The sequence below is a fragment of the Brevibacillus porteri genome (assembly GCF_003013475.1).
Taxonomy (GTDB): Bacteria; Bacillota; Bacilli; order Brevibacillales; family Brevibacillaceae; genus Brevibacillus; species Brevibacillus porteri.
In genome coordinates this window covers 1-57,334 of record NZ_PXZO01000031.1, presented here as the reverse complement: position 1 = coordinate 57,334, position 57,334 = coordinate 1, and the positions used below count along the sequence as shown (strand labels likewise).

Annotated in this window: 63 protein-coding genes and 1 riboswitch; of the genes, 11 read left to right on the top strand and 52 right to left on the bottom strand. The window is 47.6% G+C overall.

What is annotated here, in order from left to right:
* Positions 1–111: 111 nt before the first annotated feature.
* The 3 genes from C7R92_RS16775 (at position 112) to C7R92_RS16765 (ending at position 2,914) form a co-directional block, all read left to right on the top strand.
* Positions 112–1,215, top strand: coding sequence for a glycosyltransferase (locus C7R92_RS16775; protein ID WP_106835046.1), 1,104 nt, complete (start codon positions 112–114; stop codon positions 1,213–1,215).
* Positions 1,212–2,096: a hypothetical protein gene (locus C7R92_RS16770; protein ID WP_106835045.1), complete on the top strand. Its 885-nt coding sequence runs from the start codon at positions 1,212–1,214 to the stop codon at positions 2,094–2,096. The genes C7R92_RS16775 and C7R92_RS16770 overlap by 4 nt, the downstream gene beginning before the upstream one ends.
* 314 nt (positions 2,097–2,410) lie before the next feature.
* On the top strand, positions 2,411–2,914 hold the full coding sequence (locus C7R92_RS16765; protein ID WP_069851878.1) for a S4 domain-containing protein: 504 nt from the start codon (positions 2,411–2,413) through the stop codon (positions 2,912–2,914).
* Positions 2,915–2,959: 45 nt separating this feature from the next.
* Here C7R92_RS16765 and C7R92_RS16760 read toward each other — a convergent pair whose 3' ends face one another.
* From C7R92_RS16760 to C7R92_RS16575, 38 genes are all read right to left on the bottom strand, one after another.
* Entirely contained in the window at positions 2,960–3,796 is an 837-nt protein-coding gene (locus C7R92_RS16760; protein ID WP_106835044.1) for an N-acetylmuramoyl-L-alanine amidase, read from the bottom strand.
* A 6-nt stretch (positions 3,797–3,802) separates the two neighbouring features.
* The gene (locus C7R92_RS16755) at positions 3,803–4,258 is read right to left on the bottom strand and encodes a phage holin family protein (RefSeq protein ID WP_106835043.1); all 456 of its coding nucleotides are present in this window, start codon (positions 4,256–4,258) and stop codon (positions 3,803–3,805) included.
* A 95-nt stretch (positions 4,259–4,353) separates the two neighbouring features.
* Complete coding sequence (locus tag C7R92_RS16750; protein ID WP_106835042.1) at positions 4,354–4,500, bottom strand: XkdX family protein; 147 nt, start codon at positions 4,498–4,500, stop codon at positions 4,354–4,356.
* Positions 4,501–4,530: 30 nt separating this feature from the next.
* Positions 4,531–4,824 carry a hypothetical protein gene (locus C7R92_RS16745; RefSeq protein WP_106835041.1) on the bottom strand — a complete coding sequence of 98 codons (294 nt, stop codon included), beginning with the start codon at positions 4,822–4,824 and terminating at the stop codon, positions 4,531–4,533.
* A 14-nt stretch (positions 4,825–4,838) separates the two neighbouring features.
* Positions 4,839–5,900, bottom strand: coding sequence for an NHL repeat-containing protein (locus C7R92_RS16740; protein ID WP_106835040.1), 1,062 nt, complete (start codon positions 5,898–5,900; stop codon positions 4,839–4,841).
* A gap of 17 nt (positions 5,901–5,917) precedes the next feature.
* Positions 5,918–7,165, bottom strand: a complete 1,248-nt coding sequence (locus tag C7R92_RS16735) for a hypothetical protein (protein ID WP_106835039.1) — start codon at positions 7,163–7,165, stop codon at positions 5,918–5,920.
* Complete coding sequence (locus C7R92_RS16730; protein WP_106835038.1) at positions 7,166–7,471, bottom strand: hypothetical protein; 306 nt, start codon at positions 7,469–7,471, stop codon at positions 7,166–7,168.
* Positions 7,472–7,474: 3 nt separating this feature from the next.
* Complete coding sequence (locus C7R92_RS16725; RefSeq protein WP_106835037.1) at positions 7,475–8,119, bottom strand: putative phage tail protein; 645 nt, start codon at positions 8,117–8,119, stop codon at positions 7,475–7,477.
* A complete protein-coding gene (locus tag C7R92_RS16720) occupies positions 8,116–8,931 on the bottom strand; it encodes a baseplate J/gp47 family protein (protein WP_106835036.1) in 816 nt (271 codons plus the stop codon). The genes C7R92_RS16725 and C7R92_RS16720 overlap by 4 nt, the downstream gene beginning before the upstream one ends.
* On the bottom strand, positions 8,919–9,353 hold the full coding sequence (locus C7R92_RS16715; protein ID WP_106835035.1) for a DUF2634 domain-containing protein: 435 nt from the start codon (positions 9,351–9,353) through the stop codon (positions 8,919–8,921). Before C7R92_RS16715 ends, C7R92_RS16720 begins: the two co-directional genes overlap by 13 nt.
* Positions 9,353–9,601 carry a hypothetical protein gene (locus tag C7R92_RS16710; protein WP_106835034.1) on the bottom strand — a complete coding sequence of 83 codons (249 nt, stop codon included), beginning with the start codon at positions 9,599–9,601 and terminating at the stop codon, positions 9,353–9,355. Before C7R92_RS16710 ends, C7R92_RS16715 begins: the two co-directional genes overlap by 1 nt.
* Positions 9,602–9,604: 3 nt before the next feature.
* Positions 9,605–10,558, bottom strand: coding sequence for an XkdQ/YqbQ family protein (locus C7R92_RS16705; protein WP_106835033.1), 954 nt, complete (start codon positions 10,556–10,558; stop codon positions 9,605–9,607).
* Between the two features lie 15 nt (positions 10,559–10,573).
* Positions 10,574–11,164, bottom strand: a complete 591-nt coding sequence (locus tag C7R92_RS16700; RefSeq protein ID WP_106835032.1) for a hypothetical protein — start codon at positions 11,162–11,164, stop codon at positions 10,574–10,576.
* The gene (locus tag C7R92_RS16695; RefSeq protein ID WP_106835031.1) at positions 11,161–13,302 is read right to left on the bottom strand and encodes a hypothetical protein; all 2,142 of its coding nucleotides are present in this window, start codon (positions 13,300–13,302) and stop codon (positions 11,161–11,163) included. The genes C7R92_RS16700 and C7R92_RS16695 overlap by 4 nt, the downstream gene beginning before the upstream one ends.
* A gap of 227 nt (positions 13,303–13,529) precedes the next feature.
* Positions 13,530–13,916, bottom strand: a complete 387-nt coding sequence (locus C7R92_RS16690) for a phage tail assembly chaperone (protein WP_106835030.1) — start codon at positions 13,914–13,916, stop codon at positions 13,530–13,532.
* Between the two features lie 14 nt (positions 13,917–13,930).
* Entirely contained in the window at positions 13,931–14,383 is a 453-nt protein-coding gene (locus C7R92_RS16685; protein WP_007723453.1) for a hypothetical protein, read from the bottom strand.
* The gene (locus C7R92_RS16680) at positions 14,384–15,721 is read right to left on the bottom strand and encodes a phage tail sheath subtilisin-like domain-containing protein (protein WP_106835029.1); all 1,338 of its coding nucleotides are present in this window, start codon (positions 15,719–15,721) and stop codon (positions 14,384–14,386) included.
* A 2-nt stretch (positions 15,722–15,723) separates the two neighbouring features.
* Positions 15,724–15,915 carry a hypothetical protein gene (locus C7R92_RS16675; RefSeq protein ID WP_016741308.1) on the bottom strand — a complete coding sequence of 64 codons (192 nt, stop codon included), beginning with the start codon at positions 15,913–15,915 and terminating at the stop codon, positions 15,724–15,726.
* Positions 15,915–16,364, bottom strand: a complete 450-nt coding sequence (locus tag C7R92_RS16670) for a hypothetical protein (protein ID WP_106835028.1) — start codon at positions 16,362–16,364, stop codon at positions 15,915–15,917. Before C7R92_RS16670 ends, C7R92_RS16675 begins: the two co-directional genes overlap by 1 nt.
* 63 nt (positions 16,365–16,427) lie before the next feature.
* Entirely contained in the window at positions 16,428–16,592 is a 165-nt protein-coding gene (locus tag C7R92_RS32055) for a hypothetical protein (RefSeq protein WP_020477556.1), read from the bottom strand.
* 188 nt (positions 16,593–16,780) lie between these two features.
* Entirely contained in the window at positions 16,781–17,434 is a 654-nt protein-coding gene (locus tag C7R92_RS16665) for a hypothetical protein (protein ID WP_106835027.1), read from the bottom strand.
* 250 nt (positions 17,435–17,684) lie between these two features.
* Positions 17,685–17,882, bottom strand: coding sequence for a hypothetical protein (locus C7R92_RS16660; protein WP_017251814.1), 198 nt, complete (start codon positions 17,880–17,882; stop codon positions 17,685–17,687).
* Positions 17,879–18,106: a hypothetical protein gene (locus tag C7R92_RS16655; RefSeq protein WP_017251813.1), complete on the bottom strand. Its 228-nt coding sequence runs from the start codon at positions 18,104–18,106 to the stop codon at positions 17,879–17,881. The genes C7R92_RS16660 and C7R92_RS16655 overlap by 4 nt, the downstream gene beginning before the upstream one ends.
* Positions 18,052–18,390 carry a sigma factor-like helix-turn-helix DNA-binding protein gene (locus C7R92_RS16650; protein WP_017251812.1) on the bottom strand — a complete coding sequence of 113 codons (339 nt, stop codon included), beginning with the start codon at positions 18,388–18,390 and terminating at the stop codon, positions 18,052–18,054. Before C7R92_RS16650 ends, C7R92_RS16655 begins: the two co-directional genes overlap by 55 nt.
* Before the next feature lie 393 nt (positions 18,391–18,783).
* Positions 18,784–19,260, bottom strand: coding sequence for a DinB family protein (locus C7R92_RS16645; protein WP_106835026.1), 477 nt, complete (start codon positions 19,258–19,260; stop codon positions 18,784–18,786).
* A 28-nt stretch (positions 19,261–19,288) separates the two neighbouring features.
* Positions 19,289–19,846, bottom strand: a complete 558-nt coding sequence (locus C7R92_RS16640) for a DNA-3-methyladenine glycosylase I (protein WP_106835025.1) — start codon at positions 19,844–19,846, stop codon at positions 19,289–19,291.
* 123 nt (positions 19,847–19,969) lie between these two features.
* Complete coding sequence (gene map, locus C7R92_RS16635; RefSeq protein ID WP_069851830.1) at positions 19,970–20,713, bottom strand: type I methionyl aminopeptidase; 744 nt, start codon at positions 20,711–20,713, stop codon at positions 19,970–19,972.
* A gap of 135 nt (positions 20,714–20,848) precedes the next feature.
* On the bottom strand, positions 20,849–21,664 hold the full coding sequence (locus C7R92_RS16630; protein ID WP_106835024.1) for an alpha/beta fold hydrolase: 816 nt from the start codon (positions 21,662–21,664) through the stop codon (positions 20,849–20,851).
* Positions 21,665–21,736: 72 nt separating this feature from the next.
* Entirely contained in the window at positions 21,737–22,066 is a 330-nt protein-coding gene (locus tag C7R92_RS16625) for a DUF2085 domain-containing protein (RefSeq protein ID WP_069851824.1), read from the bottom strand.
* Positions 22,067–22,382: 316 nt separating this feature from the next.
* Entirely contained in the window at positions 22,383–23,921 is a 1,539-nt protein-coding gene (locus C7R92_RS16615) for a YcdB/YcdC domain-containing protein (RefSeq protein WP_106835022.1), read from the bottom strand.
* Between the two features lie 70 nt (positions 23,922–23,991).
* On the bottom strand, positions 23,992–24,852 hold the full coding sequence (locus C7R92_RS16610) for a PepSY domain-containing protein (RefSeq protein ID WP_106835021.1): 861 nt from the start codon (positions 24,850–24,852) through the stop codon (positions 23,992–23,994).
* Between the two features lie 12 nt (positions 24,853–24,864).
* Complete coding sequence (locus C7R92_RS16605) at positions 24,865–26,229, bottom strand: HAMP domain-containing sensor histidine kinase (protein ID WP_069851816.1); 1,365 nt, start codon at positions 26,227–26,229, stop codon at positions 24,865–24,867.
* Between the two features lie 3 nt (positions 26,230–26,232).
* A complete protein-coding gene (locus tag C7R92_RS16600) occupies positions 26,233–26,919 on the bottom strand; it encodes a response regulator transcription factor (RefSeq protein ID WP_069851814.1) in 687 nt (228 codons plus the stop codon).
* Positions 26,920–27,016: 97 nt separating this feature from the next.
* Positions 27,017–28,357, bottom strand: a complete 1,341-nt coding sequence (locus C7R92_RS16595) for an SLC13 family permease (protein ID WP_318533235.1) — start codon at positions 28,355–28,357, stop codon at positions 27,017–27,019.
* Between the two features lie 56 nt (positions 28,358–28,413).
* Positions 28,414–29,598: a glycerate kinase family protein gene (locus tag C7R92_RS16590; protein WP_106835020.1), complete on the bottom strand. Its 1,185-nt coding sequence runs from the start codon at positions 29,596–29,598 to the stop codon at positions 28,414–28,416.
* Positions 29,599–29,742: 144 nt separating this feature from the next.
* On the bottom strand, positions 29,743–30,741 hold the full coding sequence (locus C7R92_RS16585; protein WP_106835019.1) for an ABC transporter permease: 999 nt from the start codon (positions 30,739–30,741) through the stop codon (positions 29,743–29,745).
* 1 nt (position 30,742) lies between these two features.
* Positions 30,743–32,233 (bottom strand): sugar ABC transporter ATP-binding protein, encoded by a 1,491-nt coding sequence (locus C7R92_RS16580; protein WP_106835018.1) that lies wholly within the window; start codon positions 32,231–32,233, stop codon positions 30,743–30,745.
* A gap of 93 nt (positions 32,234–32,326) precedes the next feature.
* Positions 32,327–33,349: a sugar ABC transporter substrate-binding protein gene (locus C7R92_RS16575; RefSeq protein ID WP_106835017.1), complete on the bottom strand. Its 1,023-nt coding sequence runs from the start codon at positions 33,347–33,349 to the stop codon at positions 32,327–32,329.
* A gap of 321 nt (positions 33,350–33,670) precedes the next feature.
* A riboswitch (SAM riboswitch) is annotated at positions 33,671–33,790 on the bottom strand.
* A gap of 202 nt (positions 33,791–33,992) precedes the next feature.
* Here C7R92_RS16575 and C7R92_RS16570 point away from each other — a divergent pair.
* Positions 33,993–35,246, top strand: coding sequence for an ATP-binding protein (locus C7R92_RS16570; RefSeq protein WP_208636214.1), 1,254 nt, complete (start codon positions 33,993–33,995; stop codon positions 35,244–35,246).
* A gap of 46 nt (positions 35,247–35,292) precedes the next feature.
* On the opposite strand, the gene C7R92_RS16565 is transcribed toward C7R92_RS16570, so the two are convergent.
* From C7R92_RS16565 to C7R92_RS16525, 8 genes are all read right to left on the bottom strand, one after another.
* Positions 35,293–36,012 (bottom strand): DUF421 domain-containing protein, encoded by a 720-nt coding sequence (locus C7R92_RS16565; RefSeq protein ID WP_106835015.1) that lies wholly within the window; start codon positions 36,010–36,012, stop codon positions 35,293–35,295.
* A 90-nt stretch (positions 36,013–36,102) separates the two neighbouring features.
* Positions 36,103–37,818, bottom strand: a complete 1,716-nt coding sequence (locus C7R92_RS16560; RefSeq protein ID WP_106835014.1) for a hypothetical protein — start codon at positions 37,816–37,818, stop codon at positions 36,103–36,105.
* Positions 37,802–38,347, bottom strand: coding sequence for an RNA polymerase sigma factor (locus C7R92_RS16555; protein ID WP_106835013.1), 546 nt, complete (start codon positions 38,345–38,347; stop codon positions 37,802–37,804). The genes C7R92_RS16560 and C7R92_RS16555 overlap by 17 nt, the downstream gene beginning before the upstream one ends.
* Before the next feature lie 21 nt (positions 38,348–38,368).
* Positions 38,369–39,898, bottom strand: coding sequence for a hypothetical protein (locus C7R92_RS16550; protein WP_106835012.1), 1,530 nt, complete (start codon positions 39,896–39,898; stop codon positions 38,369–38,371).
* 580 nt (positions 39,899–40,478) lie between these two features.
* A complete protein-coding gene (locus C7R92_RS16540) occupies positions 40,479–40,670 on the bottom strand; it encodes a hypothetical protein (RefSeq protein WP_106835011.1) in 192 nt (63 codons plus the stop codon).
* A 4-nt stretch (positions 40,671–40,674) separates the two neighbouring features.
* Positions 40,675–41,112 carry a hypothetical protein gene (locus tag C7R92_RS16535; RefSeq protein ID WP_106835010.1) on the bottom strand — a complete coding sequence of 146 codons (438 nt, stop codon included), beginning with the start codon at positions 41,110–41,112 and terminating at the stop codon, positions 40,675–40,677.
* Positions 41,113–41,144: 32 nt separating this feature from the next.
* Positions 41,145–41,501, bottom strand: a complete 357-nt coding sequence (locus C7R92_RS16530) for a hypothetical protein (RefSeq protein WP_106835009.1) — start codon at positions 41,499–41,501, stop codon at positions 41,145–41,147.
* 155 nt (positions 41,502–41,656) lie between these two features.
* A complete protein-coding gene (locus C7R92_RS16525; protein WP_106835008.1) occupies positions 41,657–42,400 on the bottom strand; it encodes an IclR family transcriptional regulator in 744 nt (247 codons plus the stop codon).
* A 189-nt stretch (positions 42,401–42,589) separates the two neighbouring features.
* Here C7R92_RS16525 and C7R92_RS16520 point away from each other — a divergent pair, with 189 nt between their 5' ends.
* The 4 genes from C7R92_RS16520 to C7R92_RS16505 all read left to right on the top strand — a co-directional run bounded on the left by C7R92_RS16520 (position 42,590) and on the right by C7R92_RS16505 (position 46,075).
* Positions 42,590–43,465, top strand: coding sequence for a dimethylarginine dimethylaminohydrolase family protein (locus tag C7R92_RS16520; RefSeq protein ID WP_106835007.1), 876 nt, complete (start codon positions 42,590–42,592; stop codon positions 43,463–43,465).
* A 243-nt stretch (positions 43,466–43,708) separates the two neighbouring features.
* Positions 43,709–43,963, top strand: a complete 255-nt coding sequence (locus tag C7R92_RS16515; protein ID WP_017251790.1) for a FeoA family protein — start codon at positions 43,709–43,711, stop codon at positions 43,961–43,963.
* Positions 43,960–44,691: a FeoB small GTPase domain-containing protein gene (locus C7R92_RS16510; RefSeq protein ID WP_106835006.1), complete on the top strand. Its 732-nt coding sequence runs from the start codon at positions 43,960–43,962 to the stop codon at positions 44,689–44,691. The genes C7R92_RS16515 and C7R92_RS16510 overlap by 4 nt, the downstream gene beginning before the upstream one ends.
* Entirely contained in the window at positions 44,669–46,075 is a 1,407-nt protein-coding gene (locus C7R92_RS16505; protein ID WP_106835005.1) for a nucleoside recognition domain-containing protein, read from the top strand. The genes C7R92_RS16510 and C7R92_RS16505 overlap by 23 nt, the downstream gene beginning before the upstream one ends.
* Positions 46,076–46,132: 57 nt before the next feature.
* Here C7R92_RS16505 and C7R92_RS16500 read toward each other — a convergent pair whose 3' ends face one another.
* The 3 genes from C7R92_RS16500 to C7R92_RS16490 form a co-directional block, all read right to left on the bottom strand.
* Complete coding sequence (locus tag C7R92_RS16500; protein ID WP_106835004.1) at positions 46,133–47,536, bottom strand: hypothetical protein; 1,404 nt, start codon at positions 47,534–47,536, stop codon at positions 46,133–46,135.
* On the bottom strand, positions 47,533–48,099 hold the full coding sequence (locus tag C7R92_RS16495) for a sigma-70 family RNA polymerase sigma factor (protein WP_244195762.1): 567 nt from the start codon (positions 48,097–48,099) through the stop codon (positions 47,533–47,535). The genes C7R92_RS16500 and C7R92_RS16495 overlap by 4 nt, the downstream gene beginning before the upstream one ends.
* Positions 48,100–48,244: 145 nt before the next feature.
* Entirely contained in the window at positions 48,245–48,985 is a 741-nt protein-coding gene (locus C7R92_RS16490; protein WP_106835002.1) for a GNAT family N-acetyltransferase, read from the bottom strand.
* 143 nt (positions 48,986–49,128) lie between these two features.
* Here C7R92_RS16490 and C7R92_RS16485 point away from each other — a divergent pair, with 143 nt between their 5' ends.
* Together C7R92_RS16485 and C7R92_RS16480 are read left to right on the top strand one after the other, a co-directional pair.
* On the top strand, positions 49,129–50,301 hold the full coding sequence (locus C7R92_RS16485; protein WP_106835001.1) for an NAD(P)/FAD-dependent oxidoreductase: 1,173 nt from the start codon (positions 49,129–49,131) through the stop codon (positions 50,299–50,301).
* 45 nt (positions 50,302–50,346) lie between these two features.
* Entirely contained in the window at positions 50,347–51,213 is an 867-nt protein-coding gene (locus C7R92_RS16480) for an RNA polymerase sigma-70 factor (protein ID WP_069851763.1), read from the top strand.
* Positions 51,214–51,273: 60 nt separating this feature from the next.
* On the opposite strand, the gene C7R92_RS16475 is transcribed toward C7R92_RS16480, so the two are convergent.
* The 3 genes from C7R92_RS16475 to C7R92_RS16465 all read right to left on the bottom strand — a co-directional run bounded on the left by C7R92_RS16475 (position 51,274) and on the right by C7R92_RS16465 (position 56,478).
* The gene (locus tag C7R92_RS16475; RefSeq protein ID WP_158265759.1) at positions 51,274–53,610 is read right to left on the bottom strand and encodes an Ig-like domain-containing protein; all 2,337 of its coding nucleotides are present in this window, start codon (positions 53,608–53,610) and stop codon (positions 51,274–51,276) included.
* A gap of 119 nt (positions 53,611–53,729) precedes the next feature.
* The gene (locus tag C7R92_RS16470; protein WP_106834999.1) at positions 53,730–54,302 is read right to left on the bottom strand and encodes a histidine phosphatase family protein; all 573 of its coding nucleotides are present in this window, start codon (positions 54,300–54,302) and stop codon (positions 53,730–53,732) included.
* A 109-nt stretch (positions 54,303–54,411) separates the two neighbouring features.
* Positions 54,412–56,478, bottom strand: a complete 2,067-nt coding sequence (locus C7R92_RS16465) for a methyl-accepting chemotaxis protein (RefSeq protein WP_106834998.1) — start codon at positions 56,476–56,478, stop codon at positions 54,412–54,414.
* A gap of 248 nt (positions 56,479–56,726) precedes the next feature.
* On the opposite strand from C7R92_RS16465, the gene C7R92_RS16460 reads away from it, so the two are divergent.
* A complete protein-coding gene (locus tag C7R92_RS16460) occupies positions 56,727–57,296 on the top strand; it encodes a DoxX family protein (protein ID WP_017251778.1) in 570 nt (189 codons plus the stop codon).
* Positions 57,297–57,334: the final 38 nt, after the last annotated feature.

Sequence of the window (57,334 nt, the reverse complement as noted above, 5' to 3'; positions counted from 1 at the left end):
TCCTATTTCCTTCCTTCCCCCTTTATGTATCCGTACTTTCATAACCATCACCTCGCACGAATATGGTGTACCAATATGTTCTACAACACCGAAAAGAAGGTGATCATCCGAATGAGCCCGCCTCTCCTTTCCCTATGCATGATCGTCAAAGACGAAGCAGACCAGATCGAAGCTTGTCTGTCCAGCGTGCATATGGTGGTAGACGAGATCATTGTTGTCGATACAGGATCAACCGATGGTACACAGGATATTTGTCGGAAATACGGAGCGAAAGTTCTGGAGATTCCTTGGGAAAACAGCTTTGCGAAAGCGAGAAACGCCGGATTGCAGGTTGCCAAGGGAGAGTGGATTTTATGGCTGGATGCGGATGAAATCGTACAGGAAGAAAAAACGGGGGTGCTTCGTCAGGCTGTGAGTGCGAGCAAAGGCGACGCCTTTTTTATGAAAATGATCCATTACACTGGATCGCAAAAGGTGCAAGCTTCGTACCACTCCGCCTTCCGATCCGGGCAAATCCGCTTATTTCGTAACAAAAAAGGGTTCCGATTTGTGCGAGACATTCACGAAGTGCTTCAATGGCCGACCACCGTTTCTAGGGATCTCGCCGTCCCTTTGCTACCTGTACATATCCACCATCTCGGATATATGGAAGATGCCGTTCAACGAAAACAAAAAGCTTTGCGCAACTTGAGGCTCTTACGTCACGAAAGAAAGCAATCCAAACAAGACCCGTGGTGCGATTACCATCTCGCAAACGAATTTTTTCGCGCTAAACAATTGGAGCATGCATTTACACTAGTGAATCAAGCAATGAAAGGCTTTTTGACCACTAAACAACCTCCCCCGTCTATTTGCTACAAGCTGAAATTCGATATTCTTTTCCAGCATGGCAGTATGCGCGGAGCATGGCCGGGGATTGCACGAGCTATTCAAATCTACCCCAATTACGTAGACCTTCATTTTTACAAAGGCGTTTTCCTGTTGGAGCATGGTCTGTATGCCGAGGCGATAAAGGCTTTCGAGTATTGCTTAGAGATCGGGGACAATCAGTGGGAGCATTTTAGTGAGCAAGGAATGGGGAGCTTTTACGCTTTTCACTTTTTGGGACGATGCATGGAGCGCATGGGCAAGGCACATGAATCCCTTGTCTACGATTACACAGCAAGCTCCCTCCATGCTTCGCACTTCGCACAAAAGCGAGAGGTGGTGCTATGAGCGTGAAAACAAGTGTGCTAATCGGAAGTCCAGTTTGTCAGAAACCAGATGTTCTCCGGATGTTTTTGTTTTCGTTAGAAAGGCTATCGACCTCAAACTTGACGTTGCACTATTTGTTCGTAGATGACAATATCGATCCACTTTCGAGCAAAATTCTTCAAAACTTTGCAGAAAAACACACGCAACAGGTCGACATTATCCCCGCTGCTGGCAGCCTGCATCCTTACACATGCGATGAGACGACCCACTACTGGAGCGACGCACTCGTCTGGAAGGTCGGTGGATTCAAGGACGAAATGATCGCCCGCGCCAAACACCATGATTACGACGCCCTCTTCCTCATTGATTCGGATTTGCTTCTCCAGCCAACTACTTTGGAAGTTTTGCTCGCTTCTGACAAACAGATCATATCTGAAATCTTCTGGACGAGCTGGACACCAGATACTGTCCCCGTCCCACAGGTGTGGCTCAAAGACGAATACACCCAATTCGAATGCGCACGCCATGAACAAATTTCCTTAGAAGAACAATACTTACGGAAGTACGCTTTCTACGGACAACTCCGTGTCCCCGGCGTATATGAGGTAGGTGGTTTAGGGGCTTGCACCCTCATCCGCAGAAAAGCGCTGCAGGCTGGCGTCAGCTTTAAGCAAATTCCAAATCTGAGCTTCTGGGGCGAGGACCGTCATTTCTGCATCCGGGCTCAGGCTTTGGGTTTGTCCCTTTTTGTGGATACACACCATCCCGCTTTTCATCTCTATCGGGAGAGTGACTTTGCGGAAGCGCGAACCTGGATGAAGCAAATCTACGGCTCCGCTCCTTTACGCGTCAAAACCACTCGCTCTCCTGTCGTCAACAATACAATCCCCCTTGGAAACTAAACCATTATATGGTATATTCATTCCACGTCTATTTGGATGGAAAGGTACGGTAACTACGTATGCCAACAACTACTTTGTAATGGCCTAAAAAACTGGATAGCTGGCCCTTCGGAAAACAAACTGTTTTTCGCACAGGTGCAGTCTGCCCTTTTTTCCCATTACAAAGGAACGTAACGAAATCTGTAGGTGTTTATCCTGACGGAGGTTCGCTATGGGGAATCTCCGTTTTTTTGTGTCCCAAAAAAACAGGCCTGCCTACAGGACATCCAAATAGCAGGTGCGTTCCTTTCACTTTTTACACGAGGTGAAGGACCATGCATATCATCGAGCATACGTGGGTTTTACGTGAAATTCATGAAAATCAGCCAGTGCGGCGACATTGCAGCAATTGCGGGCGAATCGTTCTCTTTTTCGATACCAACATCCGCCGCCACAACGCTAACGGCAAAAACATCTATCGCTTCGCTATCTATAAATGCGAAAAAAATCATACGTGGAACGAAAAGCTAGCCATCTACAAAGCCTTTACGGATCATCGGGAGGTGCCAGATACGGAGTTTAGTGAAGAAATCGCGCCGCTGCCTACTCTCCCCTTGCATGAATACCAGGAAAAGGGCGTTCAGGAAGTGACGATTCGCATTGAGCGCGCAGAAGCTCGGTTCAGACTCGACAAGCTGCTGTCTGAACAGATAGAAGGCTGGAGCCGCAGCGAGATTGTCCGCAAGATCAAGGACGGGCATATTCGTCTGAATGAGCAGGAGACGAAGCCAAGCGCTGTATTGAGTGCAGCAGATATCATTCAGATTTTGATTGAGTAAAAGTATGTATAGAAAAGTCGCAGACGGGATCTGCGGCTTTTTCTTTTATTTCTTTAATACGACCATTTTTCTCGGCTCGTCCCACTCCACTTGCAATCCAAGTAAGGCGGCAAGCTCTCTTGTTTTCGCAAAAGTAGTTCCCTGGTCGTTTACATAGGGGACTTCCTGTCCGTTCACGGTCACTTTTTGCGTGGAAGGCTCCCATTCCACTGCTCCACCCACTGCCTCCGCAATCATTCGGATGGGTACATAGGATACATCATCGATTAATTTTCCAGTGGAAGTAAGTGTCAGCTCAACTGCGCACTTATCCACAACAGGCTGTGGTTTTTGTGGATAAGCTGTGAGAAACCTGTGGACATCCTGTTGAAACTTTGCCCATGCGTCCTTCGCTGACATGCCCGTATATGTTTGAGCGGTCGTATTGACGACAAAAAAGGCCGGACAGTTTTTGCCCGTAATGTCGTAATGACGCCACAGGTGCTCGACTCCCCAGCCATGTCGTTTCAAGATATCCGCAGTCAGTGCCACTGTTTGCTCGTACATTTTCTCATAGCTTCCATCTGCATTGACGCACATTTCAATCCCAATCGTGCAGTTGTTCGGGTAGTTGCTCAATTTGCTCAAGGCGGCCTGTGAATAAGTTTTCGCCCCGACGTGGTAGCCCATCTCGTCCTCGGGCAGACAGCGAATGATTTGTTTGTCGTCTACGATGTAGTGTGCGCTCGCGACTGTCGTTGGTCTGTTGAAGTAGTTCCGGTTGGCGGCGGCATTTGCACCGCTGCGCTCATTGGCCGTCCAGTGGATGACGACTCCTTTTGGGACGATCTTCTTTTTGGGGCGGGAATTTACGTTGGTCAGAAGCATCTCGGTGATTTTCATTGTTTACTAGGACTCCTTTCGTTTGGCTCGCTCAGCCTTTGCCTTGATTTCGGCACTGACTAATTTCTCGACGGATTTGGGCATCGGCCAGCCTGCGCGGTGGGCATTGGCGGTTAGGCTTGTCCAGGTGTGGTAGATGAGGCCGAAGGTGACACCGTAGAATAAGAAGCCTGGTGTGCCCATGACGCGGTCTAGGAGATTGGCTACGGCTGGTAGGGCCATGAGGAATAGAGTGCGTGGGATTCGGGACAGGCCGTAGTCGGATGAGTAGGATTGGTCTTTTTTGGCGGCGGAGATGCCTGTGATCCAGTCGAGGGCGATTAGGAAGAAGAGGACGATTAGGATGTCTTGGCGGTTGGTGCCGTATAGATAGTGAAAGGCGGGCGACACGATTGCACCTGCTGTTGTCGCCCAGGCGTTTGCTGGGGTTGTTATGTTTTCCAAGCTTTGAATAAACTTCATCTGGTCATCCTCCTCACCCCCTGGGGGCAAAAGTAAAAGGAGCCACATTAGTAGCTCCCCATGAAAAACGCCCTCTCCATTTTGGAAAAGGCGCTCTATGCGCTTTGCTGTGGTTGTGCCATGATCTCTGTTTTTTCTGGTTCGGTGATATAGTTTTTGGAAACTGCTGTAGTCAATTCCGTTTCTGTCCATGCCCCACTTTCCCAACGCATTACGCAATATGGATACAATTTGCTTTGCATGATAAATCCCTCCGTTTTCGTTGCTTGTTTTTATCCCAATAAGAGTGCATCTAGTGCATCCTGTGTTATTTTTAGCTGCGCTTCCATTTTTTCCATCTTTTCTTCTGCCGTCAATGGCCTATCCGTATACTCATACCACAATTCTTTGGTTTTTGGATTGACGTATAGGTTGTGCAGTTTTCCCTGTTGCGCTTCCGGCTCTGGAATCTCCCCAACCTCTAAACATTCCGCTAAATCCTGTGGATCAAATCCAGTTGTGTTATATAGTATCGATGCAACAAATGCCTTTGTTTCGCTTTCTTTCTTGTAAAAAATAATTGCCATCTTGTTTGCCCCCTTTATTTGATGGTATATGATTGTTCCCACCATGACATCAATCTGTTTCCGGCGAAAACAAAATCCTCGTTCTCTTTAAGGAACTTACCAAATCGTGAATTAGAGCCGCCGGAAATCGGTGATGCGTTATTGATAACCGACACATAGCCGTTTGCTGGTGAGTTCAGTACCATAGCGTTGTTCAACCCAAAGATGTACAAGGTTGTTTTATCTTTGTTCCATGTGAGGTATGAAGCGACTTCACCTTGTGGCAAGATATAAGCCACTCCGTTAGCTCCCAATCTTGTGCATTTGTAAAGATACGAATGAGACGAAAAACCACAAAAGACATAGTTTGCGTCTATTTGGATTCCCCATACCGGCGCATTGTACCCCGTGTTTATATTTGTCAATTGTGAGCCTGTGAAGGAATGCACGTAAATGAAACCATTGGCGCTACCTATGAAAATCTGCTGTGCGGATTCATCGACAACAAAAGAATATACCTCCCTCGAAGCGCCAGTGTTGATTGATCTAATTTTATTCCCTGCCTTGTCGAATACATCAAAGGTCACAGAGTCGGCATCGTAAGCAACCCACAAATAACCTGTAGATGGATCACGCCACAAAGAGACTCGTGTATTGTTCATTGACCTTGTAGAAGCTAAATCCCAAACAACCCCTCCACTCGGATTCATCTTGCGAAGAATAGCCAAGTATGGAGAGGAGGACGTGGCAACTAAAACGAAATAAATGTTGCCGTCCTCGTCGATTTCTAAATTGCGGCCGAATCTGGCGGTATCGAAATTGTACGGACTCCTTTCTGTGCCCGGTGCTTTCGTCCACTCAAACGACCTTGTTGCATCGTCGATTTTTTTAAGGCCGATCACGGTAGGTTCGTAAATATACGTCTTTTTGTTCTTTTGATCGGAAACCAACCAACAATCTCCACTATTCGTGGTGTCCGTTTGCATTTCCGGTGATTTTACCATTTGGAAAGTCACTTCTGATCTCTTTAACTTTGTGCCTTTCCTGTACTTACCGACTCCAACGCCATGAGCCGCTAGTAAGTTAGCTATATTCATTGTTTAATCCTCCTTCCTTATCCGAATGATGTGTAGTCCCCGTCACCGTCATAAGCAATTGGGTGGTTGCCAGAGTACGCCTCCGTTACCCCGTCATCCTTGTATCGCTTGATCGTCATTGACGGGTAGTTTCCGTTTGCGTCAGGCGTTCCGTTCAGTATGGTTCGCATAAAAAGAGTCGTTCCGTCAGTTCTGTAGTAATCAACTTGTCGGAACCTGCCGTTTGCGTCCTTTAAACTGCGGATGGTCTTGTTCAATCCGAGCATATCAAACCGCATAAAGCGAGCACTTGCCGAATTTTCGTCAAAATTTGCTAAGAATCTAAGTCCGTCCTCACTAACCAAATCGAATCGATTCCCGTTTGAAAGAAGCAATGTTCTTACGTCGGTTTGTTCGCGAAGTTTCGTTCCGTTTGTCAATGATATCTCTCCGACAGCATCGATTGTTCTCCCGGCGATGTGCAGAGCTGTTTCGGTAAACGTAAAGCTTTTCGTCCAGTCCCAATCTTCTCCATCAACTGTACCAGACGGAGCGATAACGAAATCATTACTGTTTTCTGTTTTGTGTATCACCCAACTCTTTCGTCCTGCTGCCTTGACGATGAACGGAAGAAAGCTAGTGCTTTTGATCGACCCTGTGAAATTCGCTCCACTTTCTAGCGCATATTGCGTGTGCGGGTCGGCAGCTGCAGTATGAGCATCCAATTTCGCTTGAGTACCTGTAGCCTCACCAGTAACGCTGAAAGCTCCTTTCCCTTGAACATCCAACCGAGGAATCTTATTTGCCCCATTCGCAGCAACTTCCGTTTGCTTAACAAACATATCCTTCGACACGATGTTTCTACTATCAACCGAAGTAATGATAGAATTCGCATCGGTGGCAAAGTACCACAGTTTGCATTTAGCATCGGCGATTGCCTGAGAAGGAGTGTTTTTCAAAACCCCATCTGAATCCAAGTAAATATACTGACCTTGCGTGGCACTTAACTGAATACTCCCTGCATTTACTTCAAAACGCACACCATTTACATAAGCCACCCCTTCTGTCCATTGAGCTGTTAATCCACTTGCTGAAAACTCCAATCCTGAAATCACCGGACTACCAATTACTGTCTGCGCCAAGGCCTCAGTAAGTACTTGCGCGTCAGCAATCCCTTGCTCCATTTTATTCATCCGTGTCGCCGTTACCTTTGTTCCCTGCTGTACTACATCCCCCGTTACGGGGTCAACAATATGGTCAACCCAGCTCGTCTTTTGATAAGTCACTTATACCACCTTCACTTCCAGAGAAAATTCAAAAGCAACCAACAGCCCGCTGTCACCCTTTACCACCTGCATGTTTTTAATGGCTAGAGCGTTGCCCTCACTATCCACTAATACCACGGACTGAATGCGCCCTTGTGCCTGTACATCGTCTAAGTAAATATATTTGGTTACTTTGAAGCCATTTTTTATTGTTTTGTAGATCGGATAGGATCGTAGCGTACCGTCTACGTTAATCAATGCCCCGTTAATCTGATTACTTAAATCATCTCGCAACAATTCTAGTAACCGATTTTGAATGATAGCCAAGCCTTACACCTCCCCTTCTGGATACATCATGTTTGTTAGCGGATAGTTCACCGCATGAAAACGGGTAGCCTCAGCAACCTGCACCGTTTCTCGGAAAATGCGTCCTTCCATGTCGTCTTCAGGGTAGACCATTCCACAGATTGGATATTCAACCTCAATAAACCGAGTTGGAGCCGAAATAAGGATATCTTCACCTCTGCTGTTAACTGCCACCCTGCTACTATTGACATGCAAAGGCCGTATCCACTCAAAATCCTTGGACAATCCAACAGCATTAATTGGTTGTTCCGCTGAGAATTCGAAAACAATCTCCTTATTCGGGAAATCCTCTGTTACTTTCTCTAGCTCTCCAGCAGCTTGCCCCATTGCTTCTAGTACAGGTAAAGTAAATGGCGACCTAGCCCAATGCTTTCTTTGAATGTTTTTACGTCGCTCTTCAATGGTCTGCAATTGCTTACTGCCAAAGTAGATCCAATCCCAAACATCCAGTCCCCAGGTTGCTGACCATGGGCTAAACTGTTGCAGGAGGTCCTCGCGCTGAGAATGGAAAGCATCTACCGCTGTACCCGCACCTTCCAAGTGGTATTCCGCCACTTCATTCTCATACCATTGCGGCGGCAGCATCCGCCGATAGCGCTCTGGAATCATGTCGTCACCACCACGGTTAACGTCGCCACAGAATCAGCAGGTACCGTCAAGTTCACTTCCCCGTCATTTAAGGTGTAACCTGTAAAATCCGTCACGCCATCCACGAAAAAGAGCGCACCGATCTGCTGGTATACGATCTGCGAACGCCCTTTTAAATAGGTTTGGATTTGCTTGATGATCTGTTCTTGAATCTTTGCCAAATCTGCATCTGGACGCGTAATCACTTTGACATTAACAGCTACCGGAAACACTTTTGCAGGATGGATTTGGAGATCGTGCAGCGCACGTCGCTTGTCTTCCAGCTTCGTCCGTACTTGTTGTGCCAGCGCAGGTGTAGCTGACTGACCAGCCAAGTCCGTAATGTACACATCAATAGACAAATCGTGTCGTGCTTTCTCGACGGCGACTGCTCCCCCTACGCCCTCAACATTTCGGGTCCACCGTTCATAGTCTTGCCTGCGTCCGTCCCCTTCTTCTGTTCGAGCCCTGTCGATCAGCCTTTGTCTGTAGACATCGTCCTCTTCTGCCACATTCCTTTGCAGTCCAAAGAATACGCCGATTGCATCCAAAAACTCTCCGTCCGCCCAAGGAAGGAATCTCTGTAGAAATCCATATTCCAAAAGCTGCTGCTGATCGCTGATTTCCTCCGCAATCGGGTAGCCCAGATCATAGTAAATTTCCCCTTCCTCCGTAGCAGGCGGCGTATCTCCGCGCTGCTCAGCCAATTTTGCCATCCGGTTCGCCATCCGTTGATAAATCTGGTCAGCCGTCTCCCGAAGTATCGGCATCTCCGGCTTCTCTAACGTTGCCATGCATCCACCTCCATTCTCGTCGAACCACGCGTCCCAGCAATCTCCACATGCAAAATAACCCGATTTCCCTCAAAGCGGATATCGAGCACCTCCGCGCGTTCAATCTCACTGTGCGCTTCCAGCGCTTCTTGCACCTGTGCCTTAATCACAGACAAGGACAGCGCAGACCTCATCCTCCCTTTGTCGGACAAAAAATCCACGCCATACCGCTCCGAGTAGATCGCATAACGGAACCGCCTCGTATGGAGGATCTTTTTCACCGTCTCCTCCAAGTACTCTACGTAAGTCGTAGTGCGCAAATATCTGCCATCTGGTCCCTGCCTCAGCTGCTTCGTTTCCCAATCGAACCGGTATGTCCACGGAATGGGCAGCTCGGTTCCTTGCGCTAATATCTCTTCAGTCCCTAGCAATTGTGGAAACATCATTCCACCACCCCAAGCAGGAGGTATTGTTCGTTGTTGCATCGAAACAGAGCTACTTTTTTGCCCACATCTTCTTGCATCAATCGGGCAGAACGCAGTACAGACAGCTCATACGGCTCCAAGGGTGTCGGGTCCTCATCCAACTTTACAGACAAGGGCGAGAGCGACAAAAGCTTGCCGAATTCCCCCTGTGTGTTCTCGATGCCGTCCTGTGCGTGCCCTCTCAGTTTTGCAATGACGGAATGCATCCCTTACGTCCTCCTTTCCAATTGGAGATCCATCGTGTATTGACCGCCCTGCCAACGCGCTTGGCAGTTGGTGACGATCCAATCTGTGATGGTTTTATTGTCCTTTTCCATAATCTTGATGAGCCAGCCCGCGCGAAGTCTCGCAGCATTTTCATCCTCGTGCTTGACCGAAATGGACCTTGTCTTGGGGATTTTGGACAACTCCGCAAGCTGCTTGGCTGCCAATCCAGCCACGCTTTTGTCCTCTCCTGCATCGATGACTTTTTGCATGCGTCCTATTTGTTTGACCAGGCTATCATTTGATTTCGTTGCACTGCTCACCACTCGATCATCCCGGTAACGCTCTGCTGTCACAACGGTGTAAACCTCCTCGATGCTCTCACCCGTCGAACTGCTTGAGAGCAAGCTCGCCTTGAACATCGGAATGATGCTGTTTTTCCCCTCGGGGAGTACCGTCAGCTTGTCTCGCTGGTATTGCACAAAATAGCGGATGCCTGTCTTTTCATACGCTTGCTCGGTTAGCGATGTAAAGAGTGATGTATACGATTGAGCCGGTATTCTTTCCTTGATCGTAAAACCGAACGCCGGGCAGCTAAAATGGATACCTGCCGACTTGATGATTCGTGCAAGCTCTGTCCCTGCATCTCCATCCAGCTTGAGTCTGGAGATTTCGTTTTTTTGCAAATACCAGCCAAGTTCGTATGCTATTGCGGATAAATCTCCTGTCCGATCATCCCGGTCAAAACGAACGAGCGGGCCATGAAAAAGCTGCTGGGATTCTTTTAACTCTGCACCTGCAAAGAGCATCAAAAAACCCGCCGATTGCAGCGGCGGGCCTTCTTTGATTCTCACATCACAGTTTTGAGCAATTTGTCCCCTGGCCGAGGACCAGGAAAGCTCGGTAACGGCTGGGGTCAGGTCATAGCGGGTCTGTTCTTTTCCGTAAATGACTTTCATTTCGTCTGCCCTCCGTTACATTCTATTTTCTCTTTCTAGCTTTTCGTGAATCTCTCTTTTCCTGTCTTCCAACCTTTTACTGTCTATCCGTGGGGCCGCTTGCTGCTTCTGCGTCTTCTTTGCTACCTTCCCGCTCGTATTCGGACGAGCTGGCTGCTGTCGCGTGATGACCGCCCCCGGGGATAGAAGCTGCGTCTGATTGCTCCACGTAATGAATTCATCTTTGACAAACAGCGGCAGCTCAATCGAGCCGTGAAAATCGACGTTTTTCCCATGAAATTTGCCGTCACATGGCCCGATGAGCACATTCCAAGCCAGATCAAGCTCGTCAATAGTCAAAAGTGCTTCTGAACCCGTTAAGCGATCCAATCCAGCAAGCCACTGTCTGGGCCCTTGATAACCCTGTACCTCGACATAGGGAGCCGTTCTGTCTCCGGGTAAGATGAAGTCAAAGGAGATAGACTTTGGGCGTCTGGAAGAGATGCGATTACCGGACAATAACGTAATCGATGTCGAGCTTTCGATGTCGTTGCCATAGCCGCGAAACTGGATTTCCGCAGGAGTTACCGGAAACGTCAGCCTGTATTTGCCTTGTAGACGGATCATGTCGTTACCCCTCCCCTCGTCTCTATTGCATCCAGCAGGGAGCGCTCGATGATGTCCTTGATTCTCTGCGCGACAGATGGATCACTGAGCATTTTTAACATGGTTGGGATATCTTGCAATACACCTTGTACGTGCAGTGGAATCGATACTTGCGGAATAGCAATGGAGACAGGCTGCGGATTTCCGGTTGAGTTGCTGATAGGTGAGTGATTCGGAACAGGAGGACCTGCTTGAATTGGTGGTTGCATAGTTGCAGACTGCGCAGGAGTCTTGTCCTGCCACCATGACTTGATCCCATCGTATAGGGCTCCACCCGCCATTGATCCACCCATGCCACCAATAAGTCCACCAACTATCCCCCCGATTGCTGTACCAATCCCAGGTAACACCGAACCAATAACTGCTCCAGTAGCCGCTCCCGCTGCTGCCCCTCCCCAGCCACCAAGTGCTTCTGCCCCTACTTGTGCTGCAGTATCCAGCTTGTTCGCTGAGCCTGCAATAGCTGTGACGCCTAATAAAGTTCCCAGAAGAGGAACCCTTCTGAGTCCTCCTTTCAGCAATTGTTTCCAGCCACCTTTGCTGGCAGCTTTACCAGCCTCAGCATGATTGCCGCCACTATCTGGTCCGGGCTGATTTCCTGCAGAAGAGGTAGTTGGCGCACTGTTTTGGTTTTGGTTTTGGTTTTTGTTTTTGCCGTCAATTTTCCCCGCTTGTCCTTGAGGACCGTCACTATTCGAAGCAGATTTTTCTCCTGTTGGAGGGCGGTGATCCGGAGAACTTTTTTTCTTTGATTTCTTTTTAGAAGAAGGGCTTTGTGTGCCATCGCAACAACAGCAGCAGTCTTTTCCACCAGTCGCTTCTTGAGGAAACTTTTCTTTGGTTGTCCGAAGATCTTTGATTTTTCTCAGTTGAGATATTATATGGTACAGAGCACTGCCAAGGATTAGTAATCCTCCGGTAAAAATCGCAGTACTTTTTATCGACTCGTCCAAAGAGTTAAACGAGCCCATTACTCCTTCAGCTGCTTTCGAAATCCCTGTATTTATCCCAGACATTTGTTCTGCGTACTGAGTCGCGATCTCGATGGCCTCGTTTCTCGCCATCGCTTGTGCCTGCCCAGGTTTAAAATAAACATCATTCTGTGCGGACAGTTGATGCGCATTCACCGCTTCATTCCCGACTTTATATGGGCTCTCTTTCCCCATTTCCGGCACAAAAGCCCCTGTAGTTATATCTTTTACTTCTCGCAGACCCTTCGCCACGTCAACTCCGGCATCGCCTGTCAAAGTATCGAATGCACTTTGTTGTAACGTCTTATCCTGGATGCTAGAAAAAGTCATCAGGAGTTTTCCAAGGGCGATATTTATTGTTTCTTTCTCCCCCGTTGCGAGACTTCGATTCAGCGTTGCTATATCTTGGGCAGCCTTGGCCTTTGCATCCTTCTTATTTTGAGCCTTGTAATGCTTCTCAAGGATTGCGGCGAGATCACCATTATCCGACATCTTCATCGCATTCTCATACAACGCACCATACGTTTTAAAATCATTCAAAAGGTTCCCGATTGAGACAAAGGTAGCGGACATTTTTTCAGGCGTATTCAGCAAATTGCCATTCTGAAGGTTGAAGTGAGCCATAGACTCCACAAATTTTCCAGTCGCGGCTCCCCCTCCCTTGTTGCTTAAATACTGAACGGCATTTGACTGCCTAACGGTACTTTCATCACCAGTAGAAATCTCAATGGAGCTCATCATTTTCATGATTTCATCTTCCGTAAACCTCGTCGTATTTTTCAGCATGCCTGCTTTTTCTGCGTACTTTAAACCATTGGATGCATGCACAAGTTCGGCTTTGGCGATGAGACTGTATGCTTGATCTTTCTTTATATCAGGGTTGAGCTCACGTATGGTTATGGAAGTCTCTTCTATCTTCAGGAGTTGCTCCTTACCTTTGCCACCAGCTTCAAAAAGTGTCTTTTCTCTTTCTGTCGCCTGAGCTTCTTGGGCAACCGAACTCAGCGTTGTTCCAACAGCCTTTTCGATCATGGGAGTTAGTGAGCCCAGGAGTCCTTTTGCGAAATCGTCATATTTACCTACTACTCCACTATAAGCATCAAACGTTTCCATCATTGTTCCTGCCATTGTTTCACCTCCTTGTCCTCCCAGATGTCTACACTCAGCAAAACCCGAAAAAAGCCGGGAGACCTACCCCCCAGCTCTTTCCTCGTCCTCCGCCTCAATCATCTGACAAGCAAAAATAAACAGCTTCTGCTTGTACAAATCGACTTCGTACTCGAGTAGATCCGACGGGCGGCCTCTGCCTTTTAAAAAGGCGCGGCAAATATGCCAGGCCTCGCCGTCAGATCGGATTAGTTTTTTGCTTCTTCAATAGCTTCTTCTTCCGTCTGGGTTGCATTGACTTCACGGACCGCATTGAGCAGCTTGGTGTATCCCTCTGGATTGTCGCGGAAAACTTTCTCGACGAGCTCGTACTTGGTGCCGACCTTGTACGCTTTCTTCAGCTCTTCCTGATTCCAAGGAAAATCGTGCTCGGTGGCTTTCACCAGACGTGCATCGTTGTACAGGAACCAATCCGTTTTCTCGCCTTTGTCAGCCATGCGTTCGCAATCGCGCAGCTCGGACAAATTCAGTTGGCGAACCTTCCATTCGTCACCGTCGATGGTTACGGTGATTTCTTTTCGCGATGCTTGTTCATTGGCTTTGGCCAAAAATTTCTCGAGTTTGTTTTTGTTCATATGCAAGCACTCTCCTATTCCGTGTAGGTTGGCAATTCATCCAGGTAGTCCGGCTTTTCGATGGACATCCCTTTCAGGTCGTAGGTCGCGTGATCGTTGCCGTCTGCTTTGGCTTCCCACAGCGTAATTTCGTCTGGGTTCAGCACGATATTGGAAATGCGGACGCGTTCGGAGTTGCCCGCTTCCTTGTCCAGTGTCTCGCCGATCAGGAATGGGAGGACTGGGGTCTTGCCTTGCGTCAATTGATCGACGCAGTAGTATTTCAACGCAGCGTTGGTTGCGGTAATTTTCAACGTCACTTCTACATGCCAGTCGTTGACGGTCTGGATTTTTCCTTTTTGCAGACGGTTCGTGTCACCGTACTCTACCTTGAGGACCATTTTGCCTTCCAGGGTACCGAAGATCGGGTCTCCGTTTTCATCGTAAATTTGGCAGTTCTTCAGTTTAATATCGCGTGCAATAGCCAATTACAGCACCTCCCAGTCAATGTCAAAGTATTCGATGGCATCAAGCGGCTTCGCAGACAAGAGGAAACCACGGCGATCCCCGATGCCGTTCTTTTGATCCGTAAATGTCCAGCCTGTATCAATCGCGCCCTGCTGCTCGCGGACGGTCAGGTACGCGTTGACAGCAGAAACAAACACCGCGCCGCCCAAATCGTTGTTGCCGAGCTTGCCTTTGTATTTCTTGCCGACTTGGCTGATGTCGTTGACGATCTGATCCAACGTCATGCTGACACGGATTTTTCCATAGTCCTCGCGCTCATGCGTGCCTAGCACCGCCAGCGTATTCACGGCGCTCTCGATGATGTACACATCTCCGTCGCGAGTTGCGATCAGCGTACCAGAGCCGAGTGCGCTCAAAATATCAGTGTGCCCCCAATCCTTGAGCGCTTTTTTCAATGGAACGACGACGGCCGTCAGCGATTCATGCGCAGGTGTCGCGGCAATCATACCCGCTACCCATGCGGCCCACACCAGGCTGCCGTATACTTTTCCGTTGTTGTGTTGACCAGCAATGGCACTATTCACGACAAAACGGGCATTTTGCGCCACAGAACGCTCGATGTGCTTCGCCATGTTCTCGTCATCCGCCACCTTGCCGCCGATCACCAGCGTGCTGAGCTTCTTATTTTGTGTGCGACGATCGCTCATGAATTGTTTCGCTGCCGCTTGTACAGCCGCATCATCAAAAGGTAGATACATCGTGTCAAAATCAGCACCGGAAACCGCCATGAACAGCTTAGTCGAGTCAGCTGGTGTCAGCGCTACTGTGCCACTTTTCGCTCCTGTCAGCGCTGTTTCTGGCACGATTGTAACGGCAGTCTCGCCCAGCTTTTTCACACGCACGTAGTTGGATTGGCTTGTTTTCGCTACCAGCTCATTCGCATCCGCAAACGAAAACTTCTCGGTTTGCAGAGGGCCTGTTACTTGGAGTTCTTTTTTGCCTGGCTCGGACGTTGAGGAAGTGATGGCAACCTTCAGCTCGTTACCCACCAAGCCTGGATACAGAGCCTCGACTCTGATCGCATCGGCTTGCTCATACGCTGCTTTTGTGGCTGTGCCATTCGTCATGCGGTATGCGAGAATCGTCGCGCCGCCTTCTGCTGCCAGCTCCACGGTATCGACCTTGCCAAATGTCTGAGCAAGTCGCTCCTCAAAGCTACCCAGCTTCACCAGCTCATCTGGCGCACCCCACTCTGCTTGATACGGCACCAGTACGACTCCGCTCTTCGGTACTACACGTTCTTTTGCTTTTGCGATCAATTCGACCGTTACACCCGGACGTTCACGTTGAATGGTCATGCTTACACCCCGCCTTTGTATTTGGTCAGTCGGCTCTTCACTTGTCCTTCTGCCAGTAGTTGATCATCTGCTTCAGAAAAAAGAGCACCTGCTACCTCGAACCGTTCGGCTCCAAGGTAAGCGGCGCTCTTGATCCACTCTTGTTTGGTTTGCACAAGCTCTGGGGCCTGTGCTTGTTGTTCTTTTCGTGCCACTATGATCGGACCCCCTCTACATCAAATTCGTTGATTTTGTCTGTGACTGCTCTCTGCACCGCCACGTTGTAGGTGAACTGAAACGCGATTTCCGTCCGGTCCTTTTTATCCCGCCAAATACGCAAGGTGGAGCTGTCGATCTCGATGGACAATCCAGACGTCTTGCCTTGATAGCTAAATTGATTTTGGCGAAGGAGCTCACGCAGCGGTTCTGCTGAAAGCGGCTGGTAGGCACCTTCTACCTTTGGATAGTGGAGGACAATGGCTGCTTCTGAGACCACCTGATAGGAAGTGAGGCTTCTTCCTTCTTCACGGACCCCTTGCGTCAACAGAAACGCGATTGGCGGTTGGAATCTCTGCGCCATCCAATCGTCCACGTTTACAACTGTAGCGAGCTTTGGATACGCTTCATTCACCAGTTCAATGAGAACGGCTAGCTCACGATCCATCCAGCTTCACCTCCCATACTTGCGGTATTCTCTTCTGTCTTCGTCACATGACTCTTCCCCCCACTATTTCACTTCATTTGGCAAGGCATTCACGGCAAATGCCCGCCGAGCAGGGAGCGAGTAGCCTATAGCTTTGAACTCGCCATCGTGTGGCGCCAATCGCCGTTTTCCCCGCTCGCCGAACATTTGAGTCGTCGGCGTACATAAAAAGCCACCCGACAGCTTCATCGGATGGCTCGTATCTCTCTTACTTGTTTCGCTTGACTCAAGTATAACCGAACTGGAGGAAAAACTGGGAAAATGACCCGATGTGTCAGGAAGTGTCAACCTTTGTCAGATTCAACATGCTTGTGAAAATGAAAAGAAGCTGTCTTTATCAGACAGCTTCTCGTTTAGTAAGCCGGGTTGTGTTTTCATTATCCAGTCTGCAGAGCCTGATCGCCATACATCGCCCATGCCATCTTCATCACGGCACTGCGCTTGATTTCATAATACCGCTGTCGGGACACGCCGATTTCTTTAGCAATCAGATTGTTCTTATCGCCATCCAGCAAAGCTTCGACTATCAAGCGTTCCTGCTCCCCCGGAATCGTCTCGACCGCTTGGTTGATCCGCTCGATTTTATCCTGCAGATTTTGCAGCCTCTTCCATTTCCGCTCCCGGCGTGCAACCTCTGCGTGCGTCTTATCTCCATTGCTGCCTTTTCCTTTCGGCATCCCTGCATCCAGTCCGTACTGTGCGACCATTCCTTCCCCTGCTTCACGCAAAAACCGCTGGATGCGCACGATCTCGATCTGCATATAATTGTAGTCGCGAATTTCTTCTTCGGCCTTTTGTAGAAAATCTACGATGGGTGCTTGCTCACTCAGCCGGACGAAGCCTTCTTTTCTAGCGAATGCTGTCTTTTTCTGCCCCTTTGCCTCTTGATCCCGCATGTACTTGTCCCACTCCGGGCAAGAATCGATTTTTCCTACGTGCTTATCATGAACCTGGCAATGTGATTTCTTTCCCCAGCACGTCGCCGGACACACCTCGCATACTGCTTCCATGAAAACATCTTTGCTGATCAAGGCACTATTCCCCCTCGGTCATATATATGAAGTCCAAATGATTGCTTAACGGTTTTCGTTGACTCTTGCGCCTTTTCTTAATCTTTGAGACAAACCGATCTGTCCGATAATGACTCCGATCAATAAAACAGCTGCTCCGATTAATGCTGCTTCTATCATTTCGTACGTATCTCCTTTGCATAGACATTTTCTTGTATAATGAAAGAGGGCAAAGAGGATACTCACCAGTTGTATTCTTTGCCCCAAGCCTTTAATGGGGATTCCGATCGTCAGTCGGAGTCTCCTTTTTTTGTTCCAGTTGCTCTTTCTTTTTCTCTTTGTTTGCCTTTAATTGCAGGTTGAACAGATTATTAATCCGAATCTGCAAATCTACCTGCTTAAACGTGACGATTAAAGCAAGGAAGCACACGACAACCGCGAGAACCTGAACGTAATCAATCGTCATCATAGCATCACTTCTCCACTGCGGATCGCTTCGAGCATCGCGGTTTTCATTTCTTGCATGCTCTCTTCGCGAGGTAGTTTGATAAAGGAAGCAAGGTACTCCATGTCGGGAAGCAGAAAGTCGAGGATCGTCAGTACAGCCCGATTATCCCCTGACTGTGCTTTTTGGAGGGTCAGGCTGAACGAGTCAGCTTCTCGGCCAATTGGCGCAAATATTTGTTTTTGCATTTACTCACTCCTTGTCTGGTCATATTCAGTTTTTTGGCTACCTGTTCTTCTGTCATTCCTTGAAGGACGACATGCTTGATAATGATTCGGGCTTTTTCTGGGAGTTGCATCAACACCTCCTGAACATACAGGTGCGACAGGTTGTCCTCGATCGCTTCCGTTCCCCGCATCCCCTCTTTGATCACCGTCTCCCTGTACAAACGCTTCTTGGCAGCGTACTGCAATCGCCAAGCAATCCTCTTGAGCACTTTTCTGCAATGCTCTTTCAACTGCTCATCTGTCACATGCTTCACCTTCTGTCTTTTTCATCCGGAAATAGGAACGTTCGTTCTCTTTGTAGTACAAGTATCTCATACTATGGTAATAAGTTCAAGTTCTTTCCACCAGATTTTTGGAGATAATTTTTTGGTCGATTCTCTGCATAAATTTCAAAGAAGGCATCAAAAAACACGATCTCAAGTGGAGATCGTGCCTGTGTAGAAGTATGAAATTATCCTTACACAACTGATGTCCCTACTCTTTAAAAGTACATAATCCTCATACTTTTTGAGTTTTATCTGCCCATCACGCAAGAAACATCTTAAATGAAGAAGGACCTTTTTTTATAAATAAAAAAGCAAGCCCCTCTCGCATTCACAACAGAAGAGCTTGCCTGCTTTTCTATCTTTCGCACTCATTTAATCCCATATATTCGGACGTTCAACACCCATCGTTCGCATATAATCTAACAGTTGACCGGTATGTACAGACTCATGATAGGCGATTCGCAGAAGCATGTCTCCAAGCGTGCGGACATAGCCTACATCGGATCGATCGATGCGGACACTCTCCAGATCGCTCTTGGACAACCCTCTGACGAAGCGGAGAAATTCTTCTCGATACGGCTTCGCAAAGGCCAAATCTTCTTCTACGGTCGAAAACTCTTTGGTTTCATACGGATTGGGGATAGTAGACAAAGCGGCGCTTCCCCGTTGGATCAAAATCTGGTGATACAAAAACTCACCCTCGATGACATGGCGAATCATTTCCCCGCACGTGAACGCTTTATCGTCAGGCTTCCAGTTCAGCATTTCTTTAGGAATTGCCTTCCAAACTTTGATGCTTCTACGTCTTACTTCCTCAAAGTTTAAGAGTAAGAGATCATTTTCGTTCATGCCATTCTCCCCTCTCCATAAGCTCGTCCTAGTTTTTTGGATAGAGATCACATGTCGCTACGTGATCATTGACCATGCCGACTGCTTGCATAAAGGCGTAGCAAATGGTTGAACCGACAAACGTAAAACCCCGCTTCTTCAAGTCCTTGCTCATCTTGTCGCTGATTTCGGTAGAAGCAGGCACATCCTTCATTTCCTGAAAATGATTATGAATCGGCTTCCCGCCTACAAACGACCAAATATAGCTGCTAAAGGACCCAAACTCCTCCACAACCCGCAAATACGCGTGGGCGTTCTTCACGACGCCGCGAATCTTCAGCCTGTTTCGAACGATGCCTTCATCTGTCAGCAATTGCTCGATCTTGGCTTCATCGTATTGAACGATTTTCTCCGCTTCAAAATTATCAAACGCTCTTCGATAATTTTCCCGCTTCTTCAAGATCGTGTACCAGCTCAGTCCGGCTTGAGCGCCTTCCAAATTCAAATATTCAAAGAGCAAACGATCTTCATAGACAGGAACTCCCCACTCGTGATCGTGATAATCCATATAGATAGGGTCTTGATTCACCCAGCCGCACCGATTCATGGAAAGAAACCTCCTTCATATAATACGAACATATATTCCTATATAAAGAATATACAATCATTGGCTATTCTGCAAGTTTTTCTTCACAAAAAAAGACCTCATCAATCTGAGGTCTCCCTGCAATCAAGCTGTTAAAATAATTGGCTTCCCCTTCGTTATAACGATGGTGTGCTCGTATTGAGCTACATAACTCTTATCAGGCGTAATGATCGCCCAACCGTCCCTGCCATCCTCCACATATTCCGTCCCCGTTGAAATAAATGTTTCAACCGCCAACACGAGACCTTCTGTGAGCAAGCGTCTATCCTTTTTGTCATAGTAATTCAAAATGTAAGCAGGCTCTTCATGCAAGCTTTTGCCGATGCCATGACCCGTAAGGTTTTTGACGACTGTAAAGCCTTTTTTCCTGGCCTCCTGGTGAACAACGCGACCAATCTGGCTTAGCTTCGATCCCGCCTTTACCGCATCCAATGCCTTATACAACGACTCCTCGGCGCATTGGCATAAGGATTGCTTTTCAGGCTCGCCTTCTCCTACCACGATAGAAGCACCTGTATCGGCAAAGTATCCATCCAGCTCTGCCGAGACATCAATATTGATGATATCGCCATTTTGCAGGACGGTATCATCAGGGATGCCATGCGCAACAATGTGATTGACGCTGATGCATGTATGCCCTGGAAAATCATAGGTGATATTCGGTGCAGACCGTGCTCCGTACTTTGCCAAGATCTCTCCGCCAATCTGGTCGAGTTCTTTTGTAGTCACACCTGCTCGCACGGCCCTAATCATCGTCTCTCTTGCCTCTGCCACAATATTACCGATCCGTTTCAAGCACAGCAAATCATGTTCATTTTGAATCGACATGTGTCTCCCTCCTGTCTACAAATATAATTATTTCCCATATTCATACTCACATTGGAACATTTTTCTTCGCCAATCGCAACCGAAGAAAAAACAAAGAACCCCAGAAGCATCCTCTGCGGCTCTTATCTTACGAAGCTATGCTGGATTCCATACATACATTCCTTGCGCTATTGTCGACTGCTTTTGAATAAACCCGATGGAGATTCGGTTAAATTCTTCCGGCTGATCGACATTGACGACATGACCGCAGTCAGCGACTAGACTCAACTGTGCAAATTGTCTTTTTTTCACACGCATCTGGACGAACGGCAAAAACATATGGTCTTCGTCACCCATAATGAACAAGGTAGGGATGGGAGGCTCTTTATCAAAGAGGGTTCCTAGGAATCGATTAATGCCTTTTGTCAGCTTGAACCATCTCTTGAATTCTTTTTGACAAAGCTTTTTGGCTTCGCGGATAAACAACGAGCGCGATTCTTTATGACGCTTGCTCGGCATAATCACCCATGCAAACAGTCGATACAGCCACATGTACGGGATGAAATGTTTGACCATATTCCCCAGTGTGATTAGCACCCGCGACCGCACGTTCATGTGCGTCACAGCTCCTGCCAAAACCATCGAGCGCATTCTCTCTGGGGCCTGCTCCGAAATAATCTGCACAATGATCGTCCCCAAGGAAATCCCCACAAAATGGGTGGAAGTGATTTTTACATGATCCAAAACCTCAATGATATCTCTGCTGACATCATCAAAGGTGTATGTTTTGAACAGCTTGCCTGAGATGTTTTTAGATTTTCCGTGACCACGCATATCTACTAGAAGAACATTGAAATTCTCTTTGTATGCCTTCAGTTGTTTATACCAAATCGATGAGCTGCCCCCTGCCCCATGGACAAAAGTCACCCATTCGCAATCTTCACCACGTATGTATGTCTTATAATGGATCACTAATATCCCCCCACCAGTATTATATAGGAGGGATGTCCCAGGTGAAAGGATTACCATAATATTGAAATTCAATCACCTGAGTCTCTCAACCAAAAACCAAACGAGATTGGAAATGAGTAACGACTGTCCGACACCAAAACTAAACCCTGTTAAAAATCGGAGCTTGTTATTGCTTGTCCGCCACTTCCATTGTTGGGTAAAGCCGTCAATGAGCATTGGCAGTAAAAGCAATCCAATCAAATAGTAAGAGGTCACGAGATGCATCCCTGCAAAAACTGGCGCGATCAAGTATCCAGCCAATGTCGAAACACATCTGGCACATAGCGGCATTTTTTTACCCGCTATATAGAAGGATCGATCTGCGCGCCGATGACATGGAATCCACTGCGTATTGATCTTCATTAGCCACCTCAATGTGAGCAATCTGGCTTGCAATCACAATCAGGTATACCGCAATCTGGAACAGGACAATCAGCTGGAATATAGTTGCAATCTAACGAACAACTCTTACGTTTCTTACGATAGAAGATGATCATGCAAATAAAAAGAAGAAGACCGATTCCGATCAAGACTACGCCCATTACATAATCACCTTGGTATAGAAATACGCCTCCCGCTATCCATGCGATCATGCAAACCGTTAATCCAAGAAAAAACAGATACATCCTCTCCCTTCTTTTCTTTCTACGTGAAAGAGTATCAGCCGTTTCACTTTGCATTACGTCCGAGTCCGGGGCTTAAATTGATTGGTTACGGCATCCAAATATTGATATCGCTCTGTGCGTGCGTATTTGAGCTGATAGACCGGGAACGGAACAGGAGACTTTTCCCTTCTACTTGTATTTCTGTCCTCCACTTGCACATATTCCAGCTCCACGTCATACAAGCTCATGAAGCTCTCCGCAGCTTCCCTAAGAGACACACACGAGCCCGGATCGGGAATTATTTTATTTTTACGTACATCATGCTTGTAAAAACCCGTTACTTGGCCCGTCCAAGGATTAACTTTCACGGAGTACATCCGATTTGTTAAAACGATACCATTTCGTCGCTCATAGAAGTAATACGTATTTCCCGTGCCACGTAAATAACATAATTCATAATAGTGCAACTCGGTAATTCCCTGCTCGATGTATGTTTCCAAATAGCGCGTGGCTATTCGCAGAGCATCGCGGTCCGACATCCGTGGCGTTATATACTCCATTTTTTGATTAAACGTAAAGGCAAGTAGCTCGTTGGTCTGGCGATTGAGAGTCACACATACAAAATCAGGATCGTAGACGGTTTCCGCGTCTTCTGCTTCTGGCAGCGACCAGAAGTAATGGATCGTAGAAGGCCAGTCCGGCTTTTTCGCAGCATCAATATGTTTGAAATAACCGCTCCTAGGATTATAAGTGACCCCATCCTCGTTCGGTGTCACAAGCGTTTCTCTTTTGATATCCGCTTCGATTACATCAATTTGAAAAGATTCCTTCACCCACAACTCAATCTCTTGCACGTTTGAAAAAATTAGAGATTTTCCTTGGGTTACTACTGGAATGACCTCTGAGTGTTTTTCATTAGGGTGTCTACCTCCTATCACGGTCTTGGTGATTTGCCCTGTCTCGGCATGAACAACCGCATAGGCCATCGGTGGCTCATCAGGGAGATACTGGAGTATCCCTTCTTCCTGTTCGTCGCAGGCGAGCATCAAATTTTCCTGATAGAGAGCAAAATATACTTGTTTCGCCTCCTCTTTCGTTATTACTTCTGGCTTGGAGGGCTTGTTTTTCGGATCAAAATCATGAAATCCTCGGTAGTAGATGTCAGTCAAGTTCCCCCACTCGTCTAACGTAATAAACAGATACACGCTGGCAAGCCGATTGTCGTGAAAACAATAACGATAAGAAAGTTTCCAATTCTTTTCCTCACGATACTCCGACAAGCTCGCCATACCATCTCTCACCATCCCACTCAGATGGTCGCCATACAGTGCTTCTGCAACTTCTATGATACGCTGCGTTGCTGTCTCGGCATCGATTGGCACTCCAGAAGCAACCGAATCTTGATGAATTTCATCCTCCAAACGAAACTCCGTTATATAACCCGTTTTTTTGTCGATTTCCAGCTTTGTACGCTCATGACCTAATTTTATCTCCCAAGTTCTCCAGTTATCGCACGTTTTGATTCGCTGCTGAGACAATTCACGCATACCGGGAAACATAGCAAACCATTTCTCCATCGTCAGGCGAACCGCTTCTGTCGGATATGTCACCATCTCTTTTCCTCCCGAACGAAAAAACCGTCAATGCAGACACTGACGACTTTCTCTGTTTGAATGCTATATCTTAATCATCATCACCATCATCCAGTTCATCGTCGTCGGTATCGATGGTGCTCGTGTCATCACTTGAAGAGGTATCCGCCGGAGCACTACCATTTTTATCGGCTGGTGTCGGATCATCATCGGTAGAGCTATTATCAATGGTGGTCGTCGAAAGCACTTTTCCGGTAATGGCATGTATCCGTACATCTACCGTTTTGGAGTCTTTTTTCGTGATTACCCGATAGACTGCTCCACTCTTTGTCTCGATTAGATCAACATCATCGATCTTGCCGCCACTTGTTCTTTCCGTCGCAATCTGTTTCGCTTGCTGTTCGGTAATTTTGGTCTGTGGCTGCGCTGGTGGGTTCGCGCTTTGATTCGGTTTCGGCTGCTGTTTTTGGGTTTGGGTTGTAGCTGGCTGTTGTTTAGCTGACGCAACAGTCCCTACCGTCCCCGTCCCTGCTGGCTTGGTCGCGCTGCCTGAAGCATCCTTCCCGCCGTTATTCGGTTGCGGCGCTGTGCTAGCTGTCGGATTTGAACCCGGCTGCGTTGGTTTCGTCGCCGTTTCGTTTGCCTTCGGCTGCGCAGTGGCTGCGACCAAGGAGAGCTCCTTCAAATCAATAATTTCGCCCGTATATGCATTTACCATCACACTATATGTTCCGCGCTCATTAAGGAGTTGGAGATTGTAAATACTGTTTTCCCCTACATCCGTCATGGAGATCGATTCAATCTTTCCCGGGTAGCGGGTCGTCACGATCTGTTTGACTTCCTCCTCTGACAAGGACTGCAAATCCATACTCGCGAAGATCCGTTGCATGCCAAATGCCGTAGTGACCAACAGAAAACTCGCCAGCAGCCCTATTTTCCATTTTTTATTCATACGTACCTCCTGCTATTTCTTAGCCTGCCCCGGCAGAAAAACGGTCACGAGCGTCCATTTCCCTTCTTCACTATCGAGTGCAATATCGCCTTGATGGGCATCGACGATCTGTTTGGCAATGGAAAGACCGAGTCCTACGCCCCCTGTTTCGCGGCTGCGGGCTTTGTCTACACGGAAGAAACGATCAAAAACGTGCTGCAAATCTTCCTCGGGAATCCCCATTCCGTAATCCTTCACTGAGAAAAATGGACGATCTCCTTGAATCCCTACATCCACTTCCATTTCATTCGAGCTGTATTTCATCGCATTGTCGAGTAAAACGACGAGCACTTGTTTTAGTTTTTGTTCATCGGCCATTACAGGAACCGATTCATGGTTTGCGCTCAGTTGAAAGGACCTGCCATACGCATTGGTCAATTGTGCAATGGTCGTTTGGCACATTGGGATCAAGTCGATTTCTTTGACATCCAGATTCCATTCGGCGCTATTGTTGGCGAGAAGAAGCATTTGATTGGTCATATCCTTCATGCGCACGGCTTCCGAATAGATCGCTTCCACCGACTCTGCCAGAACCTCCGGCTTTTTCGTTCCCCAACGCTTCAATAGCTTCGCATAGCTTTCTACTACAGTCAGCGGCGTTTTCAATTCATGGGAAGCATCTGAGACGAACTGCTGCTGCTTCTCGAAGTTTTGCTGTAATAAATCCATCATCTTGTTAAAGGTACTTCCTAACGCGTGCAATTCATCTTTGGATGTGTGCTCAAGCGGTATTTTCTTAAAAATACTGCGCGCTTGAATGTCTTCCATCGTTTGAATCATCGAGTTGACTGGTCGCAAAATCAGATTGCTCAGCATGCGTCCGGCAAAAAAAGCAGGAATCAGCACGAACAACGAAGCAAATAGCAGAACGTTTTGCAGCAGGCTCAAATTTTCTTGCAAACCCGCAATACTTTCAATGACTTCTAACGTGACAATTTTTCCATTCGTCCAAATGATCGGGACCTTGACGTACGCGTATTTCGCTCCGTTGACATCGAAGACACCGTCACTCGCTTTTCTATCAAAGATGGGCTGCGGTGCCGGGATTGGCTGCGTGCTGTCTACTTCCTGCGTGACGATGGCCCGCGATTGCTGGTCGATAATCCGGATCATCCCGTTCGACGGCAAATACGGCTGCAGCAGCGTGGCAGGGTCGAAACTTTCTACACCGATCTGATTGAGTCCACTCTGGATATGCAGAACTTCTCGCTGCAAACGGTCCAGCTCTCCGTCTGTTGTCACTTTATAGAACATGAAGTAAATGAAGCTGTTGACCATGAGCAACAGGAGCAAGAGTGCGACCGTGGAGAACAAATGAATTTTATTTTTGATTTTCATCATCTACCCCTTCAGCATATAACCAACGCCTCGTACTGTATGCAAAAGCGGGGTTTCATACCCTTGGTCCACCTTTTTACGCAAGTAGCGGATATACACGTCAACGACATTTGTGTCTCCGAAATAATCAAATCCCCATACGTGTGTTAGAATCTGTTCACGATTCAGAACTTGGTTTTTATTCTGCATCAGATAAAGCAACAAATCGAATTCACGCGGCGTCAGCTCGATCTGACTGGAACCTCTCGTCACTTCCCGGGATTTTTCATCCAGGCTTAAATCCGCTACTTCTACTTTGGAGCTGGCTTCTACTTTCCTCGTCATTTGGGACAAGCGGAGGCAGGAACGGATGCGAGCCAGCAGCTCTTCGATTTCAAAAGGTTTCGTGATGTAGTCGTTCGCGCCTTGATCGAGTCCATTTACTTTGTCCACGACAGCATTTCGGGCCGTCAACAAAATGACTGGCGTCGCGGAGTCCTTTACCCGAATCCGACGAAGCACTTCTATACCTGACAAACCTGGCAGCAGTACATCGAGCAAAATCAAGTTCCATTCGCCTTGATTGTATTGTTCCAGCGCCTCGAGCCCTGTTTTGGCGATCTCGCTTTCATATCCTTCGTATTCCAGCTCTAATTGAATCACACGAGCAATTTTCTCTTCATCTTCCACAATTAATATTCGCTCCGACATGTAATCCTCCTAAGCCTTGCATCCATTATCCAATTGAGTTTAGCAAATATTGGCTGTGGATCAAAGAGCAATCCGTACGAAAGATATAATTTTTTACTTATATCGATAACCCCACCCACTGCCAGTACGCGTAATAAAAGACGACCATCAGGATCGCGTGGGCCGCACCTGCGTACAAGCTCAATCGCAGCAAATCCTTAGGCAAAAAGGTCTCCTTGCCGCTTTCCTGGAACATGAGCAATGCTTTGGAGCTTACAGGGAAGGTCAGGCAGTAGTTCATGCCGACGATTCCTACGAACAACACGGTCACTTCATTTAAATCGAGGCTACTCGCAAAGTAGAGAAGCGGCGGAACAAGAATGACGGCTCTCGTTGTATGCGATGTAATGTACAGATGGGAGGTCAGTGTCAGCAAAGTAATGACCACAATGATCAACAGCGACGATTCCCCTTCCAGCTGCTCGGTAATCGTGAACAGCTTCTTCATGATCCACTCTGCCGCGCCGCTCTCCAATAACGACTTTCCGAGTGCAATGGCTGCCCCTACAAACAGAATCAGGTTCCATGAGACAGACTGAACGCCATCCTTCCACTTCATGACGCCCACATTGGGGAGTGTCAATAGAAAGGCGCCGACGACTGTCGTGGTAGCAATCTCTATTCCATGAAAACGCTCTGTCAGCCAGAAAATGACCATCGCCCCAATCACAGCAACCGTATATTTTTCATTGCGGGACAAGGTGAGGGAAAGCTTTTTGCTCGCGAGTGGGCGCTGCATCTCTTCTTTGGTGAGAAATAGAGCCAGAACAATCCGGCAAGTAACGATGCTGGCCACTACCCCGAACGGCAGTCCCCACAGCAGCCACTCCGCGAAGCTAATCCCTTCCCCATTGAACTCCTTCAGCATATCGAGTGCGATAAAATGGGAGCCCGCTCCGATCATAGTGGAGCTCGTCGATACTAAAATAATCGTCGGAATCAGGATCGCCATGGCTTTCGTGATTTGCTTGTTCCCGATTTCTGAGGTCAGCGAGTGGAAAACAGGCAGTAGCACCGCTGCGCGTCCAGAAGTAGATGGGATAAAGAAAGCGAGAAATTGAACGACGATCGTCAAGAGCCAAAACAAGCTTTTGACGTTCTTTGCCTTGCTCACGACGAGATCTGTGAGTTTGCCTGCCAAGCCTGTCACTTGAAGAGCACCGCCGAGAATGAACGAGCCAATCATTAACCAAATGACATCGGAGGCGAGCGAGTCGAACAAGATTTCCTGGTCAGCCGTTCCTGTCACGACGAGGAGTAATACGGAGCCTATCGCTACATAGGCAGAGTTCAGCGAGGTTGTCGTCCACAGGATCACAGCGACACAGAAACAGAACAAGCTCCATTTGGCTTCAAATGTCAGGGAAGACGGCAGCATAAGCAGTAATTCAACAAACATAATTAGGACAATTGGAAGGACCCAGGCAGGTCTTTCCTTTGCAACAGTCTGTGCAATCACGATACTTGCTCCTTCGCCATTAAACGATTTGCGAGCTGCAGGCCCACCATGATGGTTCTCATGGAGCTTTCCGAGCAATCAGTCAGCCATTTCTGCGCATGCATGAACGCTTCCTCCAGCGTAGACGGCATCGGCAAAATACTCGTGTACGCATCAATTCCGTGCTCATAATTGAGTCGGGCACCTTTGCCAACAGTCCCAACTAAAGCCACTACCGGCAGGGCATGCTTTTTCGCTCGCTTTGCCACTTCCACGGGAATTTTTCCTCGCGGTGTTTGAAAATCAATGCTGCCTTCCGCCGTAAATACAAGGTCTGTCTCTTGAAGCATCCGATCCAAATCAATGTACTTCATGATGATATCGTAGCGTGGATACAGATTCGCACCCGTCAGCGCATGCAGTCCGGCACCCAAGCCACCCGATGCACCACTGCCCGGCATCTCTCTGACGTCGATACCGAAGTCTCGCTCGATGATAGCCGCGAATTGTTCAAGTGCTTCTTCCAGCTCAACCACTTGCTCCGGTGTTGCTCCCTTTTGCGGGCCAAACACGCGAGCGACTCCGTTTTCCCCACACAGCTTGTTAAACCAATTGCAAGCCACATCGATTTGCACCTGCTTGAGTCTTTTGTCCATGCCGGAAACATCGATTTTCGTTACTTTTGCCAGCGAGATTCCGCCTTCAATACGGATTTCTTGACCACTTGCATCCAAAAATTTCGCGCCAAGTGCTTGCGCCATGCCTGCCCCGCCATCGGAAGTACCAGAATCGCCGCAGCCTAGCAAAATACGATCTGCCCCCATGTCCAGCGCCGCTTTGATCAATTCACCGACGCCATGTGTCGTCGTTTTGCGCGGATCACGCAAGCTTCTTGGAACCAGTCGCAGTCCCGCTGCTGCCGCCATCTCAATCACAGCCGTTTGACCTGTCGTCTTTGATCCGAATATCCCGAAATGGGAAGAAACCTTTTCTCCTACGGGGCCAGTTACTTCCTTATCGATAATCGAGCCATTCGAAATTTTCACAATCGCTTTTGTAAAGCCTTCTCCTCCGTCCACCATCGGCAGTGTCTGTACTTGGGAGAGCGGGAGTACGCGCAGAATTCCTTCTTTCATGCACTCCGCTGCTTGCTCGGCATCTAAACTTTCCTTAAAGCCCGAAGGCACAACGAGTATACGCATAAAAACAACATCCCTTCTCTTTATTTGAATTTGCTTTCGCATTGGTCTCACTTAAGTAAGACCAATACTAAGCTTCAAAAAAGAGAAGGGAATAATAGGAAGATGTGAAAATGATGAGAGAAAAGCAAGAAGAACGTTACGATTCTAAGCGTTTCGTTTTCTGCGCAGTTGATAATAGGTCACAGCCAGGGCAAGCGCCAAAACCGTCCCCTTAATAATATCGTAAGCGTAATACGGCAGATTGAGCATCGTCATGCCGTTGAGCAGCACCCCGATCAGGATGGCTCCCACAAATGTACCGAATACGTTTGGCTTTCCTGCACCGAATACGGAGAATCCTACGAAAGCAGCCGCTACTGCATCCATCAGCATAGAGCCGCCACTACTCACCTGCCCGGTACCGATCCGCGCTGCCAAGAGCATCCCACCCAAGCCTGCAAAAAGAGCGGAGAGCACATAAGCCAAGGTACGATAGCGATTCACAGGAATCCCCGACAGACGAGCTGCTTCCAAATTGCCGCCTGTCATGTACAGCATCCGGCCCTGTCTCGTATAGGTCAAGTACACATGCGTAATCGCGACAAGTAAAAAGGTCAGGATAACGGGAATCGGTACGGAGAGAATTTCTCCTTGGCCCAGCCAGAGGAACCATTCCTGGAATTTTCCCGGAGCCTGTGAGCCGTCCTGCATCGGCATGTTTGCGTAGATCGAGTAGCCTTGGGAATACGTCATATGAATACCGTTGACGATGTAGAGCATCGCCAGCGTAGCCAGCAAATCAGGAATGCGGATTTTCACGACCAGGAAGGCGTTGACCAGCCCGACGAGCAAGCTGAGTACAATCGGAACCACCAGTGTCGTAAAGACTCCTTGTTCGTACCAAACCATCATCGAAGCAGAAACGACTGTGGTCAATGAAACCGTCGATCCTACAGACAAGTCAAAGCCTCCGACAATCAGCGAGAACGTAACGCCAATCGCGACAAATGTCACAATCGAGATGGAGCGAAGAATGTCCGTCAAGTTGTCGTACGTGAAGAAATACGGGTTGGTCAAACTGAATAACAACATGACAATGACAATGACGGCAACCGTTCCGTATTTATAAACAAAATCAAAAAAGCTAAACTTTTTATCTGCCACGTTATTCACCTCCGCTTGCGTAGTACATAATCAGCTCTTGTGTTGCTTCCTCGCGACTCAATTCCTTCACAATTTTGCCCTCGAACATGACGAGAATCCGGTCTGCGATCCCGATGACTTCTTGAAACTCACAGGAGAAATACAGGACGCCCTTTTTCTGCTCAGCGAGATTTCCGATCAGACGGTAAATATCGCTTTTCGCGCCGATATCCACCCCTTTTGTCGGCTCGTCAAACATAAAGAGGTGAGCGTTTGTATCCAGCCATTTGCCGATAGCGACTTTTTGCTGGTTTCCGCCGCTGAGAAAACCGACCAGCTGCTTGATATCGGCTGTTTTTACACCAAGGCGCTGCACCAGCTCTCTTGCGTTAGCCGCTTCCGTCCCTCTTTTGATAAAACCGAGCCAGGACTTCTTTTTCAACGAGGCGACAGACAGGTTGTTCTGTACCGACTCCTCTACGAAAATTCCTTCTTTGCGCCTTTCCTCCGGGACGAGTACGATCCCTGCATCGACTGCATCTTTTGGCGAGCGCAGTTGGATACGTGTTCCATGCAATCGAATGGCACCGGCCTTTGCCCCATCCGCACCGAAGAGCAATCGGGCGAGCTCAGTCTTCCCTGCCCCAACCAGACCGACGACACCCACGATCTCTCCCTCGTGAACTTGCAGGTCGACTCCGCGTACTTTGCCACCAGCCACACCTGCCGCCTCAAAAATCGTTTCGCCAATCGGCACTTCCATCTTCGGGAACTCCTCGTCAAAGCTTTTGCCCAGCATGTTCGCGATCACTTCGTCCATATTGGTCTTTGCCGTGTCTGTGGTCACGACATGCTGTCCATCGCGCATGATGGTGATCCGATCACAGATTTCAAAGATTTCTGGCAACCTGTGGGAGATATAAATGATCCCGACTCCAGCCTTTTTCAACTGCGCAATGATTTGAAACAACCGTTCGCTCTCCTTCGTGCTCAACGGCGCTGTCGGTTCATCGAAAATGACGTACTTCGCCTTTTGAACGGTAGCCCGTGCAATCAAAATCAATTGCTTTTCCGACAGCGTACATTCTTCGACGAGCATCCTCACCGGAATAGAGAAGCCGAAGTTTTTTAAAATCTGCTCCGATTCGTTGTACAAGCTCTGCCAGTTGATTAGTCCCTTGGTTTTCGCCTGGACGAGCTGGCCCGCCAATATGTTTTCGGCAACGCTCAAATACGGGATCAAGGCGGTGTCCACTTCCTGATATACACATTGAATGCCCTGTGCTTTGGCGTCCTGCGGAGATTGAATCGACACGGCCTGTCCATCGATGGTGATCGTACCTCCATCTGCCTGATACGCTCCCGTGAGAATTTTCATCAGGGTACTCTTTCCCGCACCATTAGCACCGAGAAGTGCATGAACCTCTCCAGCGCGCACCTCAAAATCGACGGATCGCAAGGCAGGAACCCCAGAAAACTGCTTCGCCATCCCTTTCATCTGCAATGTGGACATTTTTCACACCTCCTGTTTACCTGCGTGTTCCAACCTCTATAAGGAAAAATCCCGTTGACGGATACAGATCAACGGGAAAAGCCAATTTGGTTCTTACTTGCCCCACTCTTGTACGTATTGGGACAGGTCGCCCATCGTTACTTTCTTATCCTTCGGCAGGTCTTCCTGTTTCACCAGCACTGGATTCAGCTTCACGTTGTCTGGCACTTGCTCGCCTTTGATTTTTTGGAACACGGTTTGGGCATGGATGCGCCCGATATTGGATGGGTCTACCGCTGCCGTCGCTGTCCACGGAGAGTTTTCCGCCTGGATCATTTGCAGATCCTCATCGCTCAAATCGATGGAGTATACTTTGATTTCCGTACGGCCTGCTTGCTGGATGGCACGTGTCGCCCCTTTGGCAAATTCATCCCATGCCGCCCATACTGCTGTGATGTCGCCTTTGTTGGGATACTTTTTCAAGATCGCTTCCATCTGCGTTTGTGTATCGAGTGCCGTATTATTGGTAGCAGAACCGAATGCAGCAATCTCTTTGATGTCCGGGTATTTCTTCTGGAAAGCTTCATACGTCACTTGGCGTTTTTCCATAGGCGCAAAGCCAGCTACCCAAATTTTTACGATGCTGCCTTTGCCATTTGTATCTGCAGCCAGCTTCTCCAGGCTCAGCTCTGCCAACTTGTTGTCATCCTGCGCCACAACTGGCACACCCGGAATGTTGATGTCTGTATCAAACAGGACAACCGGGATTTTTTTATCCACGGCCTTTTGCGTACCCTGCTGCAACGCTTCTGCCGTACCATGGTCGATCAGAATGCCATCAAACTTTTGGTTCACAGCCGCATCGAGGTTGGACGCCATTTTTGCCAGATCGGTATCTGCGTTGAATACGGTCAACTCACCGCCGTTTTTCTCCACCTCTGTCTTCACGCCATTGATGTATTGTGCGGAGAATGTCCCTACGTTTTGACGCATGATCAATGCGATTCTCTTTGCCTTCTCTCCCGAAGCACCGCCGCTTGTGCTGCCGGTTCCCGTTGTTGCCCCGCTGCCGCATGCCGTCACAAGAACAGATGCTGCCAAAACAAGTGATGTGATCAGACCGAGTTTCTTTTTCATTGAGATGCTCCCCCTTTTTCTTTTTAAAACAGATAACAAGATTAAAAATTTTGTTTCCCCTCAATCGGTTGGGGTAGCCCTGGCACATGTCTTCCAGTCGCCTGTATCCTCTCTGCGTTCGGGCGGTCTCCTTCCAGACATGTGCCAGTGCTAACGAAAAGCTGGTGTGTAGTAGGAGCCTTTACAACGTTTTGTTAGTGATTCACCGAAGCTTCTTTTGATTTCACTTTCAAGAAGGAAACAAAAGAAGCTTCCCCACGTTAGCTACGCAAAAAATCCTCTTTCACAGAGAAAGAGGACAAAAATCGACAAGATTCTCGCCTCTTATCTGTCAGGTATTCTACCTGTTGGAGTTAGCACCTTGGCTCGAAAGAACACAATCTCTCGTGCTAGGTTGCCGGGCTTCATAGGGCCATTCCCTCAGCCTTCTCTTGATAAGAGTAGTTTCTATTTTCAAAACGTTTGTATAAGTATATACAGAATATAATCTGGCAATTACCTATCTGTCAACTAGGTTTACCGAAAGAATTTTCTTGATAAATATTCCAGTTTCTTCTGTAACAACAAGAGGGATTTTGTTGTGTCTTGTCGAATTATCGTAGATTGATACAAGCCTAGCAAATATTTGCGATGGGGATGCTACATGAGTCTATTAAAAGAAGTTATTCTTCAATGGTTTTTCGCCATTATCCCGTTTGTGTTTTTCAACATCTATTACCGTGACAAAATGAGGAACTACAGCCGTTCCTTTATTGTCATCACCAGCTCAGCCTGCATGTTTCTCGCGATGACCTTCGCCCCGAGCGTCACCAATGGCATGGTTTTTGATATCCGACATGTCATCATATTTTTCGGACTAGTTTATGGCGGAATCGAGATTGCCTTACTCCTTCTGATTGAAGCCTTGGTTTATCGGTACTACCTTGATGGCGAAGGAACATGGGTTGCCTTGCTGATCCTTACAGTCAATTTTGTCTTGTCACTCTTTTTGTATCGACACTACAAAGCCAGTTATCGGAAAACACTGTATCTTTTTATGACGAGTGCGATTTTTTCTACGGTTGCTTTAGGGACTACTTATTACTTTTTTCCCACGTATGTAACTCAACACCTCGTTTTCTACACTATAGTGATTCCTATTCAGAACTTTTTCGGCCTCTGGTTGTTAATGTCGCTTTTCAGCAAATGCGTTTCGGATAAGGAGCTGTTTATTCGCCACGCGCAAAACGAAAAAATCCAGACGATGAGCCATGTTGCTGCATCGCTCGCACACGAGGTTCGCAATCCGCTGACAGCTGTCAAAGGCTTTTTGAAATTAATACAGGAATCCCCGGAAAATTTGGTGAAAATCGATCAATACATTCGCATCAGTCTCGATGAAGTCCAACGCACAGAAGCCATTTTGACCGAGTACCTTGCGATTTCCAAGCCGCTCAAGGAACGACATGAGATCATTAATGTGAGCGAGCATCTGCATGCCATCCGCGAGGTGATGCTCCCCTTTGCCAATATGCATAACGTGGAGCTTACGCTACAAGACTTTGAGAGACCTGTGACGATCAAGGCTAATCCAGACGAGTTCAAGCAGGTGTTAGTGAATTTCATCAAAAATGCTATCGAGGCGTGCTCGGATATTTCGGACGGAAAAGTCTCCCTGGACTTGCTCATCGAGCGAAACAAAGCCCTGTTGGTCATCAAGGATAACGGCGTCGGCATGGATGCAGGACAGATTAGCCGTCTCGGAACGATTTACTTTTCTACGAAAACAACCGGGACTGGTCTTGGATTGACGTATTCCTATCATGTCATTCATGCGATTGGTGGAACGGTCAATGTATCAAGCAAACCACGAGTAGGAACCAAGTTCACCATTATGCTCCCGTATAAGGCACAGTAACTTTTTGCAATTTTGCAGAGGGACTGTGCCTTTTTCCATTGGAACACTAATGATGCAGCGGGGGTACTTGTGGTTCTTTATTATTTTTCAAGGACAACTGCAATTCATTTTGGCGATTGATCGTTGCAAGAAAGACTTGTTCGGACGCGATCCCCTTTTTCTTCAATTCGTGCACAAGCCATTGCTCATCCCGATTCCGGTATGACAGCACATCCGGATAAATCTTGCCTTCCACAATGACAGGCAACGACATTCCCGAAGAGGAGGTCTGGATATTTACATCCTGTTTCGTTACGACCTGCTGCTCTACTTTTTTGAGCACAGTCAACCGACCGTTTGCCTCGATAATAGCCAAATCAATCTCTGCCAGGTCAAAAATGTCTTTTTCACGAAGCATATGGAGGACATTATCGAGCGAGTAGCGGATTTTCTTCAAGTTTTTGACGTGAAAAGTCCCGTTGTAGAAAATGACGGTCGGTTCAAATGTAACCATTCTAGCAAACCAGCGAAAGACAATGGACAACTGCGATACAACCCGTTGCAAGATACCCAACGTCAAAATCGCCAATGCGATCGATATGTGACGGACATCCGGCTCTGCAATGTCAGCCCCTGCCACTGATCCCAAAGTAATAATGATGATGAAGTCAAAAACTGGCAGCTCCCCAATCGAACGCTTGCCCATGAACAAGGTGACCAGCAGTAATAAAGGAATAATCGTACATACGCGCCCGATGACGAGCATGCTTTCTCCGAATCCTTCCACGTTTGTCCCTCCCCTCACGCTTTACTATGCAATTTCTGGGAAGCCATTATGCAAAACAAAACACCAGGAGTCTCCCCCTGGTGTCTCTCTTTATTCGTTTGGCAGCCATTCTCCCGTAATGGCATCCACATCGCCATTGCTTTTCAGTATTTCTGCCGAATAGACCAAGACTGGTTGCTCTTGAATCCTATTGTAATTGTTATCTAGCGGAAAGACATAGCGAGGACTGAGCGGATGATGTTGGAGATAAACCTGCGCCGCCTCTTCTGGTGAAATCACTTTGGCTACATCTGCGAAGCTCTCCTGCTCATGCGGGAATGTCAATTTCACCCCGATAATTTCTCCTGTCTGCCCGTCGATCGTGACCTTATAATACTGATCCGGCACCATTACGCCGTTTATTTCTCGGACAAATTTCAATTCAACCTGTCTGCCCATCACATACACTTGCTCCTGCATACGAACCGTCTTCACCCGTGAATCCAAATACGGCTCTAAAAACAAGATCGCTCTCTCCTGCAATTCTGCGATGGTAAGTGTCGGATCACCTTCTCGTAGCTCAGGATAAGAGATCTTGAACGCTGCTGCCCGATTGTTGACGGTAGTCACCTGCATGAATCGCTCTCCTTTTTTGGCCTGGTATTCTCGTTCGTTGTCTCCCATCATATATTCGGGCACATTACTCGCCGTAAATGTGAAGCCCTCCACCTTCTGACCGAAAAACTCTATGGCTGCCGCAGCCTCTTTTGCCGATGCAACCATTGTCTTCTTGCCTCCTGGATTGACGGCAATGCTGTCGCCAAACGACTCCCCACGCCACAAGATCGTTTTCACTTCCTTGCCAGTACGAGCATCGAGATACCTGGAGAAGTTTTCGCTGTAGCGAAGAACGTAGTCCACGCCCTTCTTCCCAACTCTCTCATACGTCAGCTGCATGACTTCTGCAAGTCCGCTCTCTGTTTTCTTCGGAGAAGGCCTCTCAGCTATTGGAGGAAACTGCCCAGCGTCCAGATTCATTCCGGTTGAATCCCCTGAATTGATATAACGAATATGCCCGACATCGCTCATACCAATCACATAGTTATCTCCTTCTACCTGCACGTCATTCACGTAGCGTTGCAAGCGGACGGCTTCATGCGAAACGGTATCTGCTCCCTCTTGCCCATCTATTTGTTCGATCCGATACTGTTCCAGATTTTTGCCCAGAAACGGTTCCATAAATGCCTTCGCCTGTCGCTCTATTCTCTCCTTGGAAGGCGCTCCTTCGACATTCTCTTGCCCTGGAATCTTTTCCAGATCGAATCCGAGCAAGAGCCCGCTTTTGGCGTCCAGCTTCGCTCTGGCATATAGCGACACTTCTGTTCGTTCATTGTTGCTAAACGTGCGAAAATCTATGTCGTACACCTCGCGAGGAGCTTTCGTTACGTAGACCCTCTTTTCCGCTTCCCGAAAAGGAGGATATTTCTCGTACAGCTTTTCCAGCGTTCTGATCGCCGCTTGGCTTAGCTCGCTTTCTGTTATTTCTGTCGAGGAGAAGGAGCGGGGAACCAAATGCGCTTTTGATTCAACCCGAGATTGCGTGAACATCTCCGGGGTTACACCCATCATCCATACTGCTGCGGCCACCGTAGCAACGGAAACTGTCCATGTCGCCAGCTTGAGGACGACTCCTTTCGAGCGATTCGTTTTGGTGCGCGCCCGTTGCACCAGCTTTGCTTCCAGCGCTTCGACGAATTCGCTCCTTGGCTCCGCATCCTTTGACTGAGGAAGAGCCGCGAAGAATTGCTCGTCATTTGGAGTATTCATTGGCCAACCCTCCTATCCAGTCGACATGCAAAACTTTTTTGAGTTCTTTTGTTGCCCGGTGAAAATCTACGCGGACCTTGGCTTCGCTTGTTCCGAGGATTTCAGCCGTTTCCCGAATGCTGTAGGCCTTGATACCACGCAAAATCAGTACATTCCGATGATGCGGCTTCATTTTTTGCATCGCCTGCTCAATTTCCAGCTGTTCTTCCTTGGAAGCCAGCTCCGCTTCCGGCCTTCCCAGAAGAGAAGGCAGCCCTTTTAACAATTCCATGCCAAAAAGCGTTTGCACCCGCCTCTTCCGGTAATCATCGATGGCGACATGCTTGGCAATATGCAAAATCCATGTCTTCACACTGGAACGCTCTTCATATCTGGCCAAAGCGTCCAAAACCCGGATAAATACTTCCTGCGTTAAATCCTCCGCATGCTCACGCTTCCCCGTAAAGTAGTAGAGATATTGATAGACATCACGGTAATGCTCGCGATAGATCGCTTTAATCCGCGCTTCGTAATCGGCTGTGTCCTGCACTGGATTTCCTCTCCCTGCTCCCTACTTGATAAATTGACCGGTAACCGCGTCAATCTTTCCGTTTCTTTCTTTCGGCTCATAAACAAGGACAGGTGTTCCCTGGTACCGTCCGTTAAGGGAAGGAAACACGTAGTGAAGTGTAAGCGGGTTAGCTTTCAACAATGCTTGTACGGCTTGCTCGGGCCCTACGACATTTGAGGCATCATCATAGGATAATTTACCAGTAGTTACTGGTAAACTGGCGGATACAATGTCTCCCGTATGCATGTCAACTATTACGGAATAGCCCTGTCCCTTAACCATAATCCCTTGGTGTACAGGAGAAAATAGAAACTTTTGCTTGCCTGCTTCTCTGTTAACCATTTGTGGTACCAGCTCCATTTGTGGTACCAGCTCCGTTACCTCTGCGTCTACAAACGGTTGCAGAAACGCCACTGCTTTTTCCTCGGCAGCTGCCTCAGTAATCACTTTCTGCTTTGGTGGGTTTTCAATTACATGGAAGTACGCAATCTGATCATTCACTGTCCTCACTGAGAACTTTTTGTTTCCAACCACGGCATCATACTCCTTTTCTCCTTCGAGAACTGGCGCACCTTTGGTTATTTTAAACACAATTCCTTCAGGCAATGGAATAAAAGTGGAGAGTGCGGCGGCTATCTCCTCATTTGTTTTGGCGAAGACCCGCTGGTTGCCAGGCGTTATCGGGATTAGTTTCCCGTACTTATTTTTCTTGGTCCATCCGGACTCTACCTCGGCTCCTGATCGTGCATCCAGATATCCGGAAAAATTCAGGCTGTAGACTGGGCGGAAGCCAGCGCTTATGTCTCTTGCTTTTTGCTCATAGCTAAGGTGGAGCATGTCTTCTAATTGTTTGCCGAATTCGTCTGGATTCTTAACCCCTGACGGAGCGGCGAATTTACTTGCGTCCATCTGCAATCCTGTTGTGTTTCCTGCATTTATATAGTCTAGCTCGCCTACTCCATTGATCGCTACTACGTAAGAATCGTCTTTTACCGGAATTTGATTCACAACCCGAACGAAACGCACATTTGCCACGGCCTCTGCACCCTCACCATCAACTGTTACCTCGTCTATTTGGTATTGCTTGATGGCGTCACCGATGAAATTCTTCAGAACACTCGGCGCTTTCTCTTTTCCCATCGCTTCCGTAGGACTTTTAGTCGGTTTCTTTTTGGGAATGTCGTGTGCAGAGAAGAATAACAGCATACCGTTGTTTGCATCGATTTTGGCATCCGCATACAGGGATACTTCCGTCCGCTCCTTGTTGCTGAAGATGCGGAATTGGATCTGGAAGACATCTCGCTCCTGATTGTTACGCGAAATGGTTTTTTCCGCATTTTTTAATTCCGGGTAGTGTTTGTTCAGCTTGTCTATGGTTTTTTGGGCTGCTTTACTCAATTGGGGTTGTGTTGATTTAACTGCCGCGGCTTGTACAGTTACTTGTGGTTGCGTAACCCACAATGGGCTTGAGAAGAGCAAAGCAGCAGCTCCTACTGTGATCATCAGCTTTTTGGTTGCATATGGTTTCATTTTGAATTTCCTCCTGGCTTTCACTTTTTTATGTTCCTAGCCCAATAGTCGAAAGCAGAAGGGAAATGTTACAAGGAAATCAAAATTTCTGTAGAAACAAATGGATTTTTTCTCTGCAAGTTGTCAAAATGTAACTTTTCTACATAAGGTGAACATACGAAAAAATATGTAGAGGCAAGGTTTTCTTTTTTATAAACTGGCGAAGCCTATGGCGTAATTGGTTTTTTCTGCTTCTCAGCTTCCCTATTGATTTTTTGTACACGAAATAGAGATTATTTTCCCTCTATTCTTTCTGGGCTTCGTTTTTTCTTTTGGTATTTCTTTTCCTGCAAGGGAGCGTGTATTGGTATTTCAAATGGAACGGATTGAAAAGGGAAAATCGAACGATCACTCCGATTTGGCTTGTTCGCCTTTTGAAGTATCTACAGTATGAAATACTTGATGAAGACAAAAAGGCTAAAACAGGCTTGTATCAGTAAGGATTTTAAGCTATTGGATAAAGGTCGGTCCTAGTGTTTGGCCCGGAAACAAGAAAAACTCGATTTCCCCGGACTATTGGGAAGATCGAGTTTTTTGATGATTAAAAAACATATCGGAAAATGATATCTATGGCTACACCTATTGTGAGAACCATCATTTTTTGAGAAAAGCTAAGCTTGGCTTCTCTGCCATTTGCCCATTTATAGGAAGTCTGCAATCCTAGTAGAATTATATAACCGCCTACATAAGCAAGAAAGATTCTGATTAGCTCTGTTGCAATAATCAAAGCCATTTTTCTAGCCCCTCCAGTTAATCCTTGTTGCACTCACTGTATTTCTTTGGGTAGCAGGATACGATCCATTTGATAGATAGTTATTAAATTTCCTCAACTCGAAATCTTCACGATAAGTTTCACCCCCATAACTCACTATAACAAACCATTTTTGATAAATATCAAATGAGTTCAACACTAGTAAAGCCTCTAAATCTAATACTCCAACTGCAAATCTGTCAGCATTATTATTTCGTAACATCGGTACCACGTATGTTGCAAGCGGTGTCTCAGGCTCTCCTGATATATACCACTGAAAAGTAACATTGGAATCTTGTTCGATTTTAGAGAGTCGAACTAAAATTTGGACAGTGCCATGAACCCCTGGAAAATAGCGGCGTTGTGCATTAATGGGCTCGTAACTATTTGTTGTATCCTCACAAACCACAATTGATTTTATCATATAACTTCTTACCTTCTTGCTTCTCTTGGATATTAGTCACCTTTACCCCACAGTGCTTTTCCAATTTCGTGTCGCACATTTCCTTCTATTGATCCTCTAATAGCGCCCAAATGTCCACCAATCACAGCACCTGCGGTTCCTTTATACTTAGCGTCCTTTGCCTGTCCCATTCCCCCGACTGTTACGCCAAATGCAGCACCCATGGCCATACCTGTCGCAGTTTTTTCGGCAACTATTTTACCAACAGCTTTTGGATCGTTTGGGAAAATCTCTTTCCCTTTTTCGATTGCCTTCTCCTTTACTTTCTCCGTCGCTTCCCTAACTGTTCGTTCTGCTCTCTCTTTAACTCGAGATACACTTTCTCTTACCCGTTCAATTGAAAACCCCACGATGTAAAAACCTCCCCAAATTTGATACAAATACACTTTTACAATATATGTATAAACGTTGTTAATATCATTTTTATTTTTATTGTTTTGTTTTTTATTTTATTTAGTGTTATTAACAAAATGCACAAGGAGAAAAGAACATAAAAAAAGGCCAGTCAAGCCTTTGACAGGCCGCCTAGCCGTTGCGAGGTTTTGTGAGCGACATCCTTTACCCGTTCAATCAAATACTGCAATCGTTCCTCCCTCAAATCATACGTAACAATTCCAATGCTTAACGCCCCGATTACCTTTTGGTTGTAATCAATCACCGGTGCTGCGACGGACGCCGTATTTTCCGTCCGCTCCGCAAAGCTGACCGCATGACCAGCTGCTCTGATTTCCTGGAGCTTCTCCATAAAAGCAGGCACCTGCTCTTCATCCACCAGCTGCACTACGGTTTGTCGTGCTTCTTCCACAGGCATATGGGCCAGCACGACTTTATTGGCCGCACCGATATGCATCGGAATCCGCAAGCCCAACTGGTCGTAGATGCGGATATTGTGCTGACTGTCTACGCGTTCGACGACAATCGATTCGAGTCCGCTAGGCTGACTGAAATAAACACTTTCGTTCACTTCTCTGGCAAGCTCCTCGATCATCGGCTTGATCACCTTCCGATAATCGATCCGATCGAGCACGCGCAAGCCGAACTCCATCCATTTAATCCCCAACGTATATTGCTTGGTCGCAGCATCCTGCTCTACCAGTCCATGCTTCATCAACGTGTACAACAGTCGATAAATGGTGCTGACCGGGAGCTGGCATTCTTTCGCTAAATCATTGATCGTCCACCATTTTCTATGTTCATCCGACGAAAGTGCCGTTGCAATTGCCATCGCTCGATCAAACGATTGAATCACGGTCATCCCCCCTTTTTTTCTATCTTCTCATATGAAACTATGTTAAACCATTTGCTTTAATTTTGTGAATCGCAAAAAAACTCCATTGTGGAATCACAGATTGACAGTCAGAAATCAGAATGTGTAAACTAATGGTGAACATTTCGAAATATGAATAATATTCTGCAATGTGGAAAAAGGGAGGCAACTATGTTCCAAGGCAGCCAATCCATGGTCAAAAAGATGAAAACCGTCATCATCAAGCATCCCAATCAAGCATTTATCAGTCAAGAACATCTCGATCAATCGTGGAAAACCTTCAACTATACAGACCGCCCTGACTGGGACCGCGCTCTGCATGAATACGCCAAATTCGAATCGATTTTGCGCGAGCATGTGGAAAACGTCCTGCACTTGCCACAATCCGATAAAACTGGACTGGATTCCATTTACGCCCATGACCCGGTGAAATTTACTTCCAAAGGGGCAATCATCCTCAAATCTGGCAAGGAGCTTCGTCAGGGAGAAGCCGATGTATACAAAGCCTTTTTAGAAGAAAACAACATCCCAATTCTGGGGCGGCTCACAGGCGACGCGTTGTCAGATGGCGGCGATCTCGTATGGCTGGATGACAAAACACTCGCGATTGGCCTTGGCTTCCGTACGAACGAAGCGGCTATTGCTCAAATTACAGAAATGGTCAAGGATTTTACAGATGAAATCATCGTGGTACAGCTCCCGTATGATCGCGGTCCTGCGGAATGTCTGCATCTGATGTCGATTATCAGCATGGTCGATCATGATTTGGCAGTCGTCTACTCCAAGCTGATGCCAGTATTTTTCCGCCAACTGCTCATCGACAGAGGCATTCAGTTAATTGAAGTACCGGATGATGAGTACGATAATCTGGGCAGCAATGTTCTCGCCCTCGCTCCACGAGTGTGCATGGTCGTGGCAGGCAACCCGATTACCAAACAACGCCTTCTCGATGCAGGTGCGACTGTGTACGACTATGAGGGCGAGGAGATTTCTTATAAGGGAACAGGTGGACCTACTTGCCTGACAAGCCCGGTGGAACGCATTTAGCGGGTAGATATACTTGATAGTAGACCATCAAGGTCAAACTGTACCCCCATTGTTAGAGCATTAACGATTGGAGGTGCAGTTTTTTATGACGAAAAAGTTTCCTTAAGCAAAAACTTTGTTGCCTGGGAAAGAATCTTACCTTAAACTAAAATCATGAAGATAACGACTACGTGCACTTTTTTTTACTTTCATTTTTGCCCTAAGCCAACAGTTTGTCCTTAACGAAAAAGGAGAGTGAACATCATGCCATCTATCAGCATTCCTTTGTCTGATGCCTTGATGGGTAGCCACATCTGTCTGGATCGTATTGACGTTCAGGGTATACTGCGCAGACGATTGCTGGATCTCGGCTTCGTCCCCGGCAACATCGTGGAAGTCATGCAAAAAAGTCCGCTAGGCGATCCCATTGCCTTTCGGGTAAATAACACGATCATTGCCCTGCGCAAAGAAGAAAGCTCGCTCATATTCGGGGAGTACGTGGGAAGTGACGAAAAATGAATTCCTACACGATTGCCTTGGCAGGAAATCCGAATACCGGTAAGAGTACATTATTCAACACATTGACGGGACTGCGCCAACATACAGGAAACTGGGCAGGAAAGACAGTCGTAATGGCTGAGGGAGAATTCTCTCGGGGAAATACGACTTTTCGGATCATCGATTTGCCAGGTACGTATTCCTTGTATTCCAACTCGGCGGATGAAGAAGTGGCGAGGGATTACATTATCTTCGAGCAACCTGATGTCACCATTGTGGTACTGGATGCAACTTCATTGGAACGGAATCTCAATTTGGCCTTGCAGGTGTTGGAAATGACCCCCCGCGTCGTCGTATGCGTCAATTTGATCGATGAGGCGAAAAGGCTTGGCATTCGTATTGATCTGGAAAAAATCTCGCAAAGATTAGGCGTTCCCTGTATCGCCATTTCCGCCAGAAATCATATCGGGATCGAGAATTTGCTCGATCAGGTGGAGAAAGTAGCGAACGGAACCATCGTGCCCAATCCTGTACAGATAACCTACAGTGACCAGATTGAATCCAAGCTGGCACAGTTGGAGCCGCTCATCGAGAAAACCTTGGGTAGCCGTTTTCCGACAAGATGGATCGCTCTGCGGTTGTTAGATGGAGATGAAAGCTTGTTGCGAACCTTGAAGAAGCGCATGCAAGAACCAGCTACCTCTTCAGGGAAGGAGTGCTTGACCCATGGGCAAACCGTTTGCCACTAATTCGGCTGATCCTCTGGATGCACTTCTTTCCGTAGCCCGCAACTCAGTGGAAGGCAGTGCAGTTCGGGACACGATTGTGAGTGACATTTACCGCACCAGTCGCAGTATTTGCAAGGAAGCTGTGACATACGAAGACAAGAAAAAGCTTTCTAGTGCATATAAGCTGGATAATATTGTAACGTCCAAAATATGGGGCTACCCCATCATGCTGGCGATTTTAGGCGCGGTATTCTGGATCACGATCGCAGGTGCCAATGTTCCATCTGCAATGCTTGCCGACATGTTCGGTGTTGTCGAGGGTTATCTAACTGCTGGCTTTCAGGCTGTACATGCACCTGATTGGCTGCACGGGATTCTGGTTCTCGGATTCTTTCGCGGTACCTCATGGGTTGTCAGCGTGATGCTGCCGCCGATGGCTATCTTTTTCCCAGTCTTTGCCCTGCTCGAGAACTTCGGATATCTGCCGCGTGTCGCGTTCAACATGGATCGTCTGTTTAAAAATGCAGGCGGACACGGAAAACAGGCATTGACCATGTCCATGGGGTTTGGCTGTAACGCAGCGGCCATCCTTTCCACCCGGATTATCGAATCTCCCCGGGAGCGAATGCTGGCGATTCTGACCAATAATTTCGTCCCGTGCAATGGTCGCTGGCCTACCTTGATCTTATTGGCATCACTATTTATGGCGACCAGCGCGACCAGTGGATGGCAATCGCTGATTACTGCTCTTATCGTAATGGGTATGGTACTTTTTGGAATCGTTATCACTCTTACCGTTTCCTGGACGCTATCCAAAACAGCCTTGCGCGGGGTACCGACACACTATACGCTGGAGCTGCCCCCTTACCGCCGACCGCAGATTTGGAAAACCATCCTCATCGCAAGCAAAGATAAATCGTGGAGCGTATTGAAAAGGGCCGTCATTGTAGCCGCCCCTGCGGGTGTCATCACTTGGATTTTGGGCAATATCTATGTTGGAGGGGATAGCATCCTCGCCCACATGGCTGCCTTTTTTGATCCGTTTGCGCAAATCATTGGGCTCGATGGCTATATTCTCATGGCCTTCATTCTCGGTCTGCCCGCTAATGAAATCGTGCTGCCGATCCTTCTGATGGGGTATATGTCCTCCGGTGCCATGGTGGATGTGGAAGGGATCGACAATATCAAGGATGTCTTCTTGCAGCACGGGTGGACTTGGTTGACCGCACTCAATATGATGTTGTTCTCTCTGCTTCATTACCCTTGCGGCACTACCTTGTTCAATATTTACAAGGAAACGAAAAGTGTGAAATGGACACTTCTATCCGCACTCATCCCTCTAGCCATTGCGATCGGAGTAACGTTCTTGACTGCCCAGGTGGCAAGAGTACTCGGTTGGGTGTAAAAAACAGTAAAAAGCCTTTGCACAATACCAGACCCCCTGGTTCGTGCAAAGGCTTTCTTATTTCGTAATAGGTATTACACCTTTAATGAGAAATCTTTCAAACTCCAGTCCGCTCATCTCCAGCTGATACGTATCCTGTTTCGGTACCTTGTAAGTTAGCGAAACAGTCTCCAGATTCTCTGCGATAATGAAATCCTTGTAGTACTGACCATCTACACGCAAGTTAATATCTTCCGGTCTCTTGTTCGGGATGACGATGAAAAGCTTGCCTTTGTCGTAATACACCTTTTCTATGTTCAGCTTTTTCTTTTTGCCAAATGGAATGCTTTGCGGATATTTGGCATTCCGATCCAGCACGAGATGCTCCTCAATTTGCTTGAAAGCAGATACCTCGTCGAATCGAAGCTCGAGTTTTTCCGGTACGTCTCCAAAGAAGAGAGATGGGAAAAACTGCATGGTATACTTGTCGCTGCCCTGAACCCGGGTAGCATCGCCACCTCGAACCCGTTCCAGATTCTTATTGATTCGGTCATCCATTGCCGGATATTCCTTTCCACTCCCATCTACCAGCTTGACATTCTCCAAGCGATGCAGCTCGAACCCATCCTGCAAAGTAGCTTCCAGCTCCGCTTCCATCACAGTCGGAGAAGCTACGATCTGGTTTACTTTCAGACTCGTTAACAGGCTGTCTGTTTCAAGCACAGCATCTACACCTGCATCCGGTTGGATTACTTTTTCTGCTACAGTGACGGACCTTGGCAGGGGCAGCAACAGCTCGGCTACCACTCCATCAGCTTCTTTCTTGCGCATATCTACAATTTGCACAGGCAGAACGGGCTTGGTCTGATTCATGAACTCTCGCATTTTTTTCTCATCAATTCGGTAATTCGGTGTGATGATAAGATAATGCACACCATCGATTAATTGAAAATCTTTCGGAGCATGACCTATTTCTGTCAGCTCCCCCAAATCTACACGAAGACTCCCATAGAGCATGTCGCTTCTTTTCGATTCGTCCGGAATTCGCGCGATCTCCTCCATTTTTTCACCAGAGATTAACAGCGTAAACGTAATCCGTCTGTGATCGACCATGGCATCCCTAATCTGATAAACAAAACCGTCCTTCTCCAATTTCACCTCAGGCAGTATCGGATAGCCGTTCTTCAAAGCATGCATGAAGCCTTCATCTGGTGTGATCCATTCAAATACTTCCTGGCCTTGCTCTGCACCAGTCAGTCCCCACAAGCTTCCACCAAAGGGCTGAGCAATCTGGAAGAAAAAAGTAGCAGCAACAGCCACTCCAGCTGCCCAAGAGGTTACTTGCCAGCGACGGCGACGCTTCTCACGCTGAATTTTTGTGAGTACTTCCTGCTCGAATTTTTCCAAATGAAACGGATATTTTTCACGAACGGATTGCTTTGCTGATTGACTCCATTCCCTCCACATGCGATCGTCGCTCATCCTGTTACCTCCTTCGACATGGTCTCCTTCAATTGCTTCCTGGCTCGATGCAAACGCGTACGGACGACATCCTGCGAAACCGAGAGAATGTCCGCCACTTCCGCAATCGACAGGTCTTCATAATAGTGCAGGAGGATAACCTGCCTGTACTTCGGTGCGAGGGATTGAATGTACGTGACGACCTCTTCCCGCTTCACCCGATTTAAAATCTCTTCCTCAACCTGATTGTTTGCCTGCCGATCCATCAGGTCGCCCAGATGATCATCCATCGTCGGAAAAATGTTGCGGAAGGACCACGACCGAAAATGCTTTTTGCTTTCATTCATTGCGATCTTGTAGAGCCAATGCTTGATCTGTCCGTCTCCGCGGAACTGATCGAGATGCCGATATGCTTTGATAAACACGTTTTGGGTAATATCGTCCGCCAAGGCATGATTCTTTACCGTGAGACTCACCAGATGAAAAATCTTCTCCCCGTATTGCTGCATCAGCCATTTCAGTCTGGCTTCCTGTGTAACCTCCAGACTCGCTGGCATTGTTTCTGCTTCGTTCAACCCGTTCACCTCATCCGTTGATTGCTTGCTATTAGGTATGATCCGTCTCACGGCAAAAAGGTGACAGAAATGAAAAAGAAACCGCAGTGGTTTCCACAACGGCTACTTCGCTGTTTGTTCTTCCTTTTCCAAAAACCAGACCTTTTGGATCGCTCTATAAAAAATGCTGCATCCAAATATTCGGCTCGATATATACGACTTCTTTCTTTTCTACGTCAACCTGCACGGGAACTAATGCGTCTGGAATGATGTACGAACCGGACTCCGGGAATTTCATCCCTGTCCAGCCTTCCCATTGCGTCAAGCTTCCTCTGATCAGCATGGATTCCGGCGCCACCTGCATGATCGTCGCTCCCAGTTTCCAATGTGTGCGCACCCACGGATCAAACGGAGCGTCATCGGTCGTTTTCCACTGAACATACTTGTCCATTGGCGTGAGTGGGTACTTGTGCTTGAGTGATGGACGTACAGGCGCCACCAAGTACGCCAAACCATTTTCCTTGGCGATATCCTTCATCGCCGTAACCATCTGCTTGCTGAGACCGAGGCCGCGATAGTGGGGATCGATGGAGATAGAGAGTGCCGATAACGCGTTTGGCTGTTTTTCTTGGCGGTAGTCTTCAATCCCTTGCAGAAAGACATCATCCCAGCCTTTTGGCAGCCCTTCCGCAGTGCCATCCCAGTAAAATGGAATCGCATTTCCTACAGCCATCAGCTTGTCAGCCTCGTCCGTCAGCATGAATTGATAAGGAGAGAACCAGTCATACAGATGACCGTAATATTCGTTAGCCACTTCGTCATTCAGCATGAAGGCAGACCAGCTTGCTTCGATTAGTGCATCAGCTTGATCGTTTAAATCCGATCTTTGTGCGAAAGTGTAGATGTTGTATGACATGCTTGGAATCCTCCTACGACCTCAGATGTCTAGCTTCCCATCTATTCCCTATTCGATTTTCTTCTACATTTTCCTCTTGTGGTGTGTCACACAATCGCTCCCTCTCTCGTTATATGGTCAAACCAAACGAGGAGCTGATTGGCATGAAAGAACGAACATGTGTGATTGTCGGAGGCGGGTACGCAGGTATCAACGCGCTAAAAGCCGTTCGCGATACGTGCAAAGGACGCCCGATCCGCTTCATCTTAATCGATAAAGAGCCTCATCACCTTCGCAAAGTCCTGTTGTTCAAACCAGCTGCTGCCAAAACGGATATCTCGATTCCGCTAAAAAGCCTGTTTCCAGAGGGCGTCGAATTCGTACAAGGTACAGTCACATTGATCAAAGGGCAAGAGAAAATCCTCTTACTTCGGAACAAAAATGGTCAAGAGCACGCATTGCCCTACGACATGCTCATCCTGGCAGTAGGAAGCGTCACTCGCCAACCTGAGCCAGAACAAGGCGGCATCGCTTTGACGGGCGTCGAGACGGCCGAGGCGGTTCGGGAAAAGTGGCTTGCAAACATGCGCCAAGCCGTCCATGAGAAGCAGCCGTCCGAACGCGAGCGATTGTTGACCATCGCCGTTGCAGGAGCAGGCATCAGCGGGATGGAAACCTCCGCGGAGCTGGCTTTCGCTATGCACGAGGAAGCGAAGAACCTCGGCATCCATCCTGATGAAGTCAAAGTCTATCTCATCAACGCACAAGATCGTTTGTTTACCGAAGGCCCTCCCAAAATGGGGCGCAAGCTGGAGAGTGCACTCACGGAAGGCGGTGTAACCATTTTGCATGGTCAAAAGGCACTTCATGAGCAGAATGGACTCGTAACACTATCTGGAGGCCGCACGCTTGCTGTCGGACTATGCGTCTGGTCGCTCGGATTGCAACCCAATCCCGCATTGCGCAGCATGGGCGTGCCACTGACCACACACGGCCAGGTGGTCGTCGATGAATCCTATCGTGTAGCGGGAACGCCGGGGGTGTACAGTATTGGCGATTGTGCACGCATCGTAGATCCAGCCAGCAGGCAAGCAGATACGATGACATGCAAGGAAGCCTCCGGACAGGCGATGCGTTTGGGCAAAATTGTGCTGGCCGACTTGGATGGCACCCCTGCCCCCGCACACAAAAGCTACATGGACATTTACTGCGTCGGACTCGGCCCTGAACGCGGAATGGTTTGGACGAGAAAATGGGGACTCGATATCATTTTGACAGGGAAATTGGGGTGGAAGCTTCGCCAGTTCACCTGGAATGTTGCCAGCATGATAAAATAGGAAAAAATAGGGACGTACGAAGACACAAGAGGAAGTGACACAGCCATGGAGGCTCTGTACAAACAATATAAGGGGCTCATGTTCCACCTCGCCTATCAGATGCTCGGCTCGGCCACGGATGCGGAGGATATCGTGCAGGACGTATTCGTGAAGGCCCATGCTGTCTCTCTGGAACAGATGCCCGAACCGAAGGCTTACCTGTGCAAAATGACCACAAACCGCTGCCTCGATTTGTTAAAATCGGCCCGCAAAAAACGGGAGCTGTATACTGGACCATGGCTACCAGAGCCCATCTCTACCCCTGATGCAGACGGCTATGATTCTGTCATTACCAAAGAGTTGCTATCCTACGCCATGCTCGTCCTGTTGGAGCGGCTATCTCCCCCAGAACGAGCGGTGTTCGTCCTGCGAGAAGCCTTTGATTTCCAATATGACGAGATTGCCGAGCTGGTTGGAAAAAGCGAAGCGAATTGCCGCAAGATCGTTAGTCGGGCGAAAAAGAAAATGGGGATGGACCCTGAGGCACCTCATTTCACCCCAGAAAAAGAGCTCGGCGAAGAATGGATCGGCCGTTTTCTGTCTGCGCTGGAGCACGGAAATGTCGAGACATTGCTCACTCTGCTTGCCACAGATGCCGTATTGCTCTCCGACGGCGGCGGTAAGGTCACCGCAGCCCTGCATCCGATCTTGTCTGGCAAACGCGTGGCTTCCTTCTTACTCGGCTTGATGCGCAGCTTCTCGAAGCGTCCAGATTTCTCTGTAGAGCTCGCGCCTTTGAACAACGAGACCGGGTTTGTGATCAGACAAGACGGCAAGATCGACACCGTGGTGTTTTTGCATATCGAACACGGAGTTATTCGTAACCTCTACTTTGTCAGAAATCCTGATAAGCTAAGATTCATCGTGTCGTAGTCATCAAAACGAAAAGCCACCATGATCAGGTGGCTTTTTTTGTATGTGTTTCGATCGGTCTTATTCGACGGTTACCTCAATCGTCACTTCTTTTCCGTCGTAGCTGGCTGTCAGTATTGTGTTACCAGTGGAAACTGCCGTCACTTCACCATTGTCTACAGTTGCAACCTCAGGATTTTCCGATACCCATTCTACCCCTTCAGAAACCAATTCTGTATACCCTCTCTCATATTCGGCATGAACTCGGAGGGTAAAGGTCTCTTCTGGAGAAAGACCTAGTATATAACGATTCAGCTTTAACTGTTTCGTCTCTTTTTCATCGACCACCAAAACTTTTGCTCGCATGTACTTATTGTCGTACTTGGCAGTCACATAAGCTTTTCCGTTCTTTCCTGCTTTGACCTCACCGTTACCAAACACTTCTAGTACATCTGGATTGCTCGAAGTCCAAGTAGCTTTTTCTGTTACATCCCTACTGCTCTTGTCCCGGAAGAAAGCTGTTAGGGTCAACTGCTTCTCCTGTTCTGATTCCAACACAAGCGTTTGCTCGGACAATTCGATAGACTTGACAGTCAATCCCGAAATGCTCACCGGAATCGTAAGCTCCTCCCCTTGATACTGGACGGTAATGATAGACTCGCCTTCTGTTTTCCCAGCAGTAATGCGTCCTTTTTTCAAAGAGATCAGATCATTGTCGATGTTGTACGTAGTTTCTTTGTCTTTCGAAATATCCTTGCGCTTTTTGCCGTCTACCACATACACCTTGAGGTTTTTAGACTGATTTGGCTTTATCGTCAGTTCCTCAGGGGACGCTTCCAGGGTAAAGGTTACTTTTCGCTTCACGGTCACTTCTGTAGTTGCTGTCTTGTTCCCGTCGAGGGCTCTTACGGTAATCGCTGTCTTCCCTGCGCTTTTTGCTGTTACGTTGCCTTCCTTGTCTACCTCTGCTACTTCAGGGTTGCTGCTGGTCCATTCTACAGCTTTGTAGGAAGCGTACGTTGGCTGGATCGTAGCATGCAACTGGACAGACTCATCCCCGAGTGTCATAGTGAATGCCTCTTCCTCCAGTGTTACTTCAGAAACCGGATAGTAAGAAGGCTGCGGTGGTGGCGTCGGCTTATTCACGACATTCACGATGCGTGTAACAACGTCAGCTTTGTTCCCAGCCGAATCTTTTGCGTGATACTTCAGTGTATACGTCCCTGTTTGGATAGGTTCGATGTGACCTTGGACCTCAGCCTCCAAGCCACTTTCTCGGTCTGTGATGGTTACGCCAGGATCAGTGAATGGGGTTCCTTTGTACAGCGTCATCGTCGCATCGCCCTTTAAGGTAATGACCGGTGCTGTCTTGTCGATGCGGACCCCCACTTTTTCCTCTTCACTCATCTTTTGCGAACCGTTAACCTGAACAGCGACAACCTCTGTGATTCCTTCGGTCGACACTTTTATTTTGTCAGTGTATGTTTGCCAGGAGCCATTGTTCAGCTTGTACTGAATGGTATTTCCCAGCTCACCCACCATGGTTACTTCCACATCCTGATTCGTCCAGTCGTTATGGCTAAGGGTCATGACTGGCTTGGATGGAGTAGCTTCGACAGGCGTAATGGCGTTGGAAGGTGCAGAAGGAACGGATTCCCCTATTTCATTTGTTGCGGTGACTGTAAATGTGTACTCCGTGCCATCGTTCAATCCTTCAACGGTAATCGGGCTGTTTGTCCCGGTAGCCGTCAAGTTTCCAGGATGGGAGGTAACCGTGTAGCTCGTGATTCGTTTTCCATTTGGATTACCAGACTGGAAACTTACAATGGCACTGTTTTTTTCGAGCGTTGCCTCCACATCTAATGGGGCCTCAGGCTCTTTGATGTTGAATAAGCCAAATTCCATAATATTTGGATTGAAACCATCATTCGTATCTGTAAAATTGACTCTGACATAACGACTCTTAACAGGAGCAGACAATAATAGAGATGTATTGTATGACTGATTTCCTGTTACTTTCGCATTTACATCTGGAATATCAGAAAAATTGATTCCGTCACTGCTTATTTGTAACGAATAATCCTTGTTACGATCAATCGCTGCTTCTACTTCCCATAAACGAAACTCAGTCTCTTCCCCCAAGTCTACCTGGAACCATCCCGTACGACCTGTATCACTTATCCAACTGCTCTCAATCCCCACCTGACCATCTACAGCTTTGTCTGGTAAATAGGTTTGATAATGCCCGCCGGATGTAACGGTTTTCCCAGAAGCCAAATTCTCTGCTCCAAAAGCCGCAAAAGCAGGACTCTCGATCCCCAACGTCAGGAGAGCGAGACAAAGGAAGGTAGCTAATCCTTTTCGAAAATGGAGAGGTTCTTCCTTTCGCTTCGATTCTCTGTCTTTTTCGCTAGTCATTTTCATGCCTCCTAGTCTTGTACTTGTAGTCGGCACCTAGCGTATCAAACGATTCTCACAAAAATCTCACAAACCTCCATCGAAATCAGCTACCTTCATTTCTTGTCTCTTATATATAGTCAGTCCTTCCATAATCGCGTAGTTTCCACGAGTACCTCATCCTCAAATTCCATTTTGTAAATATCAGGCTTGGACGTCTTTAATAAAAAGGCCAAGTCGTACTGATTGTCAAAGTACCCCATCATCAGTGTCATAACGGCGCCATGCGTTCCTATTACAACTTTCTGCCCTCTATATTGCTCTAAAATCTTTCGCAACGTTCCTACCGCACGATTCTGGCAAATTCGGATGGATTCTCCCCCAGGCAACGAAAAGTCTGGCTCAGCAAACATCTGCTTTACTAGTGGGTATACTTCGTTATCGGCCATGATTTGATCATTTCCTATAAAAACGAGTTCTCTCAGCTCTTCAAAAACGACGATCTCTTTCCCTACGGACTGGGCTAGTTCTTCTATAGTTGCCATTGCCCTTTTATACGGACTTGAAATGAACGCATCTATTCTCTCGCTTTTCAACAATTGAGAAATGAGATTTGCATCTGACCTCCCCTTATCAGTCAGCCCTCGTGTTCTCTCGTCACCTTCGGTTTTTGGTGATTCTCCATGCCTGACCATGTAAATAAAGGTTTTCATGAGTACCCTCCCGTGGAGTATTTCCAATCATTTCTTTCTGATACTTTCATCCCTGTACATGTATTACGAAAAATCCCCCTCTCCGTTTTCACCAGAAAGGGGGACCCTCTTACATTTTGAATCGATGCACGATCTCTTCCATCGTCTGCGTCAAGCCGACATTCCGTTCGGAAATAGACGTAATCTGTTGATTATTGTCCGCGATTATGCGAGATTGCTCCGTAATCGCCTCCACACTATGTGCACTTTTCTCCATGGAGTTCGTTACTTGCTCCACCACAGTAACCACATTGCTAATCGTTGAATTCAACTCTTCAAAAGAAGCACTGAATTCCGCCAGCAACGTATGGAAACGGTGTGCATCCATATTGTACTTCTCTGATGCTTCCATCATACTATCGTAGTCAGGACTGACCCGCGTTTCGATGAAGTCCAATACGCTCGACGAATGAGTCGCCAGATTGTCTACGGATTCGCGCGCGACCTGAATAATGCGTTGAATATCAATCACGACCTCAGACGATTGCGTCGCCAGTCTGCGTATCTCATCCGCTACGACAGAAAACCCTCTACCGCTGTCTCCCGCACGTGCAGCTTCAATCGCCGCATTCAATGCCAACAGATTCGTCTGCTCAGAGATCGTGAGTATCGCCTCTGCCAACAGGTTGATCTTTCCCATCGATTCCTTCGAGTCGGTGATCGCAATTTCTGTTTGCGCCTTCACATTCATATAGAGCTCTGTCGTCATTTTATCCGCAGCCAATGCATGTTCTCGTAAAGAAGTTGCCCGTGAGCTGACATCCTGCGCGGTCGCAGCCGCTTCTTCCGTTCTTTTCGTAATCGAGTGAATGACGGTCTCCATGTCGTTCAAGGTCGCATTCATCTCTTCTGTGGCCGCCATCGTCTCCTGCATATGGGCGAGCAAGATTCCCGTAGCCTCCGCGGTTCCGCTGGACTGCTCGCTTACTTTGTCAGTAGACTGCTTCGCGCTTTGCGCATTTTCAGCGACCGAGCGAGACACGGCTGTCAGCTTGCTCACAACCTCGCACAATTGCTCACGCATAACAATGATCGACTGTGCCGTCAATCCTATCTCATCCTGCATGCCCTGCTCGTTCACCGCCATTTTTTCCCGCAAATCAAATTGAGCCGTCTGCGTAATGATCTCCCTCATTTGATCAATCGGGCGGGTAATCCAGCGACTCAGCAGGAAGGATAGCAGCAACGCTCCTGCCACGGAACATATCAGCTTCCAGACAACGGACTCCAGATTGTCCGCCAGCTTCTGGTTCAGCTCCGTATTGTCATACACAATCTTGATGACACGTGATCGGCTGAGATCATTGGGATCTTTGCCCAGCTTGTACGGTACGAGGCGATAAGTGAGATCTTTCTCCTCTGTTTTTTCATGAAACTCTCTGATTTCTTGTGATTGGTATGCTTCCGTAAAAATCGGCAAGTGATGATCGATCACCCGCAAGGCTTTCCCGTCGCTCCCTATTCTCCCCAAAGCGTAACCATCATGAGAAAAGACCAGAATGTCTTTTACCATGTCGTATTTCTCCGTGATCGCCTGCGATACAGCCAAGAAATTAAAGGTCTGGAAAAGAGAGCTGTCCTGCAAATTCACACTGGCTTCAAACAGGTACTTCTGGTCAAACGTAGGGAGATAAGCGAATTTTTTAATTTGACCTGTATTGACCGCAACCTCCATGCCATCAGCAGAAAACTCATTTCCATTGATTCGCTTTTTCAACAGCTCCGTAAATGCCCCAGCATTGCTGAAATCAAGCCCAATATCGGTTTTGATGCTGGAATGAACGACCTTGATATTTCGGTCAATGATGAAAATATCCATCCCATACTGCTCACGCAGGACTGCATAGTCCCACGTCTCCACCGCTGGATTTTGCCGATAGTTGTTCGTTAATACTTGCAGTGTTTGCTGCATGCGGGTTTCCATGTCATTCTCAAAAACGCCGTATGCCATATCCACATTCTTCACTGCATTCGTGACATGATCCTCTACCAGCTGGTACTGTATCGCTTGGTCAGAAATAATATTTGCCTTGAACTGAACATAGTCAATAATAGACAACACAATGGCTACCAGCATCGTAAATAGTGAAATCATCAAGGTAAGCTTAGTACGAAAAGACATCCACATTCGTTTCATAAGTCTGCTCCAAGAAGTTTTATTTTTAAACATAACTTAACATAATTTACCACACTTTAACTTGTCAATCTTTCCATGAATTTACTGTATTTTGGCAATATATACACTAGGATTTACCATTAACACCGTGCTTATAGTGTCAATGAACACCGTATGAACTTATGCCCAAAACCGCACTGCGCCGCCATTTGATATGTTAAAATCGGCTCGAACGAAGATGTTCAAAACGTATGTAGGAGGACACCCACATGCAAAATCGTCAAAACGAAATTATTATTCCTGAAAATCCTGTTTCACACTTCCTGTTCACCAGCACGAAATCGGCTGCGATCTGGTTGATCATCAGACTGTATGTCGGCTATGCATGGATTACTGCCGGATGGAAAAAAGTCCAGTCCGATAGCTGGACTGGAGATGCAGCTGGCGGCGCGATTCAAGGGTTCGTAAAAGGCTCCTTGGCAAAAGCAGCCGAAGGAAAGGACGTAACAGGGTGGTACGCCTGGTTCCTGGAAAATATGGTATTGCCAAATGCCAAGGTGTTCGGCTTCCTCGTTGCTTGGGGTGAGGTACTCGTCGGACTCGGCTTGATCCTCGGTTGCCTGACAGGGATCGCAGCGTTTTTCGGCGGCTTGATGAACGTCAGCTTTCTGTTCGCAGGAACGGTCAGCACCAACCCACTTCTTTTTGTTTTTGCCACTTGGCTCGTTCTGGCTTGGAAGGTTGCGGGCTGGTATGGTCTTGATCGCTGGGCGCTTTCGTATCTCGGAACACCTTGGACGAGAAAAGCGCGCGATGGTGTTTTGCCGATGAACAAGTAATCCTGTCTTTCCTCTCTAAATCGAGTAGGAGGGAGTGA

Bases quoted from the DNA above. Each gene is read 5' to 3' on its own strand.
- C7R92_RS16775 (WP_106835046.1), top strand. From the start codon at position 112: ATGAGCCCGCCTCTCCTTTCCCTATGCATGATCGTCAAAGACGAAGCA.
- C7R92_RS16770 (WP_106835045.1), top strand. From the start codon at position 1,212: ATGAGCGTGAAAACAAGTGTGCTAATCGGAAGTCCAGTTTGTCAGAAA.
- C7R92_RS16765 (WP_069851878.1), top strand. From the start codon at position 2,411: ATGCATATCATCGAGCATACGTGGGTTTTACGTGAAATTCATGAAAAT.
- C7R92_RS16760 (WP_106835044.1), bottom strand. From the start codon at position 3,796: ATGAAAATCACCGAGATGCTTCTGACCAACGTAAATTCCCGCCCCAAA.
- C7R92_RS16755 (WP_106835043.1), bottom strand. From the start codon at position 4,258: ATGAAGTTTATTCAAAGCTTGGAAAACATAACAACCCCAGCAAACGCC.
- C7R92_RS16750 (WP_106835042.1), bottom strand. From the start codon at position 4,500: ATGCAAAGCAAATTGTATCCATATTGCGTAATGCGTTGGGAAAGTGGG.
- C7R92_RS16745 (WP_106835041.1), bottom strand. From the start codon at position 4,824: ATGGCAATTATTTTTTACAAGAAAGAAAGCGAAACAAAGGCATTTGTT.
- C7R92_RS16740 (WP_106835040.1), bottom strand. From the start codon at position 5,900: ATGAATATAGCTAACTTACTAGCGGCTCATGGCGTTGGAGTCGGTAAG.
- C7R92_RS16725 (WP_106835037.1), bottom strand. From the start codon at position 8,119: ATGATTCCAGAGCGCTATCGGCGGATGCTGCCGCCGCAATGGTATGAG.
- C7R92_RS16720 (WP_106835036.1), bottom strand. From the start codon at position 8,931: ATGGCAACGTTAGAGAAGCCGGAGATGCCGATACTTCGGGAGACGGCT.
- C7R92_RS16715 (WP_106835035.1), bottom strand. From the start codon at position 9,353: ATGTTTCCACAATTGCTAGGGACTGAAGAGATATTAGCGCAAGGAACC.
- C7R92_RS16710 (WP_106835034.1), bottom strand. From the start codon at position 9,601: ATGCATTCCGTCATTGCAAAACTGAGAGGGCACGCACAGGACGGCATC.
- C7R92_RS16705 (WP_106835033.1), bottom strand. From the start codon at position 10,558: ATGAAAGTCATTTACGGAAAAGAACAGACCCGCTATGACCTGACCCCA.
- C7R92_RS16700 (WP_106835032.1), bottom strand. From the start codon at position 11,164: ATGATCCGTCTACAAGGCAAATACAGGCTGACGTTTCCGGTAACTCCT.
- C7R92_RS16695 (WP_106835031.1), bottom strand. From the start codon at position 13,302: ATGGCAGGAACAATGATGGAAACGTTTGATGCTTATAGTGGAGTAGTA.
- C7R92_RS16690 (WP_106835030.1), bottom strand. From the start codon at position 13,916: ATGAACAAAAACAAACTCGAGAAATTTTTGGCCAAAGCCAATGAACAA.
- C7R92_RS16680 (WP_106835029.1), bottom strand. From the start codon at position 15,721: ATGACCATTCAACGTGAACGTCCGGGTGTAACGGTCGAATTGATCGCA.
- C7R92_RS16670 (WP_106835028.1), bottom strand. From the start codon at position 16,364: ATGGATCGTGAGCTAGCCGTTCTCATTGAACTGGTGAATGAAGCGTAT.
- C7R92_RS32055 (WP_020477556.1), bottom strand. From the start codon at position 16,592: ATGAAGCTGTCGGGTGGCTTTTTATGTACGCCGACGACTCAAATGTTC.
- C7R92_RS16660 (WP_017251814.1), bottom strand. From the start codon at position 17,882: ATGATGACGATTGATTACGTTCAGGTTCTCGCGGTTGTCGTGTGCTTC.
- C7R92_RS16655 (WP_017251813.1), bottom strand. From the start codon at position 18,106: ATGCAAAAACAAATATTTGCGCCAATTGGCCGAGAAGCTGACTCGTTC.
- C7R92_RS16645 (WP_106835026.1), bottom strand. From the start codon at position 19,260: ATGAACGAAAATGATCTCTTACTCTTAAACTTTGAGGAAGTAAGACGT.
- C7R92_RS16640 (WP_106835025.1), bottom strand. From the start codon at position 19,846: ATGAATCGGTGCGGCTGGGTGAATCAAGACCCTATCTATATGGATTAT.
- map (WP_069851830.1), bottom strand. From the start codon at position 20,713: ATGTCGATTCAAAATGAACATGATTTGCTGTGCTTGAAACGGATCGGT.
- C7R92_RS16625 (WP_069851824.1), bottom strand. From the start codon at position 22,066: ATGAAGATCAATACGCAGTGGATTCCATGTCATCGGCGCGCAGATCGA.
- C7R92_RS16615 (WP_106835022.1), bottom strand. From the start codon at position 23,921: ATGGTGACATATCCGACAGAAGCGGTTCGCCTGACGATGGAGAAATGG.
- C7R92_RS16610 (WP_106835021.1), bottom strand. From the start codon at position 24,852: ATGAATAAAAAATGGAAAATAGGGCTGCTGGCGAGTTTTCTGTTGGTC.
- C7R92_RS16605 (WP_069851816.1), bottom strand. From the start codon at position 26,229: ATGAAAATCAAAAATAAAATTCATTTGTTCTCCACGGTCGCACTCTTG.
- C7R92_RS16600 (WP_069851814.1), bottom strand. From the start codon at position 26,919: ATGTCGGAGCGAATATTAATTGTGGAAGATGAAGAGAAAATTGCTCGT.
- C7R92_RS16595 (WP_318533235.1), bottom strand. From the start codon at position 28,357: ATGTTTGTTGAATTACTGCTTATGCTGCCGTCTTCCCTGACATTTGAA.
- C7R92_RS16590 (WP_106835020.1), bottom strand. From the start codon at position 29,598: ATGCGTATACTCGTTGTGCCTTCGGGCTTTAAGGAAAGTTTAGATGCC.
- C7R92_RS16580 (WP_106835018.1), bottom strand. From the start codon at position 32,233: ATGTCCACATTGCAGATGAAAGGGATGGCGAAGCAGTTTTCTGGGGTT.
- C7R92_RS16575 (WP_106835017.1), bottom strand. From the start codon at position 33,349: ATGAAAAAGAAACTCGGTCTGATCACATCACTTGTTTTGGCAGCATCT.
- C7R92_RS16570 (WP_208636214.1), top strand. From the start codon at position 33,993: ATGAGTCTATTAAAAGAAGTTATTCTTCAATGGTTTTTCGCCATTATC.
- C7R92_RS16560 (WP_106835014.1), bottom strand. From the start codon at position 37,818: ATGAATACTCCAAATGACGAGCAATTCTTCGCGGCTCTTCCTCAGTCA.
- C7R92_RS16550 (WP_106835012.1), bottom strand. From the start codon at position 39,898: ATGAAACCATATGCAACCAAAAAGCTGATGATCACAGTAGGAGCTGCT.
- C7R92_RS16540 (WP_106835011.1), bottom strand. From the start codon at position 40,670: ATGGCTTTGATTATTGCAACAGAGCTAATCAGAATCTTTCTTGCTTAT.
- C7R92_RS16535 (WP_106835010.1), bottom strand. From the start codon at position 41,112: ATGATAAAATCAATTGTGGTTTGTGAGGATACAACAAATAGTTACGAG.
- C7R92_RS16520 (WP_106835007.1), top strand. From the start codon at position 42,590: ATGTTCCAAGGCAGCCAATCCATGGTCAAAAAGATGAAAACCGTCATC.
- C7R92_RS16515 (WP_017251790.1), top strand. From the start codon at position 43,709: ATGCCATCTATCAGCATTCCTTTGTCTGATGCCTTGATGGGTAGCCAC.
- C7R92_RS16510 (WP_106835006.1), top strand. From the start codon at position 43,960: ATGAATTCCTACACGATTGCCTTGGCAGGAAATCCGAATACCGGTAAG.
- C7R92_RS16505 (WP_106835005.1), top strand. From the start codon at position 44,669: ATGGGCAAACCGTTTGCCACTAATTCGGCTGATCCTCTGGATGCACTT.
- C7R92_RS16500 (WP_106835004.1), bottom strand. From the start codon at position 47,536: ATGAGCGACGATCGCATGTGGAGGGAATGGAGTCAATCAGCAAAGCAA.
- C7R92_RS16490 (WP_106835002.1), bottom strand. From the start codon at position 48,985: ATGTCATACAACATCTACACTTTCGCACAAAGATCGGATTTAAACGAT.
- C7R92_RS16485 (WP_106835001.1), top strand. From the start codon at position 49,129: ATGAAAGAACGAACATGTGTGATTGTCGGAGGCGGGTACGCAGGTATC.
- C7R92_RS16480 (WP_069851763.1), top strand. From the start codon at position 50,347: ATGGAGGCTCTGTACAAACAATATAAGGGGCTCATGTTCCACCTCGCC.
- C7R92_RS16475 (WP_158265759.1), bottom strand. From the start codon at position 53,610: ATGACTAGCGAAAAAGACAGAGAATCGAAGCGAAAGGAAGAACCTCTC.
- C7R92_RS16470 (WP_106834999.1), bottom strand. From the start codon at position 54,302: ATGAAAACCTTTATTTACATGGTCAGGCATGGAGAATCACCAAAAACC.
- C7R92_RS16465 (WP_106834998.1), bottom strand. From the start codon at position 56,478: ATGAAACGAATGTGGATGTCTTTTCGTACTAAGCTTACCTTGATGATT.
- C7R92_RS16460 (WP_017251778.1), top strand. From the start codon at position 56,727: ATGCAAAATCGTCAAAACGAAATTATTATTCCTGAAAATCCTGTTTCA.